This is a genomic window from Aquimarina aquimarini (assembly GCF_900299535.1).
GTDB lineage: Bacteria > Bacteroidota > Bacteroidia > Flavobacteriales > Flavobacteriaceae > Aquimarina > Aquimarina aquimarini.
Genome location: NZ_OMKE01000006.1, coordinates 115,344 through 161,881 on the forward strand (window position 1 = coordinate 115,344; position 46,538 = coordinate 161,881).

At 32.3% G+C, this 46,538-nt stretch carries 43 protein-coding genes and 1 tRNA gene (1 of these 44 only partly in view); 30 read left to right on the forward strand and 14 right to left on the reverse strand.

Translation table 11 applies throughout. The features are described 5' to 3' along the window. Both DG508_RS02055 and DG508_RS02060 read left to right on the forward strand, forming a co-directional pair. A protein-coding gene (locus DG508_RS02055; protein WP_108866554.1) for a flotillin family protein crosses the window boundary here: on the forward strand, window positions 1–1,596 show its 3' portion. The gene continues 504 nt to the left of window position 1, outside the view; the window shows 1,596 of its 2,100 coding nt (coding positions 505–2,100); its start codon lies off the left edge, out of view; its stop codon occupies window positions 1,594–1,596. Window positions 1,597–1,755: 159 nt separating this feature from the next. Beyond that, window positions 1,756–6,720: a DNA repair ATPase gene (locus tag DG508_RS02060; RefSeq protein ID WP_108866555.1), complete on the forward strand. Its 4,965-nt coding sequence runs from the start codon at window positions 1,756–1,758 to the stop codon at window positions 6,718–6,720. A 207-nt stretch (window positions 6,721–6,927) separates the two neighbouring features. Here DG508_RS02060 and DG508_RS02065 read toward each other — a convergent pair whose 3' ends face one another. After that, window positions 6,928–7,158 carry a helix-turn-helix domain-containing protein gene (locus DG508_RS02065; protein ID WP_108866556.1) on the reverse strand — a complete coding sequence of 77 codons (231 nt, stop codon included), beginning with the start codon at window positions 7,156–7,158 and terminating at the stop codon, window positions 6,928–6,930. Window positions 7,159–7,542: 384 nt separating this feature from the next. On the opposite strand from DG508_RS02065, the gene DG508_RS02070 reads away from it, so the two are divergent. From DG508_RS02070 to DG508_RS02135, 14 genes are all read left to right on the forward strand, one after another. Beyond that, window positions 7,543–8,019: a PAAR domain-containing protein gene (locus tag DG508_RS02070; protein ID WP_108866557.1), complete on the forward strand. Its 477-nt coding sequence runs from the start codon at window positions 7,543–7,545 to the stop codon at window positions 8,017–8,019. Between the two features lie 12 nt (window positions 8,020–8,031). Further along, window positions 8,032–9,657 (forward strand): hypothetical protein, encoded by a 1,626-nt coding sequence (locus tag DG508_RS02075; protein WP_108866558.1) that lies wholly within the window; start codon window positions 8,032–8,034, stop codon window positions 9,655–9,657. 119 nt (window positions 9,658–9,776) lie between these two features. Further along, on the forward strand, window positions 9,777–10,985 hold the full coding sequence (locus DG508_RS02080; protein ID WP_108866559.1) for a TIGR02594 family protein: 1,209 nt from the start codon (window positions 9,777–9,779) through the stop codon (window positions 10,983–10,985). After that, on the forward strand, window positions 10,969–11,463 hold the full coding sequence (locus DG508_RS02085) for a hypothetical protein (protein ID WP_159090605.1): 495 nt from the start codon (window positions 10,969–10,971) through the stop codon (window positions 11,461–11,463). Before DG508_RS02080 ends, DG508_RS02085 begins: the two co-directional genes overlap by 17 nt. A 149-nt stretch (window positions 11,464–11,612) precedes the next feature. Continuing rightward, window positions 11,613–12,230, forward strand: coding sequence for a hypothetical protein (locus DG508_RS02090; RefSeq protein ID WP_159090607.1), 618 nt, complete (start codon window positions 11,613–11,615; stop codon window positions 12,228–12,230). Beyond that, window positions 12,220–14,097 (forward strand): YARHG domain-containing protein, encoded by a 1,878-nt coding sequence (locus tag DG508_RS02095; protein ID WP_159090608.1) that lies wholly within the window; start codon window positions 12,220–12,222, stop codon window positions 14,095–14,097. Before DG508_RS02090 ends, DG508_RS02095 begins: the two co-directional genes overlap by 11 nt. A 166-nt stretch (window positions 14,098–14,263) precedes the next feature. After that, a complete protein-coding gene (locus tag DG508_RS02100; RefSeq protein ID WP_108866563.1) occupies window positions 14,264–14,728 on the forward strand; it encodes a hypothetical protein in 465 nt (154 codons plus the stop codon). 127 nt (window positions 14,729–14,855) lie between these two features. Then, on the forward strand, window positions 14,856–15,338 hold the full coding sequence (locus DG508_RS02105) for a MarR family winged helix-turn-helix transcriptional regulator (RefSeq protein ID WP_108866564.1): 483 nt from the start codon (window positions 14,856–14,858) through the stop codon (window positions 15,336–15,338). Between the two features lie 13 nt (window positions 15,339–15,351). Then, window positions 15,352–15,825 (forward strand): GNAT family N-acetyltransferase, encoded by a 474-nt coding sequence (locus tag DG508_RS02110; protein ID WP_103866934.1) that lies wholly within the window; start codon window positions 15,352–15,354, stop codon window positions 15,823–15,825. Between the two features lie 343 nt (window positions 15,826–16,168). Further along, the gene (locus tag DG508_RS02115; RefSeq protein WP_108866565.1) at window positions 16,169–16,876 is read left to right on the forward strand and encodes a hypothetical protein; all 708 of its coding nucleotides are present in this window, start codon (window positions 16,169–16,171) and stop codon (window positions 16,874–16,876) included. Between the two features lie 636 nt (window positions 16,877–17,512). Continuing rightward, window positions 17,513–18,307 (forward strand): sensor histidine kinase, encoded by a 795-nt coding sequence (locus DG508_RS02120; RefSeq protein ID WP_108866566.1) that lies wholly within the window; start codon window positions 17,513–17,515, stop codon window positions 18,305–18,307. A gap of 87 nt (window positions 18,308–18,394) precedes the next feature. Continuing rightward, the gene (locus DG508_RS02125) at window positions 18,395–19,033 is read left to right on the forward strand and encodes a response regulator transcription factor (RefSeq protein WP_103866948.1); all 639 of its coding nucleotides are present in this window, start codon (window positions 18,395–18,397) and stop codon (window positions 19,031–19,033) included. Between the two features lie 417 nt (window positions 19,034–19,450). Beyond that, complete coding sequence (gene rpoN, locus DG508_RS02130; protein ID WP_108866567.1) at window positions 19,451–20,911, forward strand: RNA polymerase factor sigma-54; 1,461 nt, start codon at window positions 19,451–19,453, stop codon at window positions 20,909–20,911. After that, complete coding sequence (locus tag DG508_RS02135; RefSeq protein ID WP_234418157.1) at window positions 20,911–21,516, forward strand: hypothetical protein; 606 nt, start codon at window positions 20,911–20,913, stop codon at window positions 21,514–21,516. Before rpoN ends, DG508_RS02135 begins: the two co-directional genes overlap by 1 nt. 2 nt (window positions 21,517–21,518) lie before the next feature. Here DG508_RS02135 and DG508_RS02140 read toward each other — a convergent pair whose 3' ends face one another. From DG508_RS02140 to DG508_RS02200, 13 genes are all read right to left on the reverse strand, one after another. Then, complete coding sequence (locus DG508_RS02140; RefSeq protein WP_328515265.1) at window positions 21,519–22,157, reverse strand: porin family protein; 639 nt, start codon at window positions 22,155–22,157, stop codon at window positions 21,519–21,521. Between the two features lie 198 nt (window positions 22,158–22,355). Next, window positions 22,356–22,841, reverse strand: a complete 486-nt coding sequence (locus tag DG508_RS02145) for an ExbD/TolR family protein (protein ID WP_108866569.1) — start codon at window positions 22,839–22,841, stop codon at window positions 22,356–22,358. 17 nt (window positions 22,842–22,858) lie between these two features. Next, a complete protein-coding gene (locus DG508_RS02150) occupies window positions 22,859–23,467 on the reverse strand; it encodes an ExbD/TolR family protein (RefSeq protein WP_108866570.1) in 609 nt (202 codons plus the stop codon). Window positions 23,468–23,910: 443 nt separating this feature from the next. Next, window positions 23,911–24,393 (reverse strand): ExbD/TolR family protein, encoded by a 483-nt coding sequence (locus DG508_RS02155; protein WP_108866571.1) that lies wholly within the window; start codon window positions 24,391–24,393, stop codon window positions 23,911–23,913. 21 nt (window positions 24,394–24,414) lie between these two features. After that, on the reverse strand, window positions 24,415–25,023 hold the full coding sequence (locus tag DG508_RS02160; RefSeq protein ID WP_108866572.1) for an ExbD/TolR family protein: 609 nt from the start codon (window positions 25,021–25,023) through the stop codon (window positions 24,415–24,417). A 4-nt stretch (window positions 25,024–25,027) separates the two neighbouring features. Then, window positions 25,028–25,522 (reverse strand): hypothetical protein, encoded by a 495-nt coding sequence (locus DG508_RS02165; RefSeq protein WP_108866573.1) that lies wholly within the window; start codon window positions 25,520–25,522, stop codon window positions 25,028–25,030. Window positions 25,523–25,622: 100 nt separating this feature from the next. Further along, window positions 25,623–26,432: a MotA/TolQ/ExbB proton channel family protein gene (locus DG508_RS02170; RefSeq protein ID WP_108866574.1), complete on the reverse strand. Its 810-nt coding sequence runs from the start codon at window positions 26,430–26,432 to the stop codon at window positions 25,623–25,625. 82 nt (window positions 26,433–26,514) lie between these two features. Continuing rightward, a tRNA-Ser gene (locus DG508_RS02175) sits at window positions 26,515–26,602 on the reverse strand. Between the two features lie 67 nt (window positions 26,603–26,669). Beyond that, a complete protein-coding gene (locus DG508_RS02180; RefSeq protein WP_108866575.1) occupies window positions 26,670–27,704 on the reverse strand; it encodes an asparaginase in 1,035 nt (344 codons plus the stop codon). Window positions 27,705–27,742: 38 nt separating this feature from the next. Beyond that, window positions 27,743–28,531, reverse strand: coding sequence for a TatD family hydrolase (locus DG508_RS02185; protein ID WP_108866576.1), 789 nt, complete (start codon window positions 28,529–28,531; stop codon window positions 27,743–27,745). Between the two features lie 83 nt (window positions 28,532–28,614). Next, on the reverse strand, window positions 28,615–28,902 hold the full coding sequence (locus DG508_RS02190) for a hypothetical protein (protein ID WP_108866597.1): 288 nt from the start codon (window positions 28,900–28,902) through the stop codon (window positions 28,615–28,617). Between the two features lie 112 nt (window positions 28,903–29,014). Beyond that, complete coding sequence (locus tag DG508_RS02195) at window positions 29,015–29,755, reverse strand: tetratricopeptide repeat protein (RefSeq protein WP_108866577.1); 741 nt, start codon at window positions 29,753–29,755, stop codon at window positions 29,015–29,017. Continuing rightward, window positions 29,752–30,339 carry an RNA polymerase sigma factor gene (locus tag DG508_RS02200; protein WP_108866578.1) on the reverse strand — a complete coding sequence of 196 codons (588 nt, stop codon included), beginning with the start codon at window positions 30,337–30,339 and terminating at the stop codon, window positions 29,752–29,754. The genes DG508_RS02195 and DG508_RS02200 overlap by 4 nt, the downstream gene beginning before the upstream one ends. A 232-nt stretch (window positions 30,340–30,571) precedes the next feature. Here DG508_RS02200 and DG508_RS02205 point away from each other — a divergent pair, with 232 nt between their 5' ends. From DG508_RS02205 to DG508_RS02270, 14 genes are all read left to right on the forward strand, one after another. Continuing rightward, window positions 30,572–32,560 (forward strand): PKD domain-containing protein, encoded by a 1,989-nt coding sequence (locus tag DG508_RS02205; protein WP_108866579.1) that lies wholly within the window; start codon window positions 30,572–30,574, stop codon window positions 32,558–32,560. Beyond that, window positions 32,541–35,150: a CHAT domain-containing protein gene (locus DG508_RS02210; protein WP_159090610.1), complete on the forward strand. Its 2,610-nt coding sequence runs from the start codon at window positions 32,541–32,543 to the stop codon at window positions 35,148–35,150. Before DG508_RS02205 ends, DG508_RS02210 begins: the two co-directional genes overlap by 20 nt. Then, entirely contained in the window at window positions 35,147–35,584 is a 438-nt protein-coding gene (locus DG508_RS02215; protein WP_103867072.1) for a retropepsin-like aspartic protease family protein, read from the forward strand. The genes DG508_RS02210 and DG508_RS02215 overlap by 4 nt, the downstream gene beginning before the upstream one ends. Before the next feature lie 372 nt (window positions 35,585–35,956). Continuing rightward, window positions 35,957–36,526 carry a hypothetical protein gene (locus DG508_RS02220; protein ID WP_159090612.1) on the forward strand — a complete coding sequence of 190 codons (570 nt, stop codon included), beginning with the start codon at window positions 35,957–35,959 and terminating at the stop codon, window positions 36,524–36,526. Between the two features lie 105 nt (window positions 36,527–36,631). Beyond that, complete coding sequence (locus DG508_RS02225) at window positions 36,632–37,090, forward strand: DMP19 family protein (RefSeq protein ID WP_159090614.1); 459 nt, start codon at window positions 36,632–36,634, stop codon at window positions 37,088–37,090. Between the two features lie 132 nt (window positions 37,091–37,222). After that, on the forward strand, window positions 37,223–38,200 hold the full coding sequence (locus tag DG508_RS02230) for a dipeptidase (protein ID WP_108866583.1): 978 nt from the start codon (window positions 37,223–37,225) through the stop codon (window positions 38,198–38,200). After that, the gene (locus tag DG508_RS02235) at window positions 38,200–38,799 is read left to right on the forward strand and encodes a GNAT family N-acetyltransferase (RefSeq protein WP_108866598.1); all 600 of its coding nucleotides are present in this window, start codon (window positions 38,200–38,202) and stop codon (window positions 38,797–38,799) included. The genes DG508_RS02230 and DG508_RS02235 overlap by 1 nt, the downstream gene beginning before the upstream one ends. A gap of 189 nt (window positions 38,800–38,988) precedes the next feature. Beyond that, window positions 38,989–39,624 (forward strand): transglutaminase-like domain-containing protein, encoded by a 636-nt coding sequence (locus tag DG508_RS02240; RefSeq protein WP_108866584.1) that lies wholly within the window; start codon window positions 38,989–38,991, stop codon window positions 39,622–39,624. Window positions 39,625–39,777: 153 nt separating this feature from the next. Further along, window positions 39,778–40,347: a hypothetical protein gene (locus DG508_RS02245; RefSeq protein ID WP_108866585.1), complete on the forward strand. Its 570-nt coding sequence runs from the start codon at window positions 39,778–39,780 to the stop codon at window positions 40,345–40,347. A 527-nt stretch (window positions 40,348–40,874) separates the two neighbouring features. Further along, on the forward strand, window positions 40,875–41,504 hold the full coding sequence (locus DG508_RS02250) for a hypothetical protein (RefSeq protein ID WP_108866586.1): 630 nt from the start codon (window positions 40,875–40,877) through the stop codon (window positions 41,502–41,504). A 731-nt stretch (window positions 41,505–42,235) separates the two neighbouring features. Continuing rightward, window positions 42,236–42,826, forward strand: a complete 591-nt coding sequence (locus DG508_RS02255; protein ID WP_108866587.1) for a hypothetical protein — start codon at window positions 42,236–42,238, stop codon at window positions 42,824–42,826. Between the two features lie 134 nt (window positions 42,827–42,960). Then, a complete protein-coding gene (locus DG508_RS02260; RefSeq protein WP_108866588.1) occupies window positions 42,961–43,914 on the forward strand; it encodes a methionyl-tRNA formyltransferase in 954 nt (317 codons plus the stop codon). Window positions 43,915–43,949: 35 nt separating this feature from the next. Beyond that, on the forward strand, window positions 43,950–44,540 hold the full coding sequence (locus tag DG508_RS02265) for a phage tail protein (RefSeq protein WP_108866589.1): 591 nt from the start codon (window positions 43,950–43,952) through the stop codon (window positions 44,538–44,540). A gap of 123 nt (window positions 44,541–44,663) precedes the next feature. Continuing rightward, window positions 44,664–46,538, forward strand: a 1,875-nt coding sequence (locus DG508_RS02270; RefSeq protein WP_199912746.1) for a beta strand repeat-containing protein, incomplete at its 3' end; no start/stop codon positions are given.

Below are 46,538 nucleotides of genomic sequence, written 5' to 3' on the forward strand. Positions count from 1 at the left end.
GACCTTAATGGTTATATTCTGGATGACTGTGCTATTGATGATCTAGAACAAACATCACTAAATGTCTTAAAACCTGATAACATCCTTGATTCTGAAGGGATCAAAAAAATAACAGAACTCACCGCAGCTCAAAATATCAAGTCTAACCTTATCAAACGTGACGAAGAAAAAGTAATTCGTAAACAAGATGTAGAAGCAAGAGAAGCAATTCTTGAATTAGACAAACAATTAGCCGAAAAAGAAGAACAACAAAGACGAGAAATCTCTAATATTAAATCTCGCGAAGAAGCAGAAATTTTAAAAGTTGCCGAAGAAGAACGGTTAAAATCTGAAACTGCTCGTATTGCTACTGAAGAAAAAGTAAAAGTAGCAGAAGAAAACATGGAACGCCAGGTTATTGTAGCAGCCAAAAACAAACAACGTACAGATGCTGTAGAAACAGAAAGAGTAGAAAAAGACAGAATGCTAGAAGCTACTGAACGTGAACGTATTGTAACATTAGCACAAATCGAAAAAGAAAAAGTAGTTGAAGTAGAGAAGAAAAATATTCAGGATGTGATTCGGGATCGAGTTACACTAGAAAAAGGGGTCGTTGAAGAGCAAGAAAACATGAAAGACATTGAAGCTTTTAAAACTGCTGATCGAGAGAAACAAGTAAAAATTACAATTGCCGAAGCCAATGCACAAGAAGCTTTGATCACCACTATCAAAGCTGCAGAAGCTCAAAAAGAAGCTGCCAAGCAAAAAGCCGAAGAAATCAATATCGAAGCACAAGCTCAAAAAGAAGCTAGTGAAAAAGAAGCAGAGGCTCGTAAAACATTGGCAGAAGCACAAGCCAAAGAAGAAGCCACTCTAGGAATGTCTGAAGCGCAAGTTATGCACGCCAAAGCAGATGCCAGAGAACGAGAAGGACTGGTTGAAGCAAACATTATAGAAAAGACAGCCAAAGCAGAAGCCGCAGGAACACTTGCCAAAGCAGAAGCAGTAAAAGAAGAAGGAGTTGCAGAAGCACATGTAATTAAAGAAAAAGCGCTTGCAGAAGCAGAAGGTAACAAAGAAATTGCACTTGCAGAAGCTGTTGGAATCGAAGAAAAAGCCGAGGCCATGAAAAAATTAGATGGTGTAGGTAAAGAGCACGAAGAATTCAAACTACGTCTAGACAAAGAATTACAAGTAGACCTTGCACATATCAATATACAAAAAGAAATTGCTGATGCACAAGCAGAAGTAATCGGAGAAGCTCTTAAAGCCGCAAATATTGATATTGTAGGAGGAGAAACCATGTTCTTTGATCAAATTGTAGGTCAAATCACAAAAGCAAAAGGAATCGACAGACTTGTAAAACATTCTGATAATATACAAGATGTAAAAGATGCAATATTAGGTAGTGATGACGTAAAAGGAAATCTATTGCAAAAAATTAAAGAATTTGCGACTCAATACGGAATCTCTTCAGAGGATATCAAAAACCTTACAATAGCCAATCTTTTATTAGAATTAAAGCAAAAGACCACCGATCCATCAGAAAACAACATGTTTACAAACCTAATTAATCTTGCCAAAGGATTAGGGTTGTCTGATAAAAAACTGAAATAAAACAGCATTGATTTCTCTCCTTGACTCAAGGAGAGAAATCAATCTTATTTGCAAAGACACTCTTGTCTTTACTTATCAAAAAAGGTACTATTTGTTTCTTATTCAAAAAAAGAAACTAGCTCATTAAATCACTCTGATTAAACACTAGAGTATCATCATATGCAAGAAGAAAACAACAATCAACATACTCAATTGGATGGGGGCACTTATGAGATCATCCAAAACCGTTTGCAAAAACATAAAGGAGAACTCCAAAATCGCCTTATACGACTTAATGACGCACGTAAAGATGTTTTTGGTAATGTAGAAACCAAGTTAATTGCAAATAACCGCATTAATACAGAACATAACTGTATAGCTCAAGATATTGTTACCATTGGTCAATATTGTCTTTTTGGATATAATGTTCATTTTGGGTTACGTACCGAGATTACACTTGCAGATGTATTTAGTATCTATACTTATACCGATGATCATTTTGTTGCAAAGCCTTTAGACCTAATCAATGATACTATCTTCATTGGTGAATTCACTAATCTCTATAAATATTATCGCAATACCGTATTTTCAAAATTTGCAATTGTTGGCAACTATTTGCATATGGTATTTCAGCTCAGTGATAGTATCACAGATATCAAAACCTTTAAATGGTTGATTAATGAAGGACAACTTACCTATGTAGATAATCGCAGTGAGCATGAATTCAAGTTTCCTAAACAACATGAGTTTAATTGGACAGAAGTTACCCGAGATATGCACCGCTACGGCACACACCCTCATATCTCTATCCTTGATAAAGTTTTTGTTGAAACTGTAGGAGGTGATTTAACCATCAAAATAGAAGATAACACAGATCAAGGTAAAGGTATTCTTGATGAAGCTGTAGAGCACATAGATCAGACACTAGATGATGGACAATATCGCTTTGCAGACTTAGGAAATCTTATTGCGTTAGAAATCAAACCTTTTCAAGAAAACCCCCGTCATTTTGTATACAACCATAAAATACAGGAAGTCAAAAAAATTGACAGCATAAAAGATTCCTGTATATTGCTCCCTGATGATCAGGGAATCATATATCCCAACGGATATTATCTGCAATCTGGAGATTTTAAGCTATTTACCAATGAGGTATCCAATGTTAAGTTTCAGGAAAAAATAAGTTCTCCCAACGGAGAAGATTTCTTATATGTATTTTATCAAAGTAATAAGGGGTTATACACCCTTATGTCGTATAATATCATAGAACAAGAAGTAAAAACACCTATTATCTGTAATGGATTTACAATTCTGGAACATGGCGAATTATGCTATTTCAGAACCGAAAATGAACAAACAAAACACCATGTAATACAAATTTGGCAAACCCCTTTTATAAAAGGAGATGTATTACCATCAAAACATACCGACACCCTTCTTTACAAAATTGGCAATAAAGACATAGTCAAAGCCATGGCAGAGTGTAATGCGCTGATCACTCTGCTTAGTAAAGAAGATAATTATGACGGATTATATGACGATCTCGCTAAATTTTCTAATGATATTATTGACAGTTATTATTGGATTAGAGAAGAAGAGACATATAGACTTGATACTCCTCTAGAAGAAATTAATGGCGCCGCCAATGCCGCGATTGATGAATTTGAAAAAGTAGTTCAATTACGTAAAACAGCTTCTACTATTACTAAAGAAACTGAGGATAAAGCAACACATATTTTTGGTAAAATAAAAAGTAGCTCTTTTCGTGCTATCGATGATTTTGTATCTGTTCTATCGCAATTACGCACCTTAAGAGGAGAAGTAATAGGACTTAATGATATTAGATATGTAGACAAGCAATTTATTGAAACCTTAGAAACAGAAATTGCAGAGCAATCAGAGAAAATATCACAACGATGTGTTCAGTTTTTATTAGATGATAAATCACTACTCCCCTATCATGATCGAGTAGATGAAAAACAAATCGAACTCGATAAAATCAACAAAGTAATCAATGCAAAAAAACTAGAAGAAGAGGTAACTCAAATTGCTACCGATCTAGAAATGTTGATCGACATTGTTTCCAACCTACAGATAGAAGACACCTCACATTCTACAAAAATTATCGATAATATCTCTCTGATTTTTGCAACCATCAATCAGCTTAAAGCAGGGATCAAAAACAAAATCAAGTCTCTAGGAAGCAAAGAAGCTAACGCAGAATTTGCTGCACAGATTAAACTTGTAGATCAAAGTATTATCAATTACCTTGATATTGCCAATACACCAGAAAAGACTGATGAGTTATTAAACAAAATATCTATTCAATTAGAAGATCTAGAAGGGCGATTTGCCGATTTTGAAGATTTTATCACACTCATTATAGAAAAGCGAGAAGAAGTTTATAATGCTTTTGAAGCTCGCAAAAATAGCCTAATAGAAGCCAGAAACAAAAAGGCTGTGGCACTAGAAAATGCCGCAAAAAGAATCTTAAAAGGAGTCACAAAAAAAGCACTCAGCTTTGCGTCTGCACTAGATATCAACGGGTATTTTGCATCAGATTTAATGATCAATAAATTGAGGGATATCATATCTCAATTAAAAGAATTAGATGATGCTGGCAAAGCAGAAGCCATTGAAACTGCCTTAAAAGTTGCCAAAGAAGACGCTACACGAAAACTAAAAGACAAACAAGATCTCTATGAAGATGGAGAAAACATTATCAAACTAGGTAAACACAAATTTGGTGTAAATAAACAACCATTAGATTTAACCATCATATACAAAAATAACACGCTGGCATATCACCTTACAGGAACCGATTTTTATAAAGAGATCACCAATGAGGTTTTACTAAAATCAAAGAAATACTGGGATCAAGAGTTAATTTCAGAAAATCAATACATTTATCGAGCGAGCTACCTGGCTTATAAAATCTATACCACCTATAACCAAAACACAAATCAGACTGATAATCTTGTTAATGTATCACAATCTACAACAGAAATAACAAACCGAGATCTTACATCATTCAACGAAAAAGAGTTACTAGAACTTGTAAAATCTGAAAGCAGTAAAAATTATGCAGAGGGGTATATAAAGGGAGTTCATGATATTGATGCTTGCAAAATTCTTAAAGTATTAATCACCTTAGATCACGATTTGGGGTTACTACGATTCACACCAAACACCAGAGCTCTTGCACAATATTTCTGGTACAGTCAGAATCCCGATAAACAAACGTATTGGAACACTACAATTAAAGCTTCTGGAGAAGTATTAGACGTTTTTCCTGATAGTGATGAATATCACAAAGTAATCACCCATCTAGAATCAGAAATCCTTGATTCAGAACTACTCAAAAACCTGATTCAAGAAACCAACAACACAAAAGAGATCACGAATAATATTGCAACTTATCTGTTTAACGAACTACAAAACAATCACACCTTTTGTATTAGTCAAACTGCAAATGAACTTTCTGAAACTTTTATTGCTACACTCAAAAAGAAAAAAGTATTTGTCAAATTTAAAGACGCTCTTCAATTAGACAACAAAACGCGCACCAATGGAAACACTAATTGGAATGATAGAATAAATCTTGCCTTACAATGGGTTACTTCTTACATAAAAACGCATCATCCATCCCAGATTCAATACGCTCATGAAGTTGTCTCTGTCTTACTATTTAAAGACGAATCCACCTCAGAAATCATCCATGTTACCCCTTCACAAGCCATCGATGACCTAAAAGGAAGTCACAAAACCATTGATCAAGGTGTATTCGATTTTAATTACCATAGTTTTATTTCGACACTAAAAGAGTATACAAAAATAGAAGTCCCTGCTTTTAATGCCTATCGAGAAGCAAAACATAAAGTAACCGAGGAATTAAAAGAAGACCTCAAGCTAAGTGAATTCAAACCCAAAGTCCTCTCTTCGTTTGTAAGAAACAAATTAATTGACCAAGTATACCTTCCTTTATTTGGAGATAACCTATCCAAACAACTAGGTAGTGTGGGCGAGAATAAACGTACCGATAGAATGGGTATGTTGTTACTAATATCTCCTCCTGGGTATGGTAAAACTACACTTATGGAGTATATGGCAAATAGACTGGGATTAGTATTTATGAAAATTAATGGGCCTGCAATTGGTCATGAAGTTACTTCTGTTGATCCAATGTCTGCAAATAATGCTGCTACTAGAGAAGAGTTAAAAAAACTCAATCTTGCTTTCGAGATGGGAAACAATGTGATGCTATATCTTGATGATATCCAACACTGTAATCCAGAGTTTTTGCAAAAATTCATTTCATTGGCAGACGGAACCAGAAAAATAGAAGGAGTATATGATGGTAACCCAAAAACCTATGACCTACGTAGCAAAAGATTTTGCGTAATCATGGCTGGAAATCCATATACAGAAAGTGGTGATAAATTTCAGATCCCTGATATGTTAGCCAATCGTGCTGATATTTATAATCTGGGAGACATAATTGGTGATACTGCTGATCTTTTCAAATTAAGCCTCATCGAGAATGCACTGACCTCTAATCCCGTACTGCACCAATTAAGCAGTAAATATTTTGACGACATCTACCAGCTTATTGAGATTGTTGAAAAAGGTTCTCAAGAAGGCATTGAACTCAAAGGAAATCATACCAAACAAGAAATACAAGATTATATTTCTGTACTCAAAAAAGTAGTCACAATAAGAGACACGGTGCTCAAAGTAAACGAAACCTATATAAAATCTGCCGCGATGGAGGATGCATATCGCACAGAACCTTCATTCAAACTACAAGGATCCTATAGAGATATGAGCAAGCTAGTCTCTAAGGTGGTTCCTATAATGAATGAGAAAGAATTACAAACACTTTTACTCTCTCATTATGAAAATGAATCTCAAACATTGACCAGCGCAGCCGAAGCCAACTTGCTCAAATATAAAGAAATGACTCAAATCATTACAAATGAAGAGCATACTCGTTGGGAAATTATCAAAGAAACTTTTATCAAGAATAATAAATTAAAAGGCTTTGGAGACAAAAACGAAATGGCACAAGTACTAGCCCAAATGATGCAATTTAGTGATCATCTAGCAGGAATACAGAAGGTCTTAAAAAAAGGATTAGAAAAGTGATGAATTTATTAACTCGATTCATTCATTAGTGCTTCGTTATAAAGTTTGAAAGCACAGTAAAAAAAGGACTTAACTTAATGACATTGAACAGGGTATGGTCGTGTTTTATTTTGAAATATTAGACAAAAAGGCACAGTTTATTGAGTAAATTTAAGTTGGAAATGGTATTAGATCGCTTTATAAAATCCCCCATCATAAGGACAAGGATTATTTTATATCTTTTAACAATTCAGAAACGGTAATTCCATGAATTTCGGCGATCATATACAAAGTATCAATTCTATAATTAACACCTTCTTCCCAACGCCAAACACTTTTGTTTTCAAGATTATTTTCAATAGCAAAATTGCTATAACTCGTATATCCCGCATTAATTCGTAATTCTTTAATACGCTTACCAATCGCTTTATGCCTTTGTTTCTCTTCATCAGATGCCATAGAAACAAAAATCTTGTTAAAAATTAAAAACAAATACGTCTAAAAAGCCGATAAATTCTTATCTTTATGTTTTACAACTAATTAATCCCACAAGGATATGTAATTAAAATCGATTATGGAATACTTATTTTACATTCAAAAGGGTTTGAAGTAGCAATTATAAAGTTTATTGATGATACTAAGAATTACTAGACAGTAGAACACAATAGTTGAGTTTGTATTAGCTTTTTTTGCTCCAAGAATACCCCGTTACCTATGCCCAAATCATCAAACACCTACTTATGCGCCTATGGCAAAAATGATAACTAAAAAAATATAAAAATTAATATACTGTAATTCATAATCTTATTACATTACAGTGCCAACACTTTTAAAACCAAAAGAATGAAAAAACTTGTTGCAACTGTAGGCGATCAACACACTTGCCCTATGTATAGCGGTACTACGCCCCATATAGGTGGTACAATTATTTCAGGCTCTCCCAATGTTTTTGTAAATGACAGACCCGTAGCACGTATGGGTGATAAATGTATATGTGCCGATGGTTCAATATCAATTATCATTCAGGGAGAAACAGGAGTTTTGGTAAATGGTAAACCCATAGCCTATGTAGGCTGCATGACATCACATGGCGGGGTGATTACTACAGGACAACCCAATGTTATTATAGATATGGTTATGCCTGTAAAAACCTCTCAATTGGTAACGATGCCTATAGAACTGATGCCACCAACACCCGCAAGAAATATGCTAGACAGAATTAATGCGCTTGCTAATTCTAAAAAAGCGAGAGAAGCAAAATCAAAACAACAAGAATTAAAAAAACACGGCTATCTGGTTGATGTTAATTTTAGTATGTAAATCTGCTGTTTTATGAAAATTGACTATCCTGTATTGCCTTCTTATGGCGATAACCCCACCGAAGAAGAAAAAGAACGCACTATAGCTAGCCATTACGGGCATCAAAATCGTGCAGGTTTCTTTCCTGTTGGTATGCACAATACGTGGCATGGTGGCATCCATATAGAAGATTTTGGAACAAATGTTAGTGCTATTTCAGACGGTAGAATTATAGCCTATCGCATACCCGAAAAGTATCTACATGAAAAAGATAATAAAGATATTAAATACTCCAACGGGTTTATACTCATACAACATCATTATAAAACCCCAAAAGGGGTATCACTACGATTTTACAGCCTGTATATGCACCTGCAACCCAAAGCAGAAATGATAAAAAACAAAGGGAAAAGCATACCAGATCTCTATGCAAAATATACGACAAAAGTAAAAACAAATACGATTGCAAAAGGTACAAATGCAAGACGGTACACTCCTAAAGTAAAAGATAAATACTTATCTGATGGTCGTACCGAAGAATATAAATTTATACCCCGCGGAGGTGTGCTTACCGAAGAAAAAGACGTTCCCGAAGATCATTGGACTAAGACCGCAAAAGGGTATAAGGGGGTCTATAAAGTATGCACCTATGAAGGAACAAAATATTGCGTTAATAAAAATTATCTACAGCATAAAGGTGATACTAACTGGATAGTAAAACACACCGCAAACGAAAAAGACAAGTTTGCAGATAGCCCCAAAGGAACAATGCTTTATAATACTATCAATGGCACATATATAGGTATGGAATGTGCAAAAACAGCACTTGAAGTTGAAAAAACCAAAGATAAAAACTGGTATAAAATCAAAGGCAGAACACAGTATGTTATGGTTGTCAATTGTGAACCTCTTACTAAACAGATCAAAGACGATGTAGTATTTAATGAGGTACAGAATGTAGATATACCCATTACAGCAGGGCAGATTATTGGTGTTCCTAGTCGTTATGAATCTAATGCCTCAAAAGGATATACCACCGTGCATATAGAAGTCTTTACAGATGATAGTGGCATACACGAGTTTATCAATAATATACAGGACAATGACCGCACATCGTATGAAGTTGCCAAGGAGCAATTATTACAGGTGGGCAAACCTTGCAATTTTTTAAAAGCCGATACCAAAGTAAAAATCTATCAGATTAAAGACGACTATACCCAAATCGGGTTTGAAGATGTTTTTTGTGAAGCTGTAAATGGTACAGACATAGGGCATGAAGGCAGTATAAAAGTATATGTAAAAGGGCGTAAAACTACCAAAACCACTTACTCAATTAAAGATGGGAAATTTGAAGAAATAAACGCTAAAATGAATAACATATTACCCAATAAAGACGTATTGCTGTATTGGGTTGGCAAGCCCTCTAGTACCGTACGAAAAGTTGGTTACGGCACAGCGCAATCAGGCAAAAAATACTGGGTAAAAACCAGTGAAGTCATAGGCGAAGTAGGCAATTGGGTAACATTATCACAAGATATAAGCGTTGTGTATGAACAGCAACCCACAGCAGACACCGCCGATAGTAAAGCTAAAAAACCGCAAAGATTAGAAAAAAAGCCACTACAAAAGATAGTGCCAATACAGAATGGTGGCTTATAAAAACCAAAGACAATGAGCAAGGGTGGGTTAAAAAAAGTGATCTAACCAAAAAGAACCCTTACCATTGGGCAGATTATGGTTGGGAGATATTAGAAGATACAGGCAACCAGTATTTTTATATGTTTGGCGAATATGTAGAAAAAAGCGAACCCCATGATTTTATCAAAAAAATATGGGAGTTAGCCGATAGCGATGGCGATAAAGAACTCTCTAATTATGAGCTGCAACAGGCTGTAAGTACCAAAGATACCATAGACATACTAAGCAAACTGATCTGTAAACATCAAAGCGAATGGAACACTTGGGCTAATATCAGTGATTTTGAACAAGAACTAATAGAGGTGCATAAAAAAGGGATTAATGAAGCCAAAGGCACAGATGATAAGGGTAATGACCTAAAACAAAAGTTGGAACAGCAACGAGATGCTAAGATCGAAATGTTTAAAGATAAAATAAAGCATCTTTGTTTTTGGCAAGACATAAAAAATGGCGAAATTGTACCAATGCAACAGCGCAGGCAAGCCTATATAGATAGTAAATACAACCCAGCACACAGGATATTCCCTAAAGGAACAAGTGCAAAAGAAATACTACTAGGTAAAGAGTTTGACGAACTAGAGAAAGATCGAGATAAAAGGCAGTTTCCTAGCGATAGTAATAATATTTATCACCTACACCCAATCGCTTTCGTAGAGCATATGAAAATGATTACGGGAGGTAGAGCGCCGTGGATGGAATTTGCTTTACAAGAAGCGAAAACAGCTAAATTTATTAAAGAAACGCTAAGTCCAACATCCGAAATGGCTAACAAATATCATACTTATGTAGGTAAGCCTAAAGCAACAGGTTCAACAGCATGGTGTTCGTCTTTTGTAAATTGGTGTTTAAATGAATCTGGACAAAAAAATGCTAAATCTGCTGGTTCACAAAGTATCTTATGGAATGAAGGAAAGTTGTTTAAACGCATCGAGGAACCTGTTTATGGTTGTATAGTACTACTTACAAATTATGTGAAAAGTACTGGGAAATCTAATTCCCATGGTCATGTTACTTTTTTATATGGTATTGATAGTAATGGTGATTTAATTTGTTTAGGAGGTAATCAGGGAGATAGACTTAAATACTCCAGATATTATACTAATAAAGTTAACCATACTTTTACCCAAAAAGGTGTAAGGGTAGAGCAAAAGTTTAATGGATTCTTTTTACCTATAGATTACCCTGAAACAAGTAGTAAACAGCCAGAGGTTGTCGATATGAAAAAATTAAATAACGAACTAGCTGGAAAAGCTGTAAAATCTAATGGTAAGAATGAAAAAACTACTTAGTATATTAATTTTATTTTTGACTTTAATTGCTTGTAAACAAGCTACTAAATCCGAAGCAAAAAATGATGAGACTACTAAAGCTGCAACTAAGGTAAATAGTCAGTCAGAAAATGTAGTTAAAACACATCAAGACAATTCATTAAAGATTGAATTGACTATTCAAGAATTTTTGAAGCAATTAAAAGTTGCGATTAAAAACAATGACATTAACTATATAGAAAACTGTATATCATTTCCTTTTGAACATAAATCTGGAGGAGAATTAATAGATAGTTACAATAACTATAAAGAGATTATAACAGGTAGTGAATTGTTTAATAAAATAGAAAAAGCTAATTATTTCAAAGACTGTAACGATGAAATAAAAAAAGTAAAATATTATTGTATCACTTATTTTGATGATATATTGGATGTAACTTTTTATGCAGTTAAAAAAAATAATCAATTCAGATTAGTAAGAATGGAAACACCTAATTAATATAGATGGTGAGTTATGAAAATTAAAATTTTAATAATTGTTTCATTCATTTCATTAGTTTGTTGTAAGGTTGATGAGTCAGGTGTAAAAACTAGTAAAAAACAGGATGGTATTACCCCAAGTAGAGAATGGTAAAAAATAAGTTAAAAATGATTAGAATTAGATTAGCCATAATAATTGCTTTACTCTTTATTTCATGTAAAGAAAATAAAGCTAGTAACGCCTCTTTACCACTTCAGAATCACTCAAAAAACACTTTTGAGCAAGTAGAGGAAAAGGGTAAAGAACTCCAAAATGGATTAATTGGTCAAAAATATAAGTCAATAGATGAAATTGCAGAATTTAAAAATTTATCATCATCGGGTATTTTTCCTATAGGTTATTTAAGAAACAACGAAAATGGGTACGCAATCAATAAACTTTATAATAAAGAGAAATTAGCCTATTTAGTCTTTGTTAAAGTATATAATTATAGTACCAATAACAATGGAAATAGCACTACTTTTAAAATTTTAGATTTAGTAGATTTTAAAAATGAAAAGTTGAAAGCTTTGCTAATGAGTGACAACGCTAATCTTTTCCTTAATTCTAGTTACTTTAAGGGCAAATATGATGATGAAATTATCACAATCGCAAAATATGAAGGTGATGATCAGCAATTTTACAAGAAAATTTATAAAGCTTGGCGAGCAGATCGAAAAAAGGAAAAGATTATAGAAATACCTGTAGATGGTATTAAAATTGAGAATATGGATTATGGGCTTTAGTGTAAATAATACATTAAGATTGTTATTTTTCACTTTCTTTTTAAATAGTTTATCACTCTTTTCTCAAGAAAAAATATGGAAAGATTATTTATATCCTAAAGATTTTATAAAATTTCATAATGAGAATTATACGGTTTGCGATAGGAGTGTTTATATTGAAAATACTGATTTAAATAACGTACAATTACTGAAAAACTTAACTAAAGTTAGGGTCGGATTAGTTATTAAAAACAATAAGGAATTAAATAATTTACAAGGATTAGAAAATTTAAAAGAAGTACATTCAATAACAATAAAAGAAAACCCCTTATTAATTGATTTAAAGGGACTGCACAATATTCACGGTGAAATTAAATCAGGTATTGAGATTTCTAACAATAAAAAACTAGAAGATATATCTGCATTGAGTAAGATTAATAAGTGTGGAGGAATATACATTTCCTCTTGGAGTATTAAAAAAATATCGTTCCCTCTTATAACAAATATTGATGGAGACATTGAGTTACGTTCAAGTAAATTAAACTCTTTATCTTTTAAAAATCTAACAAAGATTGAAAATGGAGGGCTTACTATTTTAGGTTCTAAATTGACTATTATTAACGGGTTTCCAAAACTTAAGTATATTGATAAAAGACTAACTATAAATTTAAACAGATATTTAAAGGATATAAACCTCAATAGTCTTAATAAAATTGGTTGGTTAAATTTTAATTTAAATGATAGTATTGTTAACGTTTCAGGATTAAAAAAACTGAAAGAATTAACATCAGTTAACATTGTAAGAAATGAGAGTTTAAAACAGTTTATAAGTTTTAAACCACTAAAAATAAATAATATTACTGTTACTGGAAATACCAATTTAGAAAATTTGGCATTTTTATCTAAAAATAAGAATATAATACTTGATAGAGTAGAAGTTTATAATAATCCTAAGATTTTAGATTTACAAGGTTTTGATAATGTCGAACGTATAAATAGATTAGTTATTAAATGGAATGAGAAACTCAAAAGCTTATCCAATCTTAGTAACTTAATGTGGGTTGGTAAAGAATGTTTAATTAAAGAAAACAATGCGTTAGTTAATTATGATTTACCTTTAATATTTTTTAAAAATATTCATGAGGTAAATGTTAATGTAAGAGATATTGAAAAAACTATTTTCTATGATGTAGACACTTTTTTGTTATTTCAGTTGTCTAAATCAAAATTAAAAAAATATCAACTCAACAACTTAACTCGACAAGATTCTAGGCTAATTAGAAATCTTATATATGCAAAAGAAAATTATCATTTTGACAGTAAATTCCTTAGAGATTACTTTTATAAATATTTTAATTTCACCAATCAGAATCAGATACAACATCAAAAAATAAGTTTAAACGATTATGAAACTTATAATTTAAACTTAATTAAATCTAAAGAAAAAAAGTTAACAGAGATTATAAAAAAAATATTAACCGATTTCAAAACAAAAGATTTAGTTGAAATACCTAAAGATTTTCAAGTTTTCGAAAAGCATATCAAAAAATTCATACGTAATATAGAAGTCAATAACCTTAATTCAATACCCTTACAGTTATACGGCAATAGGTTATTTAATTTTGATATATCAGAAAGAATAGAAACTAATGTAAACGAAGGTTTTAAAGAAATTGAAAAAGAGAGCATGGATTTAGAGCCTATACATGATTTTATAGGTATTACTTTTACAGGATTAAATAAATTTCACATAACTATTTTGAATAATTATTACAATGAATACAATACTTTATATTATGATGAAATAAATATATATTATGAAATTAAAGATAATTTAACAAAAATTCTCAATTTTGAGAAATTAAATGGTAGTTATGAAAGTGATTAAGTTTCATAAGAAATAGTAGGCATTACTTTTATTTATAATATGCATATGCTATCCCCCTGCTATCGTAAATTTGTAGATTAAACGTATAATTTCAAACTAAAAAAATGGAATATCCCACAGATATAGAAAAAATAGTAACCCCGTATATTAATCCTAATTTTCTATAATGCTGGATGCTACTACCTATAAAAAACATATCAGTTCTTATGAGTGTATGTTGTTAAGCTTTCTAAGTTTAAGTAGAGAATGTATAAAGAACGAATTATACAACCCTGCTATTGTCGTTTTTGATTATCAAGAGCGAATTATTTGTAATAGATATTTTAATATTGAGTATGTAGAAAATCATTCTGATGACAGTACTAATTTTAGGTTAGAATTAATTGAAGATACAAGAAATGATCGTATTTATTTTATGCTTCAAGAAAAATCGAAACCAGACAATGTGGTGTTTCATTGGTTAAAGTATTCAGTACTTTTTAATAATCTTAACCATATAGATTACAGTAAAATTGTTGATTATATCATTGATAGGCAACAGCTAAAAAAAGACCACGAGGTTTTAAATTTTGAACTATTGCTACACCGTATCAGTTTTGAAACTGGAGATTGGCATATTAAAAAGCCCTAAAAAAATAACATCTTCATCATGCTCTAAAAACTAGAGTTCACTCTTTACTCTAATATCGTTACTTATTAAAATATAGATTTAATTAATATTTTTTCATACTTTTACATAAGTACTTATATAACTGCTTATGAATGATAAATTACGTCAATATGGTGAATTAGGCTTAGGCTCCAGACTAAAGAGACTTAGTGATTTGATGATGAGGGAAACACAAATCACATACGACTCTCTAAATATAGATTTTGATCCTTATCTATTTCCAATTTTTAAAGTAATAATTGACACGAAACTAGCTACTACCACAGATATTCAAGAAGCATTGCAATATACACAACCTGCAATCACACAAGCATTAAATAAATTGATCGACAAAAAATTGGTTACCTATAAAACTGATAAAGCCGATAAACGAAAAAAACTCTTTAGACTTTCTGTAAAAGGAAAAGAAATCCATCAAAAAATGAAACCTCTGTGGTGTATCATTGATGAACAATTAAAATGGCTTACCGAAGGTAGTGCTACAAGTTTGACACACCGCCTTACATTTATAGAAGATCAATTAAACAAAAAATCTTTAAGTCAAAGAATTCTTGAAAAATATAATGCATAACATTTTAAAACAGATGAAAACAACGATTATACCTTTTGAATCCAAATATGCCAAAGAGTTTGCTAGCCTTAATGTTGAATGGTTAGAAAAACATTTTGTAGTAGAACCACATGATATCGATTTATTAGAAAGATGTGAGGAAACAATTATCAATCAAGGTGGTTATATTTTTTTTGCTAAAGCAGATAATGAAATTGCTGGTACATTTTCATTAATCAAAATTGAAGATGGAGTTTATGAATTAGGAAAAATGGCAGTATCTCCAAAATTTCAAGGTAAAAAGATAGGCCAACAATTGGTGCAGTATTGTATTGATTTTTCTATACATCAAAATTGGAAAAAACTAGTTCTTTACTCTAATCGAGTTTTAGAAAATGCCATATACATCTACAAAAAGCATGGGTTTAAAGAAATTAAACTAGAAGACACCCCTCCTTATCTACGAAGCGATATTAAGATGGAGCTCATTCTACCCGTAACATCTTGAAATAAATCTCCTACAAAGTATTTATTCTAAATCCCTCTTTACATACAAAAGAGTCAAATCCCTTTTTTGAAAAGGGGTAAAAACCCCTTTTTTTCCAAGCCTCTCAATCAACTGAAAAAACGCTAAACAGCAAAAAACTACTTGTTTTCAACACTTTACACACGAATCTATCCAATAAAATGAGGCATTCTTTTTTTTAAGCTACAGAATAACAGTACTTTTATTTGAGGAAAATACTGACAAATAGAGTAATTGTAAAAACGCTTTAATCCAAAGCTGAAGATATAATCAATTATCTTTTAACAAGTGTTTCTCTTTACAAACATCTTAAAAGCTTAAAAAAATGTACAAAAAAACCAACCTATTCGGATACCCTATTATCATTCTTTTGACAGTCTTACTTACGCTGTCACTTAGTAATTGTAACACTAAAAGTGAGCCGACTAAAGAAGAAGAAGTACCTAAAGAAATTATCTCTTACAAAGACGCTGTTGAACTTTATCAAACATATACAGAAAATCGCGCTTGTATCATTAAAGTCTTTGAAGGCAAAAAAGACAGTACATTAGACAGCTTATGTCCATCCAAAAGAAAACCTAATGAAAAATTTGTGCCTTCACGCTCTTTTCATTTAGACAAAAAATTTCTGGATGATTATATCTCCTATATAAATAGAATAACGCCTGACTCTATTAAAATTACAGGGTATCGCTTATATCTAGGAAACTATCCTGATAAAAAAAGATTTGATGATGGAAAGCCTATTCCCGACCCTAGAAGAAATACGTTTTTTATAACACCTACTACACTTATAGATGGCTCAAATATACATCGTGGGTTTACCTTTGTAGATAGAAATAATGATGGCAAACCAGAAATATTATATCTAGAAGATGAACTAGAGCGAGGCCAACAACCGTATCAAAATAGCAACTCACCAAAAGGAAAAATTAATACCGCGAGTTTCTTTTCATTTAGCAGTAGCGCTTATGGAGGAGCATATAGTACAATAGGAAATGAAGTAGGAGGTTACCCCCCTAATATTCAGTAACAATATATACAATAAAATGAGCTTTTTATCTGATTTAAGAACATTCATAATTATATTTCAATTAATAACCTCGGTAATTGGCTCAATTTATTTTTATAAGTACAAAAATACTTTTTTAAAATATTTTTTGATTGTACTCTGGTACATAGCTCTTAATGATTTATCTGGATTTCTTTTAAGAAACAATAACTACAGGGTTGAAATCCTATACAATACTTATTATTTAATAGTTTTCAGCTATTTAATGTTTCTTTTCAGGAACTACGTCACAAACAAAAAACACAAAAAAGCCATACTATTATTTATCTGTATTTATATTTTGGCCTTTCTTGTTAATGGTTTTTTTCAAAATTACTTAATTGAATATTCTAGAACACCATATATTATTGGAGCTAGTTTCTTAGTAATAAGCGTTATATTTTATTATATTGATATTTTAAATTCGGAAAAAGTATTATATGTAAATAAAAATTTATTGTTTTGGATAAGTACTGGGGTATTAATATACTACTCTGGCAATATTCCATATAAAATTGTGAGGAGTTACGCTAAACAATTAGTTGATGTACCAATCGAATTCTTGGTTCTTTGTATCTTAACCATTGTAATGAATATTTGTTTTATCATAGGCTTTATATGGGGCAACAACAAACAGCAATATTAGTGGCAAGCATCGTTCTTGTAGTGATCATTATTTTATTGATTACATTGTTTACTATTTTTCAAAAAAGGAAGAATAGCTTATTGTTACAACAAAAAGAAGCTGAAAAAAAGTTTGAGACTGCAATTGCAGAGACACAAATAGAGATTAGAGAAGAGACCCTGCGTAATATCAGCTGGGAGTTACATGATAATATTGGCCAGCTACTCACGCTGGCCAAAATACAAGTTAATATTGCTCAAGACGACCCTGAAAAATTAACTGAAGTTACCGAGACTATTAGCAAAAGTCTTACAGAATTACGCTCTTTATCAAAATTAATCAACCCAGATGCCATAAAAAACTTAAGCCTTACTGAAGCTATAACACTAGAAATAGAGAGATTTAATAGAATGCAATTCATAAAAGCGACCATTACTAGTAATGAGGAAATAGAGGAACTAGACAACAAAGCAGAAATTATTATTTTTAGAATATTACAAGAATTCTTTACCAATACGATCAAACATTCTAAAGCATCAAATCTGGATGTTGATGTACATTATACCCAGGATCAATTGGTAATTCATGCCAAAGATGATGGTGTAGGTTTTGATCATACCAATTGCACGAGCAAGCAAGGAATAGGATTAGGCAATATGAAAAACAGAGGCAAGCTAATTAATGCAGAGGTAGCGCTAACTTCAAAAAAAGGAAAAGGAACGACTATAAAATTAACCTATCCTTATAAAAAAGAAAGCTTAATTATATCAGATAGTGAAATTGTATAACATATCTTTACTCAATATATATTTTTGAGCAAAAAAACGAATCAATTATTCATTACAAAATCTGATATCACAGAAAAAAATAACAGCATGAAATACTCAGTTGTAATCGTAGAAGATCATATTTTACTATCTCAGGCATTATCGGGGCTTGTAAATGCATTTGCTAAATTCAAAATTCTATATATCTGCAAAAACGGAAAAGAATTACTAACTCGATTCAAAGATCCAAAAAACATTCCTGATATTGTTCTTATGGATATCAATATGCCTATTATGAATGGGATTGAGACCACCACAATATTAAACAAAGAGTTCCCACAAGTCAAAGTACTGGCTCTATCTGTAGAGGAAGAAGAAAGTACTATCTTAAAAATGCTAAGAGCAGGCGCAAAAGGATATTTACTAAAAGATACTGAGAAAAGCATTTTAGAAAACGCCTTGATACAAGTGCAGGAAACAGGTTTTTATCACACCAAAAATGTTACCAAATTATTAATAGGATCTCTCAATCAAAAAGAAGAGAACACGGTAGTACTCAAAGACCGTGAAATAGAATTTATAAAGCATGCCTGTACAGAAAAAACATATAAAGAAATCGCCAGCGATATGTGTTTGAGTCCAAAAACAATAGAAGGCTATAGGGATTCTATTTTTGAAAAACTAAATCTAAAAAACAGAACTGGCCTAGTTATCTATGCTATTAAAAGCAAGTTATTTGTTCCATAAAATGTTTGTTCACTTTATACAAATTGAAGTGATTTAACCTTTTTTGATTCTGGCGAAAAATAGTTATTTTTTGATCAATTGAAGTGTTTTTTACACTTCATAGCAGGGCTACGGAATAAGAAAAAGACAAAAACTGAGTGAAAAAGAGCATTTTTACAGCGAATTGAAAAAAGTTTAAACCACTTCGTTATACATATAAGTCATAACACTACTCTTTTTATAGTTTTTTTAAAATCAAAAAACTACCTTTATACATATTATAATTACTTTTGGCCCGTTTATTGATTAAACCGAAAGGCAAAATCATAGTACACTATGGTTTTACAGCATTTTTTTTAATAAACTAACCATCTTATACTTCTCTAAAAACAGTGTTTTTTGTTTATTTTTGTGAGTAGAAGAACATTGATATTTTTTATGCTAAAACAACAACTAAATTTTAAGCTTTCTCAAAAACTTTCTCCACAACAAATTCAGTTGATGAAATTGATTCAATTGCCTACGCAAGCATTTGAACAACGACTAAAACAGGAAATGGAAGAAAACCCTGCACTTGATAGTGGCAAAGACAAAGCAGATGAATTTGAAGATACATTTAGCAATGAAAATACTGAGGAAGAAGATTACGGCACAGAAAAAATAGAAACCGAAATCAATGTTGATGAATATCTAAGTGATGATGAAATCCCAAGTTATCGATTAAGCTCTAACAACTACAGTAGTGATGATGAAGAAAAAAGTGTACCTTATGCATCAGGTACTTCATTTCACCAACACTTGGTCAATCAATTAAACACCTATCGACTTAACGAAGAAGAAAGAGAAATCGCAGAATTTCTTGTAGGTAGTGTAGATGAAAGTGGATATATAAGAAGATCCTTATCTGATATTCTCGATGATCTGGCATTTACTCAAAATGTATATACTACAGAAGATAAAATAGAAAGTATTTTACAAATAGTACATCAACTAGATCCTGCTGGTGTAGGTGCCCGTAATTTACAAGAGTGCCTTTGGATTCAATTAGACAGAAAAGAAATCACGATTCCTATAAAATTAGCATCAGAGATATTAAAAAAAGCCTTTGATCATTTTAGCAAAAAACACTACGACAAGCTTTTATTAAAATTTGATGTTACCAAAGACCAATTAAAAGAGGCTATTGATGAAATTGAGCACCTAAACCCTAAACCAGGAGGTGCCTATGCGGGTAATAACCGTATGATAGAACATGTGGTTCCTGATTTTACAATTAGAATCATAGATGGCGAACTAGAGCTAACATTAAATGGGCGAAATGCACCTGAGCTTCACGTATCTAGAGAGTACAACAATATGCTTCAGGGATACAAAGCCAGTAAAGAGAAATCTAAGTCTCAAAAAGATGCTGTTTTATTTATCAAACAAAAGCTTGATGCTGCAAAATGGTTTATTGAGGCAGTAAAACAAAGACAACAAACACTTTTTGTGACCATGAGTGCAATAATGCACTATCAAAAAAGTTATTTTCTTAGTGGAGATGAACGAAACCTCAAACCAATGATCCTAAAAGACATTGCAGACGAGATTGGCATGGATGTAAGTACCGTTTCTAGAGTAGCAAACAGTAAGTATGTTGATACCCCTTACGGAACAAAGCTTATCAAAGAATTCTTTTCTGAATCAATGACCAATGATCAGGGTGAAGAAGTCTCTACACGAGAAATAAAGAAAATACTGGAAATAACTATAGGTGAAGAAGACAAGAAAAAACCACTCACAGATGAGAAACTTGCCAAAATTCTAAAAGAAAAAGGATATCCTATAGCCAGAAGAACTGTAGCCAAATACAGAGAACAATTAGATATTCCTGTTGCCAGGTTACGAAAGAAAATTTAATGAATTTTTTTCTACGAAGTGCTTCTTATGTTTTACACCCACTATTGATGCCTCTTATCGGTGCGATAATTTATTTTTATACCGCCCCTAGATTCATCCCTGACGAAATTATACGTGCCAAAATTTTTGGGCTCGTTGTCCTTACTATTCTAATACCTATAGTATTATTCTTTTTACTCAGAAACCTTGGCACCATAACCTCTATACACTTAGAAACTGTAAAGCAACGAAAAATACCACTATTACTACAATCAATCCTACTGATTATAGTGATAAAAATGGTGATCGATGTATATCACTATCCTGAATTATATTTTTTCTTTTTAGGGATTCTACTCTCATCTTTAAGCGCCATCTTTATGACATTGTTTAATATCAAAGCAAGTCTACATATGATTGGTATTAGCGGGATCACTATGTTTACAATAGCAATAAGTATTCACTTTGGGCTTAATTTAACTATATTAATTGCCGTATTGATGATTGCCAATGGATTGGTTGCTTCTTCAAGATTACACTATAAAGCACATAGTAATCTAGAGCTTATTTTAGGCCTTTTGATCGGGGTTATCCCACAACTTACACTAATCAATTTTTGGTTATAAGCTTACAAGATATAAAACATCAGCCCTATTTTTACGGTATTCAATCCCACGGGCTCCCCTTGAATCGTTGCATTGTTATTAAACAATGGATTTAAGCTATAATAAAAATGAAAATTAAAGGTATTCCATCCAAAAGTAAAAGTCGTCCCCACTCTCCACCTATTCAGCTCATCAACCTTTGTTTGCTTTACCTGATTACCACGTTGTCTAAAATTAGAATTAAAAGAACTCATATATCCCAATTTAATTCCTGTGTAAATCCTATAAAACTTATGTGTTTGTGGTGTAGAAGTACGCCATCTAAGTTCAAAAGGAGCTTCTATCAAGTGAGTAGTAAATCTATTTGTATTATAATCAATCCCATCTAGAGTACTAAATATACTACCTCCTTCTCCTTCTTCTTCACCAATAAATAAATCCTGATTATATACATTCAAAGAATATCCTAAACCAAGCCCTATTGCAACATTACGCTTTTTATTGATAGGCATATCTCTAATAAAACCTAAATGCATTCCTCCCGAAAATCCAGACTGATTGACATCCTTTGGTTTATTGAGTAATAAATTTACCGTTACACCAACATAAAATTGATCTTCTCGATACAGAGAATCTACTGCCACTGGCTCAGTAGAATTCAAGAGGTTTTCTTGTGCCGACCCAAGAAACACAAACAAATAAAAACAAACAAATAAAAATAAACTCTTCATATATGGTTACTAAAATAAATCTATTTATTCAGAAATAAGAAAAACTTCATAAAAACAAGTCAAAATTAGAAAAACCCTGCTCAACAAAAGCAGGGCTCAACACTTATAACTGAACAGATCAGTTTTTCACTATTTCTTCGGGATATGATTACCAACACTACCTTTTTTGGTTGCATAATTAATTTTGAGTGCATTCACTTTTTTCAATTCCTTTTTAATATCACCCACCAACCCCATTCTAGTATCTTCATCAACTTTTAATGAAGTAATCATAAAAGGATGCAAGGCATCCCTTTTTGCAGCTCTCTCTGCCAATATAAACGCTTTTATATCCTTTAAATCTGCAAATTTATCATTCAATTGAATTCTAGCCTCTGAACCAATATTTTTATATCTCGAACTAGGCTTACCAGCATACACATTCATAATTAGATTTTTGTTATCTAATTTTTCAATTTGATCTGCCTGAGGTAGTTTATTTTCAACTATAAGAACATTTTTTCTCATAACAGTAGCCACCATAAAGAAAAACAACAACATAAACACAATATCAGGTAATGATGCTGTTGAAATTTCTGGCAACTGTGTGTGTTTTTTATTTTTGAATTTTGACATAATAACAACTATTTAGATTAATAATTACGAACTGGCTCTGCCTCTGAAAGCTTTTCAGGATACATAGATTTAATTTTTTTGATCCTTTCCTTTAACAAAACCTGATTAGAATGACTGGCATCTTTCAGTAGGTTTTTCATCTCTTTAAAAGAAACACCGTATAATCGTTTTGCTTCTCGATCACGAAGCTCTGTATAGGCGCCAACCAGTTCATTCTGTACAGTTACATACGTTCCATAATTAGTTTCTCTATTATTTACTAAGGATATTATCGCTTTATCAGGATGATCAGAGGATTGATCATCTTTATTGCCTTTACAATAATTACATTGCCAATCTCCTACTCCAGCTCCATTATCCAAAAATGCTATAGCAGCCCTTTTCAGTGCCCCTATATCCATTATAGCGCCTTCAACCAACAATTCATTATGTTGATTTAGTTCAACCCTAAAAATATTCTTCTCTTTAACAATAGTCTTTTCAGCATCATCTATAAGAGGTGGAAGTTTTCTACTAATACCATGATCTGTTTCTATAGTTGTAGTAACTAAAAAAAAGATGAGTAATAAAAATGCAATATCTGCCATAGATCCTGCATTTACACTTGGTGCTAATCTTCTTGTCATAATAAATATATTTAATTAATAATTCACTTACAGAATCAGCAAACTGTGAATTCATGTGACAAGAAATAGGTAGAAAGAAAATATATTGAAACTATTTTATCTATGTATTTAATATCACTTTTGGAAGGCTAGATATTGATACTATAGAACAGCATACCATCTTTTGGTTTTGGCAATTGTGCTAAAAAAATTGCATGTAGTTGCTATTCCAAAGTCAAAAAGAGGTATTACATCACAGTTAGTATTATAAATTTTAACAATTGTTATGCCATTTTTAGGTTTTATACACACTAAATGGGATTTTAATACTCCTAAGATTATATAGAAATTCAAGGTCTTTACAAGCTTAGAGGAAGTTTGTTTGATAAACAAAAAAAATCCTGCTCCACAAAGGAACAGGATTTACAATATCCTATTTTGATATTTTCTATACTGGTATTAAATTATTTGAAGTTATCAGTAGCACTACCAGACTTGGTAGTATAATTAATTTTTAATGCCTGAACTTCTCTTAATTCTTTTTTAATATCACCAACTAGACCCATATTAGTTTTACCATCTATTTTTAGGGCTGTAATAAGAAAAGGTATTTCCTCTTCTCTTCTAGCGGCTCTTTCAGCCAAAACAAACGCTTTGACTTCACTTACATCAGCGAACTTATCATTAAGCTGTATTCTAGCCTGATTACCTGCACTAGAGCGGTATCTTGAGCTAGGCTTACCAGCATAAATATACATTACCAAGTTTTTCTTATCTAATTTTTCTATTTGATCTGCAACTGGTAATTTGTTATCTATCATTAATGTATTCTTACGCATTACTGTTGCAACCATGAAGAAAAACAATAACATAAATACAATATCTGGTAACGACGCCGTAGAAACGGGAGGTAACTCACCACTCTTTTTCTTTTTAAACTTAGACATAAGAATTCTGTTTTTATGTTATTATTTTTTTGGTTCTGCTTCTGAAAGTTTTTCAGGGAACAAAGCTTGTATTTTCTTAATATCTTCTTTAAGCTTAGTCTTGCTTCCAGAGAAATTTACGTCATCAAAATCTTTCTCCATTTGTTCGAAAGTTTTTCCGTAAATACGTTGTGCTTCTCTATTACGCAACGTAGTATACGCTGCTACCAGCTCATTCTGAACTGCAATATAAGTAGCATAATTAGTTTCTCTGTTGTTATTTAAAGAAATTACAGCTTTTGTTGGATTATCAGACGATGAAGGATCTCTAGACCCTTGACAGTACTTACATGCCTCTGATCCTGCTCCACCTCCGTTATCCAAAAACTTAATAGCAGCTTCTCGAAGATCTTTTAACTCCATAGGAGATTCTTCTACCAATAGATCGTTATTCTTATTAAGCTCTACAACAAAAATATTCTTTTGTTTAAGAACTGGCGGAATTACATCCTCCTCCTGTGGCGGAGGAAGCTTACGGCTAATACCTGTATCTGTTTCGATAGTGGTAGTAACCAGGAAAAATATAAGAAGTAAGAAGGCAATATCCGCCATAGATCCTGCATTTACTTCTGGTGCTGCTCTTCTTGCCATATTATTACTTAATTAGTTTTTTAACTCCAGAGAACAACATTAATCCAACTGCGGTAGCAGCCAAGAAATAAAATGTATATAAACCAGCACCTACCCATTTGGATTCACCTGCGGTTATTATTTCTCCATCTCTTAATGGTGTTTCTACTCCTTCTGCTATAAAATAAGCAACAAGTCCTACAACAAGGAAAGCTACGATTCCTATTGCTGTATTTTTAAGGCTAGACGGATTTTTTGCTAAGGCAGAAAAAACGGCAATCAATGTAACCACTGCTATACCTATAAAAACAACAAGTGTAAGTGTGTATAATGGAGTTACTAGCGATGTAGCTTCGTTTAGTATCTCTACAGAACCACCTTCTCTAACAAGGTCTTTGGTTTCTGTAATACCATATTTTTCCATAATATCGTCAAAGCTATTACTCATCAGGAACAATAAAACTGCTCCTAAAATACCTATAGCCATTACGACATATGATAATATTTTTGAAATTTTCATGTGACTATTTTTTTATTTGGATCGCACATTACACGAATCCTTGAATTACATAAAAGTGTAAACTAAAAAATCTTATAATTCAGATTTTTTTAGACATCGATTATTTCTTTCTCTTGTAATCTACAAGAATATCGATTAAAGCAATAGAAGCATCTTCCATGTCGTTTACAATTCTATCGATTTTAGCCACGATATAGTTATAAAATATTTGAAGTATAATTGCAACAATAAGACCAAATACAGTTGTAAGAAGTGCAACTTTAATACCTCCTGCTACAAGAGATGGCTGCATATCATCTGCTGCTTCAATTTTATCAAATGCTGTAATCATCCCGATTACCGTACCCATAAATCCAAGCATTGGAGCTAGAGCGATAAATAATGATACCCATGATACGTTTTTCTCTAATTGTCCCATTTGAACACCACCGTATGCCACAACTGCTTTTTCTGCTGCGTCTATACTTTCGTCTGCTCTTTCAAGACCTTGATAATATATTGATGCAACAGGTCCCTTTGTATTTCTACAAACTTCTTTTGCCGCTTCAACACCACCACTACTTAGAGCATCCTCTACATTTTGTTGTAGTTTCTTAGTATTTGTTGTAGAAAGATTTAAAAAGATAATTCTTTCGATTGCGATCGCAAGACCCAAAATCAAACATATAAGTACGATACCCATAAATACAGGTCCCCCTTGAATAAAACGTTTTTTGAGATTCTGATGAAATGATATTTCTTCAGAAGGTTTCTCTGATACCGTTTCTTCTTGAGCTGTTGTTGTATTAGTTATAGGAGCAATTAATAATTGCACATTTGCCGTTAATAACTGGGCAGGTGCAGTAGATGCTTGTAAGTTTCCAAAAGTCATTACTGCTGCGATTGCCAGAATAGAAAATAATCTTTTCATTGCGCTGATTCTTAATTTTAATTAGTTAAAGGGTTAAAGATATAAAAATAATATATATTCTATTAAAAATTTGATAATAATGCAGAGAGGAAGGGATTCGAACCCTCGATACGCTTTTGACGTATACACACTTTCCAGGCGTGCGCCTTCGACCACTCGGCCACCTCTCTAAGTTTTCCCTATAAAATAAGGATGGGCAAATAACAAAAAAAATGTTAAAGTGTGAAATTTGAGGCGTTAATTTTCTGAGATTTCACCTCGAATAGAAGTTTCATAGATGGTTTTGAGCACCTTAAGCGGTAAATTTTCACCCAACAAATACATCAATTTTGCCACAGCTGCCTCTGTGGTTATGTCTTTTCCTGAGATAACTCCCACCTTTTTGAGACCAACACTGGTGTCATATTTCCCCATTTCGACACTTCCTCCTATACATTGAGTTACATTAATCACAGGAATATTCTTTTTTACAAGATCAGAAATCATAGTAATAAACCACTTTTTTGTGGTTGTATTACCTGCCCCATATGTTTCTAAAATGACTCCTTCAATCGTTTCTAACGAAAAAATACTCTTCAAAATATGCTCATTTATCCCAGGAAACATCTTAACAATAATAATATTGTTATTAAAATGGGTATGATACACCATTTTTTTTCGTCTATTGACAGGCAATAAATATGTGTTATTAATTTTTAGATGAACTCCAGATTCTACTAAAAACGGATAATTAAGGGATTGAAATGCCTCAAAATGTTCTGCATTTACCTTTGTGGTTCTATTAGCTCTCAGCAATTTATACTCAAAATAAAGACCTACTTCTGTAATTACTGGTTTTCCTTTTTTTTGTAATGCTGATATTTGCACTGCAGTTATCAGGTTTTCTTTTGCATCTGTTCTAAGGTCTCCAATAGGCAATTGAGATCCTGTAAAAATGATAGGTTTTGCCAGATTCTCAAACATAAAACTAATTGCAGATGCTGTATATGACATAGTATCACTACCATGTAAAACAACAAACCCATCATAGTCATTATAGGCATCATTAATAATACCCCCCAGCTCTCTCCATTGATCTACATTCATATCTGAAGAATCAATAGGTTTTTCAAAACTAATTGTATCTATACTACAATCCAATTGTCTGAGTTCTGGAATATTTAATAACAGTTCATCAAAATCAAACGCAACCAAGGCTCCAGTTTTAAAATCCTTTACCATCCCAATGGTACCCCCAGTATATATAAGTAGTATGTTTGGTGAAATATCCATACAGCAAATGAACGAAATTTAAATCACATTGAGTTTACTTACACCCCAAATACATTTTTAGAATTACGAGTTGTAATTGCAGCCAATTCTTCTATTGGTTTTTGATAGATATCAACAAGTTTTTCGAGAACATTAATTAGATACGAGCTCTCATTACGTTTACCTCTATATGGTGTAGGCGCAAGATATGGAGCATCTGTTTCTAATACAATATGATCTAGTGAAATTTGATCTAAAAAGGTATTTATCTTACCATTCTTAAAAGTAACAACACCTCCTATACCTAATTTCATATTATATCCTATAGCTCGATGAGCATCTTCTATAGTTCCTGTAAAACAATGAAAAATCCCAAACAAATCATCTCCCTTTTCTGACTCCAACACTTCAAAAACCTCATCAAAAGCTTCTCGACAATGTATTACAATAGGTAATTTATATTTTTTTGCTAATCGAATCTGATGCAAAAAAGCTTCTTTTTGTATTTCTAATGAGGTAGTATCCCAATATAGATCAATACCTATCTCCCCTATTGCATAAAACTTTTTATCAGATTTTACATCAAAACGTTTTTCTAATTCTTCTTCTACATGTAGTAGTTCTTCTTTATAATTTTCTTTTACATGTGTAGGATGCAACCCCATCATCAAAAAAACATTCTCAGGATATTTTGATTCTATAGCATACATAGACTGGGTATATGCAGAATCAATTGCAGGAACAAAAAAACGTTGTACTCCATTATCTATTGCGCGTTGCATCATTTCCGCCTGATCTTCATCAAAGGCATCACTATAAATATGGGTGTGAGTATCGGTAAGTATCATGCCGCAAAAATATTAAATTTTGTGTGCATGTATTATATTTTTTCACAAACAAAATATGTTATGTCCTATATTGAACTATTTACTCAATTTATACTAATTATTCTTTCTAGAGGAATAATCATAGATTGCTTAAGAAGTACAGACTTTTCTGTAATACCCCAAACTGTAGTCTCGACTTTTTTGAGGCCCTTATCATCTGCAAAAGTTATTTTTACTTTTAAATGTTCGAGATTACCCAATCTCATTGCTCTTTTTAATTTCCTACACCTATCATGCTTATCTTTCTTATTTTTTAGCACATCCTCATGTGGAAAATGCAAAAATTGAATTTGTTCTTTTTCTATATACTTTATTTTATTCTCGATTCTCATATACATTATTTTATTATCTATGAGAATTTAGTAGTTACAATCAATTAAAAATTACAAGATATACCCATTTAATCACAAAAAACATGAATACTATTTTATTGATTAAAAATGATTATTTCAATTTATGTATTAGTTTTTGGGCTTGATTATAATCTTCAGCATCTTTAGGTATACCTTTAAGCAATACAACACATTGATCATATTTTTTTTGTTTCAACTGGTTTAATGCTTCAAACCATAATGCTTTGTATTTATACGAAGAATTGTTTTTATATATCCCTTCAAAGGCCTGAGTTGCTCTTGAATATTTACCTTGCTCTAATAGTGATATCCCATAATAAAACTGATATGCTGTATTCTCTTTATCTTTTGACAACAGCACTAACAGATATTCTTCAGCCTTAACATAGTCTTCTGAATTAAATGCGTGTTCAGCCTTTTTACCATCTTCTTCTGTACTCCCTCGTTCTGAAATTGACAACTCAGGAACATTTGCATAATCACTATAAACAGGATCACTTTGATTAAAAAAGTACACTCCAAAAATTAGCACTATACTTGCTACAGCGCCATATGCCCATACAGGTATTTTTATCACCTTGGTTTCTTTTGAAATGCGTTTCTTAGTAAAATAAGAATTCCCAATTTCTTTTAAATTATTTTCTAACGTTTCTTTTTCTTGTTCCGAAACAAAACGTGCTTCAAGATGAGAATTTAATTCTTGATAAAGCGCAAACTCTTTTGCAAGAGCATCATCCTCTTTAACCATTTTAATTAGTATTTCTTCTTGAGCACTAGAAAGTTCTTTGCTACAATACCGATCAAACAACTCATATTTCTCTTCTTGGGTCATAACAATTTCTTTATTTGATTGAACTTAGGAGAGCTTTGAATAAGCTGCGTCAACTTGCCAATACACAAGGATTTCTTTTTACGAACATATCCATAAGATTGCCCCAATTTTGAAGCTACCTCCTCCATTGATTTTATAGTAAAACTTGCTTTCAACAACTCTTTACATGCTTTTCCTAATTCATCAAACATCTCACTATAAAGCTTATGTTTAGCATTAAAAATCTCTGTCTCTTCTACAAAATGAATACTCTCATCACTTATAGATACAATCTCTTCATTAATTGTTACCAAAGTATCTGTATTTTTTTTTAGTTCATTTAGCCATCTACGCTTACAAAGTAAAAAGAAATAAGCATCAAACGGACAGGTAAGCTGTAACCCTTTTTCTTTTGCTTGCTTATAAATTGTAATCAAAACTTCTTGAATTATATCCTGAGCTACAGACTCATCACCGCTATTCTTTTTTATGTACCCAATAACTTTTGGTGCAAATTTTTTATACATCTCAGTCAACACAAGAGGGTCATTTCTCAAAAGAGCTTCAATATATTTCTGATCAGCATGTATCTTGGTATTTGCCATAAGTAATTTATAGAAGTCTCTAATTTATAAAAGTTTTATGATAACGGGGTAACAAAAGATCAAAGCTATTGATATAATAGTATAAAAGGTAAAATCTGAAATATGCTAATTAGGTAATGGGGGTTACAGCAAATTTCAGCTCATATTCCAGGAGGTTATTCTTCCGGAATATTTTTCATCAGATTGATAATTTATCTTTTTACTTATATTTAGTAACCACTAATCACGAATTATGAGAGAACTTATAGTCTTGTATTGCAGTATATTTCTACCTTGTTTGAGTTTTGCCCAAATCCTCACAAATGACACCATACCTAGAGTTGCTCCTATATCTTATGAGATTAATGGCCCTCAAGTAAAATACACCGCCAAAATGCCTCCTTTAAATCAGATTGCAGGGGCTCCAAAAGCATTTTACACCTATTTTTGGGAATACGGAGACGGGAACTATAGTTTCAAAGAAAATCCCGAGCATCAATACACCTCATCTGGAACTTATACTACCAGACTTTGGGCAACTAATAATTATGACAATGGCAAACCTCCTGCAAGTCGTCCCAAATCTGTAACTATAACAACTGATAATGATGAAGCTTCTATTGCACCAAATTCTCCTTTTGAAGAAGAAGAGAATTTAATCTTAAAACGAAATCGAGAGCCTATTCCAGATCAGGAAATGGTATTTATCACTAGTTATAAAAACACCAATAATTATGTTTCTAACGGAAAATTATACCTTTTTTATAATGATACTCAATTCAAGAATGATAATTTTACCATAGAAGATACCAGAATGCATCATAATGAGCGTATTATTCCTATGCAGGCCATATCACAAACACGTTCAGAGAATGATGACCATACCTTATTGGCCTCTTCTTTAAACAGCATCTTACATAACAGAACATTATTTGCACAAGACACTACCAAAAGAAAGAACCTGCCACTTACTCTAGAAGAATCTAAAGCACTATACCGCAATTATCAAGTAATATCATTTGATAACATGAAGCCCAATGAAGAGCGTACTATTTTCAGAACTCTAAAAACCACTCCAGAAATGATAAAAGACACCAGTGCTATTGTTACTTTACGAAGTATCTATGTACCTGATGTCAATTATGACAATCATACCGTAAAGGATACAGAAATGGAGATTGTTACCTCTCATGATCCAAACAAAATGTCCTCCAACGGTTGGTTGATGAACTATAGACTTGTACGATTCAAACGTTTAAAATTCAGAGTTCGCTTTCAAAATAATGGTGAGGGACCAGCCAACACTATAAAACTAGAAGTAGATACTCCCGAAATGTTTGATAAATCTACCCTACAAATCGAAGGCATGTATCCTGAATGCCCCATTTGCCCAAAAGAAAAAGAAGTCAACTATAGTTGTCTGGATACGATCCTAAAAAAGGATAAAATTATTTTTCAATTCAATAGAATCTATCTTCCTGGGAGCCAACAAAAAAATGTATCAGAGATAGACTCTACCAAGGGATATGTGCGCTACTCTATGAAATTTGGTAAAAAATTTCATAAAAAAAAGACCAAGAGCCGTACTGCGATCTATTTTGATAAAAATGACCCTATTATCACCAATTATGCGACAACACGTTTTATGCCAGGTATCTCTATAGGCACAAAAGCTGGGTATATAATAATACCCACACTCGATAATCAAAAAGAATATTTTGTTGGCGCCACAATATCCCCTTTCAAATCATACAGAGGATATTATCAAGCAGAATTAATGGCATCGGCATCATCGTATGATCAATTGCGAAATTTTGAGACTAGCACCATTCAGGCAAATGGTACAGAGAACTTAATTAGATATTCTGAGTCTAATTCTTATAATAATATTTCTATCTATGCGATTCCTGCCTCATACCGATATAATATCAATACCTTTTTTGCAATGGGCGCAGGCATACAGTTAAAAGCTGATATCACAAGTAAAAACACCCAAAACACAACAGGAGAAGGCTTTATGGTATTTAGAAATGGTCCTGGGGTGGAAATCATCAGAAATCAAGATATAGATACTCAAGAAGCAAAAGAGATCAAAGAGGATTTTACCAATCTGCAAACAGGTATTTTTGTAGGGCTCAATTTTGGAACCGTAAGACTTGGCCCCAGTCTAGGAATTCGATATGTATATAATTTCGACTCCCCAACTTCTCAAATTCAGTGCTATGGGATTTGGAAATTTTAAAACCTACCTCTGGCTATCTATTTTTGTAATTGGTAGTTCCCACACATTAGTCGCTCAAAAAGAGACCACAACCTCTAAATTTCTGTACGATCAACTGGATCATTTTTTGCAAGAGCCAACAAACACTACTCTTCTAGAGCTGAGTTCAAAAATTTTAGCAAAAGAAAACCAGCTCACTACTCAAACAGAATTTGTGGCTTGGGTTATCACTCATTGTAACCTCGGATATTACCACAACAAATTTGGCAACACCCAGAATGCTATTTTTCATTATGAAAAAGCCTGGACAACCTATCACAAAAGAAACGTAACAAATTATGATATCATAGAAAACTGTTTACAACCTCTTGGCAACATCTACATAAGAACAGGAGATTTACCTAAAGCAGAAATCACTATCAAAAATTACTTATATCTAGCAGAACAATCAGAAAACATCCCCAAGATACTCTCTGCAATCACCAATCTTTCTATAGTTTACAACAATCTAGCAACATATTCAAAATCAATTGAGTTACTCAATAAAGGTCTTACTATCGATCCTAAAAACCTTAATTTACTCACCAATATAGCTACAAACTATCTTAATACTGGCAATTATAACAAAGCCAAAAGCTACGCAAAAAAAGTAATTGCTATAGACAGCAATCAAGTAAATGCATACCAAATACTTGCTGCTACTGCCCTAGAAAAAAACAATTTTCTGAAAGCCAGAGATTATATTCTCAAAGCAAAATTGCAATTACAAAAAGACACTACCACCACACCAAGAGATATTGCTAAATGGCAATTGGTCTATATTGACCTACTATTATCTCAATCCAAATTTACAGAGGCACAGAAAAACATCTATGACATTTACACCGCTCTCCTACCGCGATACACAAAAAAAAATAAACTACCTGATGCAGAGCAACTCATTGCAGACAAGGTATTACTACAAACTCTAGACATACAGGCACATATATACCAACAAACAAAACAACCACTCAAAGCAATAATAGCCATTGACTTGGCTTTTCTAGTAAATTATAAACTCAACGCCCTCTACCCATTACAGGATACCAGAATTATTCAACATGGCCAAAATCGTAACAGAACAGAAACATATATAGATCTTCTCTTTTCTTTATATCAATATACAAAAGAAGAAAAATATGGCTGGCAAGCATTACAAGCCGCAGAGAATACCAAAGCCTCTATAGCAAGTAAGGCAATGTTATCAAAAAAAGTACTATCAAATTATAAAAATGACTCTTTGGTAACAGCAAAAACTCTTCTTTATAAAGAGCTTATATATTATAAAACCCTACTTATAAAAGAAAAACTAAAAGGAAGAGATGCAAACATTTCTCATATTCAAAAATGGGAGACATCTTACAATATAAAAACAATAGCCCTTCAGGAAACCATAAAAAATTTACATCATAAGTACCCTGATATACTTGCTACAAAAAAGCTGCTATCTGTTGTTGCTCTTCAAAAAAAACTAAAAAAAGACCATACTACTTTGATCGAATATTTTTATGGCGATAAAAATGTGTATCAATTTGAAATCGCCGCTGATTTTTTTAGCATCAAAAAAATAAAAAACGTAGCACTTTTCAAGAAAACCATTAAGAAGTATATTCATTATTTTGATACTGCTTCAACCATTACAAATAAGGTCTCTGAGTTTACAAAAAATGCATATCAAACGTTCTGCGCATTACAAATTCCCGTAAACACAAAAAAACTACTCATCATTCCTGATGGACCTTTGTCTTTTGTTCCTTTTGAATCCTTATTACAAAAAAATACGACTACTATAAATTTTGCTAAAATGCCTTTTTTAGTAAAATCAATCAAAGTAAGCTATGCTATTTCGGCAAATAAATATCTGACATCTGTTTCTACAAACAATCCAAACAAAACAGTGCTAGGCATATTCCCCGTCTTTGAGAATACACCCCTAGAATTATCTTTTTCTTTATCAGAAAGCAAATCACTAAAACAACTCTACAACGGAGAGTTTCTAGAAAAAGAACAAGCTACCTACGCTCATTTTCTTGAAAAAACAAAAGATCATTCCATTATTCACTTATCTACACATGCCGCCTCAGGAGATTTTTCTAAACCTGCATCTATACAATTTAGAGATCAAAATGTACTGGTTAACCAACTTTATGCATTACAATTAGACACAGATCTCATTGTATTGAGCGCTTGTGACACAGGTGTTGGTAAAATAGCAAAGGGCGAAGGTCCTATCAGTATCGCTAGAGGGTTTCAATATGCAGGAGTAGAAAACTTACTTTTTTCGCTATGGAAAGTAAATGATAAAACCACCTCTGTATTAATGGATAATTTTTATAAAAATCTAAATTCTTCTATTTCCACATCAACAGCACTACATCGGGCAAAACTAGAATACCTAGATGCAGAAGGCATCTCAAACATAAAAAAATCCCCCTATCACTGGGCTTCATTTGTATATTATGGTAAAATAAACCCCGATAACCCACCAAACTATCTGTGGTATATAATCGGTATTGTTTTATTCATATTAATTATACTATTTTTACCAAAGTTTCTTCAAAACAAAACATGAGTACACTCCGTAAATTTTTAGTTCAAAAAGAATACAATAGAATCAGATTGGTTGTTACCAAGACAAGTCATTTTGAAGTCAAAGCAGTACTAAATGGTATCGAAGGCAATTTTATTGTAGACACAGGAGCATCCAACTCGTGTGTGGGATTTGAAGCAGTAGAAAAATTTTCATTATTTACTCAAGATAGTGATGTAAAAGCAGCAGGAGCTGGTGCAACAGACATGCTCACACAATTATCAAAGAAAAACACAATTCAGATAGGAAAGTGGTCTAGAAAAAAGATTCCTCTCGTATTATTCGATCTTACTCATGTTAACACTGCATTAATAAACCATCAGGCAGAACCAGTAGACGGCATCATCGGTGCAGATATTTTAAAAAAAGGAAAAGCAGTTATTGATTACGACAAAAAATGTATGTACCTCAAGTAAATCAAAAAGATATTTTTATGAATACCAAATTCTGAGGTTTTCTCATTACTAAATGTAAAAATTAAAGGAATACCGAATAACAAACACTGGATACCGAAGTTTTTCACCAGCACCCTATACTCTAATTAACTAAAAGATAGAGTCTAAATTAATAGATTCTAGAACTCAAGAACATCAAAATACATAACGGGAGGCTAATTATTTATACCTATTAATAAATTTTTTAAAATAGTTCCCTGTAACAAATCTTATAAAAAATAACAGTATTTTTATTCTAATTACAAAACGGGGATGCGGTTCATCTTACAATATTTCAGAGATAAATAAGTGAAAATTGGTAACAACAAAGACTAAAATATCAATAGCCTCTATATGCAGGCTACTACATTTTATCAAACATCAGACTGTCTAACGTTACAGCACATTATGAAATTGATTTCAAAATATATAAGAAATAATTATCTGATTTTGACAGTAAAGCTGTTGATCTTATCCTTATTTATTTTTAGGCTAATCCACGGAAATATTGAAACCTCAGTTTATTGGAATTTTGTTTCGGAAACTGGAAGTGGATTAAGAAACTATTTAAAAGCTTTAAAAGGAATGTATTTTTACGTACCTACTATAATTTTACTAATTCCTTTAATCGGAATCTTTGTTAATGGAAAAATGGGATGGGTATTAATTCAAATGTATTTTTATTTTTTGATTACAAACCTGACTTTTTCATTAACTTTTTCTGAATTAACGGACAATCAAAGTCTAGCAATAAATCTAGTTGAATTTTTACTTTTACTTCTAATTATATTATTAATGAACAAAAAGAAAATTAGCAACTTATTTTATGGAATGGATAAAACGGAATTATTGATTAAAAATATTATTAGTTCTACTATTGGAATTTCAATAACAATAATACTCGCTGCACTGAAAAGCAAGTGAAGTTTTAAAAACACCTTCTAACACATTATCGATACTTTGAAAAAACTGCTATTATTTATATCTTCATTACTCTCTACCAATACAAATGCCCAAACGAAATTTGATTTGGAAAAAATATTAAAAATTCAAAGACGAGATATAATTGTTATGGAAATTAACTCTTATCTGAATAAAAAGTCTGGATATGGTGAAAAAATTGAGAAACTGAATCCTGTGCAACAAACTTTTCTTTTCGTAGAAAATTTAGAATATGAAATAAATAATGGAGGATTTAATCAATTCTATTTCAACTCAAGTGGGGCTTTTAGTCAAGAAACGTCAAATGCTCTTTTAGAAATTGGCGCGAAAAAAACAGCGGAAATTATAAAAAAAGCTAATTCTGAATTTAAAAACGGAATGGTTCCAAAAGACAGAAACGAAAGGCAAAACAAATTGGCGCAGATTAAAGAAAAAGCTGAAGAAAACTGGAACAAATGCGATTCGGAATTTTATGAATATCAAGATGACTTGACCGAATTATTAATTGCGTTTGTGATTAAAAATAAAACTGAATTTAAAAATTAACGTGTTACAAAACTATATATAGCAGATTAGGTGATTAGTTAAAAATAATCTATTTGCAAAATCGACATGAAAATCCATAGCTTTTCTACCCTGTACTATTCATAACCAACCGTTAATAGCAAACCAAACTATATGAAAAAAACAATAATAGATATTCATTGTGATTTATTAATTCATTTGACAAAACCTAATTCTAGTATTGACGACATAGATTTAGGCTGCTCTATCCCTTACCTTAAAGAAGGAAATGTCAAATTACAAGTAATGGCTATTTTTGCACCCACACAATCAAATAGTCATAAAATAGGTATTGAGCAAAGTGAAATTTTTCATAATTTAAGTTTAAAAGAAGAACGACTATATACTTTACAAAAACGACATCTAAAAAACTTAAATAACAGTGAAAATATCGGAATGTTGGCCGCTATCGAAAATGCATCAGCTTTTTGTGATGAGAACACTACACTTAGAGAAGGTTTTGATACTCTTGAAAAAATCAGAAACAATGTTGGTAACCTTTTTTACATAGGTTTAACACATCATTCAGAAAATAGATTTGGTGGTGGAAACTATACTTCTACTGGTTTAAAAAACGATGGAAAAGCCTTAATAGATTATCTAGACAATAAAAATATCGCTATTGATTTTTCACATACAAGTGACAATCTAGCGCATGATATCTTAAACTATATTACAAAACAAAATGTAAACGTTTCAATTATTGCAAGTCATTCAAATTACAGATCTATTTTTGACCATCCACGTAATCTACCAAATGAAATTGCACAAGAAATAATAAATAAAAAAGGATTAATCGGTGTTAATTTTTTGAGAGCTTTTGTTCATAACGAAAAACCTAAAATGCTTCAAAAGCATATTGAATACGGAATAGAATTTGGTGCTCAAAAAGCGATATGTTATGGTGCAGATTATTTTTATCATAAAAATCATCCTGACAAATCAAGAATACCATTTTTCTTTAAAGAGCATGAGAATGCAAGCTGTTATCAAGAAATAAGCACTATAGTTAAAGAAAAGTTCGGCACTGAAATATGTGATAACATTTGCTACAAAAACGTGACTAATTTCTTAATGAGACAATGGAAATAATGAATTTACAAAAAGAATATTATTTAGAGAATTCAAGAGTATTATTAAAACCTTTGGTAATAGAAGATATCAGTAAGCTAGCTAATATTGCCATTAACGAACCTGACTTATGGAATTACACATTAAACAAACTTAATTCTGAAAAAAAGTTAACTACCTACATAACAAAAGTAATAACTGAAAGGGAAAATGGAATTTCTTATGCTTTTAGTGTTTTTGACAAACAAAATCAAACTTATGCTGGAAGCACCAGAATTTATGATATTAATTCTGTTCATAAAACTTGCTCTATTGGATATACTTGGTATGGCAAAAGTTTTCAAGGTACTGGGCTTAATAAAAACTGCAAATACTTATTGTTTAAGTTTGCTTTTGAAGAGTTACTAATGGAAAGGATTCAATTTCGTGCTGATAAAAATAACACTAGAAGTATAAACGCTATCAAAAGTTTAGGATGTAAAGAAGAAGGAATTTTGAGAAGTAATATGTATAAACCAGACGGAACAAGAAGGGATAGTATTGTTTTAAGTATTTTAAAAAATGAATGGATCAGTTCTGAAAGAAAAAAATTAAACGATAAAATAGAAGCTAGCTACTAATCGTGTAGATGAATTATTTATCTTAGGTAAATATTCTTAGACAAATAAAAGATATCCCATGCTGGGCACACTATATAATAAAATCATAGTCACCTATCAGCAAGCTTCGATTATTGCACTAAGGTATTAGGTTTAATTTTAAAAAGCCACAAGCACAAAAAAAATAGTAGAACAGAAAAAAAAGTTCAAATGGATTATTTAACATCTACATATTATTTTGATTATGAAAGTGACGAAATTCAACAACTTATAACTGAATTTAAAACGGAGGCTATCTCTCAAAAAGAAAAGACCATACGTTTGTATTTAAAAGTTCGAGATTCTTGGAGATACGACCCTTATAACCTAAGCTTTTCAAAAGAGAATTTTAAGGCAAGTACTATTGCAAAAAAAACAAAAGGACATTGCGTAGAAAAATCTATCCTTTTGATTGCTTGCCTTCGTGCTGTACATATACCTTCAAGACTTCATCTGGGAAAAGTAAAAAATCATATCGGAGTAGAAAGATTAACAGAAAAATTTGGGACAAATGTACTAACACCGCACGGAATGGTAAATGTCTATTTAAATGACAAATGGCTCAAATTATCTCCTGCTTTCAACAAGTCAATGTGCAAAATATGTAATGTTTCTCCTTTAGAGTTTGACGGAGAAAACAATTCTTTTTTACAAGAGTTTAACAATAAAGGAAATCTTTTTATGGAATATCTTGATGACTATGGCCATTTTGAAGATGTACCTTTAGAGTTTATGATAAATAATGCAAAAGAACATTATCCACATATATTTGACACCAAAGAAAATATTACCGAATTTAAATTATAAACAGAAACCAGCCACTAATCCTGTAGCCTAGTGATAGTTCAATAGTCGTCACTTCGATTCGTAAATCACTTCAAATTGCTATTTACATCGATAACAACTATTTTATACTAGATATAAAAACCATTCTTCCTAGATACACAAAACAAAACACCAATGAATAAAATTATCGTTTTTTTATTTCTGACAATTGGATTTATATCCTGTAAAACTTCTGAAAAGGAAATTAACAGACTTGAAATTGCCAAGCAATATTACAAGGCTCTTAACAATTCTGACAGTACTGTTATGAAAATTTTATTGACTGATAGCCTTCTGACTAAAGAAACTGATTATGATTATATACAGACATTTTCGCAAAATCAATACATTGAAGAATGGATGAAATGGGATTCTGTATTTGATCCAACATACAAAATCCTGGAAATTAAGCAAGAAAACGAAATTGTTAAAGCAAAGGTTACCAAAATAGATAAAAGAATAAATTTTCTTCATCAAGAACCAACTGTTTGGAATGCAGTTATCCGATTTGATACCGATAAAATAATCAGTATTGAAAGAACGAACGTGATTTTTAATGAAAAGACTTGGGGAAGAAACAGAGCTGAACTCTTAAGCTGGATTGACAAAAATCATCCTGAATTAAATGGATCTATATATGAGCAAACAGAGATTGGTGGCACCAAATTCTTAAAAGCTATCGAACTATACAAAAACAGAAAATAACGTATTACACCAAGAAACATATGGCGTGTCGATAGGTCAACGCTATGTCCTGTTGACTCACCCATTGCTTAAATTTTAATTAGAAATCCAATACCAACTACTCATTACTAAACAAATCTCCTAGCCCTCTCAGCGCAGACTAGGAACCAAAATATAAAACCGTAAAGTTCTAAAGTAATTATTGAATATCTAACACCGAATATCAAAGTTTTCTTACTATCAACCAATAGACCAACAACCACTCAACATACCTTTATACTAAGGTTGGAGCAATCAAATTGACAAATTTGGGATTCAAAATTTGAAATCATGTTCAGTAATGATAAAATTTGTCATGCTTCTTGATGTGATAATAATATGATAAGTTCTTATATTTGGTAATAAAGTTAAAATAAACTACCGTTAATAAAAAAACCTATAAATTCACACGCAATTGCTAACTTTGGTCCTTAATCAAAATGTCCTAGCAGACAATTCCACAACAGAACATAGCTCATGTATTAGTTATAATTAAAAGAAAGGCGAGAATGAAAAAGTCTATTTTGAGTAGAATAAAAGAATTAGGAGGAAATATTGAAAACATCAAAGGAAATTCTTTATTAGACGACATTCTCTCAATAACATTTAATACTGTCCTATATCAAAAGCCAACCGACACACCTTGGGCAAAAGCAGAAGAAGAAGAACCTATTTACGGAATAGGGGATTTTATTGAGAATAATAAAGAGTTGCTTATCAATAATGAGCAAGAACTTTACGATAAAATAATAGAAAAATATTACACTCTTACAGAAGAAGGTTTTGGGCAAATGTTTTGGAAAGCAGAATTATTTACTCCTTTTAAAGAAGGAACCGATGATTTTAATGAATGGAATGAAGATTTTATTGACAGCGATGAAGTTGACTTAAAAGAAATCATAGAGTTCACAAATAACTCCAAACCCGACTTTATTCAACTCTTTTACAGTTATAGTTTTCCTGATAATTTTTATATCTGCCTTTCTGATCCAAATCCTGAAAACCCAACTTTATTTGGAACAGATCATGAAGTTTTTTTCAGCAAAGTAACTAACGAAGGTGCTTTAGAAGATTTACTCAATACGTTTATGACTAAAGATGAATTATTAAAGATTGTAAAAGACAAATTGCTAAAATAACGATTGACAACCACTCATTACCAGGCAAACTTTCTGTCCTCCCTGCGTAAGCTCACTACTGTCCAGAATAAATCTACCAACAGAAATTCAATTGCTTTTTTATTAGTAATTGGTTCTTTTTCTTTTGTCTATGTGTATTATTGTTACTCAGTATAACAGGAATGAATAATAAAACTGAGAGTTTTTCTAAAAACAAATAAAAAGGCATAGGGTTTTCTTTAAGTTTTTGTAGTCTTAAGGCCAATAAATAAGTTATTATAGCTGTATAGATTTGTATCTTCACTGCATTCTGAACACCTAATACCGAAATTCACCCCACTCCTATGTCGATAAAGGATCACCTCTTGTGCGGTTTAACCAGAACAACAAAGAGAACTGAGCCTATTGCGACGAGGGTCATAGCCCCGTAAAACTGTAACATCAAAAACATAAGATGACAATCAATATCGAATACTGAGCACCCATTATTGCGTTGTGATGGATTACTCATAAAACCTAGAATGACAGCATCACAATCATCTTTTAAGCTAATCTTATTACCCAATTCTAAACACAAGGTAACCCAAAACACTATTTATTTAAAAATCAAACCCCTACAACTTCTTTTAGGAGAAAAAATGTACAAGTATGTTTTTTATTAAAATTTTTAACTAGATTTATGATAGATTTATGATAATCTGAATACCAAAAAACCTAATAAGCCTATTATCGAACTTTACCCTACGCCTCTAATGAATAGACGAAACTTCCTAACCACTAGCACATTACTAGGAGCATCTGTTGCTACACCCATATTTTCTTCAACAGTCCTAGCAGATACTAGCCCTATTTCTATATTTGATATCGGAAAAGGTTTTAACAAAATATCAAATCAAATAGAAAATATTCCTGTTAAGCTTTTATCACAAGATGTTATTGTAGCACACAATAGACTCCTTAATACGCTAAACACAGAAGGCTATATTTATAATAGCACAAAAATTACTAAATTAAGTAACTTTTGTTTTGCCATCCCACTAAGCAAAAACCCTCTGATAGGATTCAAGACAAAAGAATTGGCTTTATTGATAAAAGAAAATCAAAAAATCAAGCATTATATCCTTAATGAAAGGATTAGCTTTGGGCTTAACTCTTTGATTGAGAGCTTTAGCCAGAATATGGACTCTAATAAACTAAATATAGATATCTTATCATTTATTGCACCAGCAAAAATAATTAAAGAATCTTATGGCAGAGAAAGTGTCTTTACTTATGAAAATGAACAAAAAAATAAAATTACCCTAAAAAGTTCATCAAAAAAAAACCTAGCTTTTGTTAGCTAACATATTTGTCAAAATCAAGTAATTCTACGTATTGAATAATTTTTAGTTTTCTTTTTTCTTTGAGAAGAAAGTTACTAGAATAGATTCTGGTAGTGCAAAATAGTTGATAATCTAACTGATAAAATACAACAAATATGAAAGTTATACTTATAGGTAATTTCCCTGTATGCTTATCTTTATATCAGTACTTATATCAAAATAAGTATTTGCAAGCTGTTTGTACACAACATGTACCTCATCAACAATCTGATCAAGATTACCTAAGCCTAATACAACAAGAAAAAATAGAGACTTTTGTTATCAGTAGTCAAAATATCTCAAATCAATTCAAGGATTGGTTACAAGCTAAATCCCCTGATCTAGTCATCGTTTATGGTTTTTCACTAAAAATTCCAGAAAAAGCGCTCTCTATTCCAAAGCACGGATTTCTAAACATCCATTTCGGAAAATTACCAGAAAACCGAGGACCAGACCCTTTATTTTGGTCTATAAAAAACGGAGAGAACAAAACAGCAATTACTATACACCAAATGGATAAAAACTGGGATACTGGCAAAATTCTTATAGAAGAGCCTATTGCCATTATACCAGGAGAAACAGCGGGAATGGTAAACTCTAAAATGAACTTTACACTAGTTCAACTTATAGAAAAAGCATTGGGGCTTATACAAAACCCAGAGAATTATAAAACTCAATCCTCTAAAGAAAAATACAATAAACGACCTAGCACTATAGAAATATCGATTAACTGGGAAGAACAGACAGCAGATGAAATTGAAAACTTAATCAATGCTTGTAATCCAAAATATGGTGGAGCAACAACATATTATCAGGGTGCTCCTATAAAAATAATAGAAGTTTCTCCTGCAGATTATCCAGCCACTCTCATTGATAAATCTCCTGGTGAAATTGTACATGTACACCCTCATGAAGGGCTATTTGTATACTGTAAGGACAAAAAATTGCTACGAGTAAACATTATTCATTCTGATGCAGGTGTACTAACTGGTCAGAAATATTTTTATTTAGGAGTACAACAAAATCATCATTTTACAACCCGCTCAAAAACAAAACACCTTATTACCTAATATATAAACAACTACTAATCTTAAAATCAAAAATTATGGATCCATTTTTAGGACAAATCGTATTATTTGGAGGAAATTTTGCACCAAGAGGATGGGCACTTTGTGAAGGCCAACTATTGCCGATTTCACAAAACTCAGCCTTATTTTCAATTTTAGGAACTATTTATGGAGGAGATGGCAGAACCACTTTTGCCCTACCTGATTTACGTGGTAGAGCTCCAATAGGAGCAGGTGGAGGTCCTGGGTTATCTGACCGTAGACTTGGCTCTAGATCAGGTCAAGAAACACACACTTTAAATATTACTGAAATGCCTTCTCATAATCATTTAACACAAAATAACCCTAGTGCAGATCAGCATGTTCAATTAAGTGCTGATTCTGGAGTACGTGACAAACCTCAAGCTGGTGATGTTCCTGCAGGAGCAAGTTTTGGCTCTGGTCTTGGCGCAACACCTGTAAATGCATATGGACCTGCCAACAATCCAGTTAATGGTCAAGAAATTAGCGGAAATGCAGGCTTAACAATTTTAAATAACGGAGGCAATCAACCACATAATAATATGCAACCTTACTTAACTACAAATTATATTATTGCGCTACAAGGTGTGTTTCCTTCTAGAAATTAATTCTTTAGTTAAACAATTCAATAAGTTATAGCAAAGTAAAACTCTAATGAGGCCTCATTAGAGTTTTACTAAAAAAACACTTTTTAAAACAACCCTAAATCAATATTAATCAAACAATTTGACATGATAAACCATCATTACTTCAAACCCATACTAATTTCACTCGTTTACTTCGCCATTTTTTTAGGCAACAAACGACTGCATGGGCAAACTCCTGGCACTATGGGGTTTGGCTCCACAACAACGGTTCTTGCCAATGCTACAAACCCAAGTGCAGATCAATCAGTTAATTCACTACTAAATAATTTTGATATATCAGCCACATCTAGCTCTAATATCTTTTTGGCCTTTGCTACAAGTGGAAACGAAGGCGGTTCAGACCCTATAGGTGGTCTTTCTGATGCTGTTTTAATATGGTTAGGAAATGGAATAAACTCTGTTTCTTCTGGGACTTTATCTACAGATAGCGGTGGAGAAATTGGTATAACCTCAATGGATTTTGCATATAAACAAGCTCTAGGAGGAAGCACTATAAATTTTACCTTTACTGCAAAAAGAGATGGTGCAACCGTTGGTACTCTTATGCTAACATCACCAGCTCATAATTCTGCTATTAGTATAGATTTCACCTCTCCCTCAACTGGTTCTTTCTCCAACATTGATGAGATCGTAATTACACCAGCAGTCCCCCTATTTGGTGGATTTTCTATAGATGATATGGTAATCACAACTGCAATTAACAATACCACTCCAACAATAGCTATAGACAATTCAAACCTATCATACACTGAGGCAGAAGCTGCCAAGCAACTAGATAATACTGCTACCGTTAGTGATGCCGATGGGGATGCAGATTGGAATGGAGGCACATTAATCGCACAAATTACAGCAAATGCTGAAGCCGCCGACGAATTAAGTATCTCTGATACCGATGGGGATGGTACAGCAATAACCATTAGTGGAACAAATATTCTTGCTAACGGAACAGATATTGGAGACTTAAGTACCAGTGGGGGAATCGTTACAAACGGCACTGCACTCACAATAACTTTTGATGCTGATGCTACAAATACCAACGTACAAGAGGTATTACAATCTATCCGATATAGAAGTACCTCAACCAATCCAGGCACATCAAATAGAACAATTACAGTTACCGCAACAGATACAAATTTAGGTACAGCTAATGACACTAGAACAGTAAATGTAACCTCAGCTCCTGATGTAACTAATATTAGTTCTACAAATGCAAATGGAAGCTATAAGACTGGTGATGTCATAGTAATAATTGTTACTTTTGATGAAATAGTTACGGTTGTAGGCACACCTCAATTAACTTTAGAAACTGGTACTACGGATAGAACAATAAACTATAACGGAACTGGTAGCGGAACAAATTCTTTACAATTCACATATACAGTACAAACTGGTGACATAAGTTCAGATTTAGACTATGTAGCTACAAACTCATTAACTGCAGGCACAAGCATTCAAAACGGCACAGGTAACAATGCATCTTTAACGTTAGCTAGCCCAGGAGCTCCAAATTCTTTAGGAGCTAACAAAGCATTAGTCATTGATACTAATGCTCCTCGTATCAGCAACATAACTCGTCAGAGTCCCGCCACTAGCCCAACAAATGCAGATGCTTTAATATTTAGAATTGTATTTAGTGAAAGTGTTCAAAATCTAAATAGTACTGACTTTAATATTACAGGAGCAACAGGAGCCTCAATTAGCACAACTGGTTCAGGAACAACATATGACATAACTCTTTCAGGCGGAAACCTTGCAGTGGTAAACAGCACAATTACCTTGAGCTTTTCTGGAGGACAAGACATTACTGATGCTTCAGGGAATGCATTGACTAACTTAACACCAACAGGAACAAACAATAACACTTTTGTAGTAGATAATACCGCACCGCGTATCAGCAGTATAACTCGTCAGAGCCCTGCAACTAGCCCAACAAATGCAGATGCTTTAGTATGGGATGTA

Bases quoted from the DNA above. Each gene is read 5' to 3' on its own strand.
- DG508_RS02060 (WP_108866555.1), top strand. From the start codon at position 1,756: ATGCAAGAAGAAAACAACAATCAACATACTCAATTGGATGGGGGCACT.
- DG508_RS02065 (WP_108866556.1), bottom strand. From the start codon at position 7,158: ATGGCATCTGATGAAGAGAAACAAAGGCATAAAGCGATTGGTAAGCGT.
- DG508_RS02070 (WP_108866557.1), top strand. From the start codon at position 7,543: ATGAAAAAACTTGTTGCAACTGTAGGCGATCAACACACTTGCCCTATG.
- DG508_RS02075 (WP_108866558.1), top strand. From the start codon at position 8,032: ATGAAAATTGACTATCCTGTATTGCCTTCTTATGGCGATAACCCCACC.
- DG508_RS02080 (WP_108866559.1), top strand. From the start codon at position 9,777: ATGTTTGGCGAATATGTAGAAAAAAGCGAACCCCATGATTTTATCAAA.
- DG508_RS02085 (WP_159090605.1), top strand. From the start codon at position 10,969: ATGAAAAAACTACTTAGTATATTAATTTTATTTTTGACTTTAATTGCT.
- DG508_RS02090 (WP_159090607.1), top strand. From the start codon at position 11,613: ATGATTAGAATTAGATTAGCCATAATAATTGCTTTACTCTTTATTTCA.
- DG508_RS02095 (WP_159090608.1), top strand. From the start codon at position 12,220: ATGGGCTTTAGTGTAAATAATACATTAAGATTGTTATTTTTCACTTTC.
- DG508_RS02100 (WP_108866563.1), top strand. From the start codon at position 14,264: ATGCTGGATGCTACTACCTATAAAAAACATATCAGTTCTTATGAGTGT.
- DG508_RS02105 (WP_108866564.1), top strand. From the start codon at position 14,856: ATGAATGATAAATTACGTCAATATGGTGAATTAGGCTTAGGCTCCAGA.
- DG508_RS02110 (WP_103866934.1), top strand. From the start codon at position 15,352: ATGAAAACAACGATTATACCTTTTGAATCCAAATATGCCAAAGAGTTT.
- DG508_RS02115 (WP_108866565.1), top strand. From the start codon at position 16,169: ATGTACAAAAAAACCAACCTATTCGGATACCCTATTATCATTCTTTTG.
- DG508_RS02120 (WP_108866566.1), top strand. From the start codon at position 17,513: ATGGGGCAACAACAAACAGCAATATTAGTGGCAAGCATCGTTCTTGTA.
- DG508_RS02125 (WP_103866948.1), top strand. From the start codon at position 18,395: ATGAAATACTCAGTTGTAATCGTAGAAGATCATATTTTACTATCTCAG.
- rpoN (WP_108866567.1), top strand. From the start codon at position 19,451: ATGCTAAAACAACAACTAAATTTTAAGCTTTCTCAAAAACTTTCTCCA.
- DG508_RS02135 (WP_234418157.1), top strand. From the start codon at position 20,911: ATGAATTTTTTTCTACGAAGTGCTTCTTATGTTTTACACCCACTATTG.
- DG508_RS02145 (WP_108866569.1), bottom strand. From the start codon at position 22,841: ATGTCAAAATTCAAAAATAAAAAACACACACAGTTGCCAGAAATTTCA.
- DG508_RS02150 (WP_108866570.1), bottom strand. From the start codon at position 23,467: ATGACAAGAAGATTAGCACCAAGTGTAAATGCAGGATCTATGGCAGAT.
- DG508_RS02155 (WP_108866571.1), bottom strand. From the start codon at position 24,393: ATGTCTAAGTTTAAAAAGAAAAAGAGTGGTGAGTTACCTCCCGTTTCT.
- DG508_RS02160 (WP_108866572.1), bottom strand. From the start codon at position 25,023: ATGGCAAGAAGAGCAGCACCAGAAGTAAATGCAGGATCTATGGCGGAT.
- DG508_RS02165 (WP_108866573.1), bottom strand. From the start codon at position 25,522: ATGAAAATTTCAAAAATATTATCATATGTCGTAATGGCTATAGGTATT.
- DG508_RS02170 (WP_108866574.1), bottom strand. From the start codon at position 26,432: ATGAAAAGATTATTTTCTATTCTGGCAATCGCAGCAGTAATGACTTTT.
- DG508_RS02180 (WP_108866575.1), bottom strand. From the start codon at position 27,704: ATGGATATTTCACCAAACATACTACTTATATATACTGGGGGTACCATT.
- DG508_RS02185 (WP_108866576.1), bottom strand. From the start codon at position 28,531: ATGATACTTACCGATACTCACACCCATATTTATAGTGATGCCTTTGAT.
- DG508_RS02190 (WP_108866597.1), bottom strand. From the start codon at position 28,902: ATGAGAATCGAGAATAAAATAAAGTATATAGAAAAAGAACAAATTCAA.
- DG508_RS02195 (WP_108866577.1), bottom strand. From the start codon at position 29,755: ATGACCCAAGAAGAGAAATATGAGTTGTTTGATCGGTATTGTAGCAAA.
- DG508_RS02200 (WP_108866578.1), bottom strand. From the start codon at position 30,339: ATGGCAAATACCAAGATACATGCTGATCAGAAATATATTGAAGCTCTT.
- DG508_RS02205 (WP_108866579.1), top strand. From the start codon at position 30,572: ATGAGAGAACTTATAGTCTTGTATTGCAGTATATTTCTACCTTGTTTG.
- DG508_RS02210 (WP_159090610.1), top strand. From the start codon at position 32,541: ATGGGATTTGGAAATTTTAAAACCTACCTCTGGCTATCTATTTTTGTA.
- DG508_RS02215 (WP_103867072.1), top strand. From the start codon at position 35,147: ATGAGTACACTCCGTAAATTTTTAGTTCAAAAAGAATACAATAGAATC.
- DG508_RS02220 (WP_159090612.1), top strand. From the start codon at position 35,957: ATGCAGGCTACTACATTTTATCAAACATCAGACTGTCTAACGTTACAG.
- DG508_RS02230 (WP_108866583.1), top strand. From the start codon at position 37,223: ATGAAAAAAACAATAATAGATATTCATTGTGATTTATTAATTCATTTG.
- DG508_RS02235 (WP_108866598.1), top strand. From the start codon at position 38,200: ATGAATTTACAAAAAGAATATTATTTAGAGAATTCAAGAGTATTATTA.
- DG508_RS02240 (WP_108866584.1), top strand. From the start codon at position 38,989: ATGGATTATTTAACATCTACATATTATTTTGATTATGAAAGTGACGAA.
- DG508_RS02245 (WP_108866585.1), top strand. From the start codon at position 39,778: ATGAATAAAATTATCGTTTTTTTATTTCTGACAATTGGATTTATATCC.
- DG508_RS02250 (WP_108866586.1), top strand. From the start codon at position 40,875: ATGAAAAAGTCTATTTTGAGTAGAATAAAAGAATTAGGAGGAAATATT.
- DG508_RS02255 (WP_108866587.1), top strand. From the start codon at position 42,236: ATGAATAGACGAAACTTCCTAACCACTAGCACATTACTAGGAGCATCT.
- DG508_RS02260 (WP_108866588.1), top strand. From the start codon at position 42,961: ATGAAAGTTATACTTATAGGTAATTTCCCTGTATGCTTATCTTTATAT.
- DG508_RS02265 (WP_108866589.1), top strand. From the start codon at position 43,950: ATGGATCCATTTTTAGGACAAATCGTATTATTTGGAGGAAATTTTGCA.